Origin of the sequence: Alloyangia pacifica, from assembly GCF_020524285.1 — a bacterium.
Taxonomy (GTDB): Bacteria; Pseudomonadota; Alphaproteobacteria; order Rhodobacterales; family Rhodobacteraceae; genus Salipiger; species Salipiger pacificus_B.
On the sequence record NZ_JAIVKX010000009.1, the window covers coordinates 56,938 to 112,071 of the forward strand.

Here is a 55,134-nt window from a genome sequence, read left to right on the forward strand (position 1 = left end):
GCGCAGGATCGACCAGAGCGGCAACACGCCATCGCGCCCCCGGTCCCCGGCGACGAAGACCAGCCCCGCCTCGCGCGGACTGCGCCACGAGGAGGTGGCCCCGAGATAGAGCCGGGCCAGCGCCTCGGCCTGGCCGTGCCCGGCCAGCCCCGACAGCCCGACAATCTCGCCCTCGCGGGCGCGCAGCCCCTCGGGCGTGTGCACGACTTCCGCGCCCTGCACCCGCGCCGCCTGCGCCGCGGCGCCCTCGGCGGCGACGTGGCCCATGGCATCCACCAGCCCCTGCCGGGTGAACCCCCCGGCGGGTTTCTCGGCGACGACCTTGCCGTCCTTCATCACGAGAATGCGGGTCGCGACCTCGAAAATCTCTCCCAGCATGTGAGAGATGAAGATCACCGCACCGCCGTCCGCGCAGAACCGCTTGATATGGGCAAGAAGCTGTTCGGCAATGCCGGCATCCAGCGACGAGGTGGGCTCGTCGAGGATGACCAGCTTCGCCTCGGTTCCGCGCGGAGCGAAGCCGATGGCGATCTCGACCATCTGCCGCTCGGCGATGGTGAGCGTGTCGACCGGCGCATCGGCGTCGATGCCGTTGCCGGGGAAGACCTGATCCAGCGCGGCGCGGATCTCGACCCGCGCCGGCCCGCGCCAGTTCATGCCCTTGAGGGCCGAATGCGAAATGCGCAGGTTCTCGGCCACCGTGAGGTTCGGGCAGAGCGAGAGTTCCTGGAACACCGAGCGCACCCCGGCGGCCAGCGCCGTCGTTCCGCCGGAGGCGGGAAAGGCCACGCTGCCCGAGGTGGGCGCGAGCCCGCCATTGACCACGTTGACGAGCGTGGATTTCCCGGCGCCGTTGTGGCCGACGAGGCCGAGGCAGTCACCGGGAGAGATGGACAGGCTCACGCCGTCGAGCGCCCTGACCGGACCGAAGTGCTTGGCGGCTTCGGTCAGGGCGACGATCGGCGCAGCCGAAGGGGCTGCGGTACTCATGCTGTGTTACATCGCCTCGGAAATCACGGCCTTGGCATCGTCGAGCGAGTAGACGGTATTGGCGACCGAGCCCTCGGGGGTGGTCTCCAGCGCCTCGTCCAGCGTGTCCTGCGTCACCTTCAGGAAGGGCACGGTCAGGTCCTTGGGCACCTCGGCGCCATCGAGGATCTGCTGCGCCACCCAGAAGGCCAGCGAGGCCACGCCGGGCGCGATCGACAGCGACATGGTCTCGTAGCCGTTGGCGTCGCGCTGCTCGGCCCACCACTGCATCTCGTCCTGGCGGTTGCCGAGCACGATGAGTGGCGTGTCGCGGCCTGCGGCCTTGAAGGCCTGCGCCGCACCGTAGCCATCGCCGCCCTGGGTCACCACGCCGACCACGTCGGGCAGCGAGGGCAGCACGCCCGCCACGGCCTTCTGCGCCACGTCCTGCGCCCAGTCCCCATGCACCGAGCCGACGATCTCGAACTGGTCGTTCTCGGCGACGCCTTCCTCGATGCCCGCGTGGATCTCATCATCCACGAAGACCCCGGCAAGGCCGCGGATCTCCAGCAGGTTGCCGCCCTCGGGCAGGCGGCTTGCCAGGTATTCGACCTGCTCCTTGCCCATCGCCTTGAAATCCACAGCGATGCGCCACGCGCAGGGCGCGGTGACGATGCCGTCGAAGCTGACCACGGTGACACCGGCGTTGCAGGCCTCTTCAACCGCGCCGTTCAGCGCCGTCGGCGAGGCGGCGTTGAGGATGATCGCATCATAGCCCTGCAGGATCATGTTCTGGATCTGCGCGGCCTGCTCGGTGGCCTGGTTCTCGGAGGTCGTATAGGCGTCCGCCGCGGCGACGACGCCCTCGTCCACCGCCTGCGCGCCAACCTCCTCGAAGGTCTGCAGCATCGCCTGCCGCCACGAGTTGCCGGCGTAGTTGTTGGACAGCGCGATGCGCTTGCCCGAAGTGTCGGCAAATGCGCCGCCCGCCGCCATGGCAAGCCCCGCTGCGCCGAGCAGCATCATTGTCTTGGTCATTCTCCCTCCCATCGCCCTATTCCGGGCGCTCACTGGATGCCCGTCCTCCACGGGCACGCTCATGCTGCCCTTGCGGAAGCTGCGCGTAAAGTGTGCATCCCGCAGAACACTTGCGGGCTTCCGCAGTTTCTCTGCGGGAAAGGGTGTTTTCTTCTTCGGCAAGACGCGCCATCTTGCGGAGACGCGCAAGAGGAGGCGCGTGGGGAGGGATCATGAGTTTACCGCAGACGGCCGGGGCCGCGCGTTTCAGGCGCGCGCCCGCCAGTGCGCCGCCGGACAATCAGGACATCGGCGGCTTCACAGCCGGGCCAGACACCGCCGAGGTCTTCGGGCGCATTGCCGCGCGACTCTCCGGCGAGGTCGAGATCGGCTCGGCGCTCAGCGCCGTCGCGCCCGAGATCGCCAGCGTCCTGCCCTTCAGCCACATCGACATCTGCCTGCACGACACGCCCGGCTGGGTGGTCAGCTTCGAGGCCGGGATCGAGACGCGCTGGTCGCAGCGCCGCACCCGGGTGCAGTACTCGCCGGTGCGCGACGTGCTGCAGGGACACAGCGCGGCCATGCTCTCCGCCAATGCAATGGAGGATCCGCAGCAGACCTTCCCCGGCGCCTGCTGCGAGCCGATCCTGAACCATCGGCTGCGCGCCCGGATCAACGTGCCGCTGCGGGTCATGGGCAAGGTCACCGGCACGCTCAATGTCTCGCATGGCACCGAGGGTTTCTACACCGAGAGCCACCTGCCGCTGGCGCAGGCGCTGGCCGACCTGCTCGCCCCGTGGTTCCACGCGCTGCACGGCGCGGCGAGGGCCAGCCAGGCGGCGCAGCTGCGCGCGCGGGCGCAGGAACAGGCCGAGGGGCTGCGACAGGGCGCGCTGGAGCTGACCCAGACCCTCGAGCAGGAACGCCAGCGCATCGGCATGGACCTGCACGACCAGACCCTCGCCGATCTCACCCGCATCCTGCGCGAGCTGACCGGCGAGGCGCCGCTTGACCGCGACCTTCTGGCAGAGCGCGTTACCGACACGATCGACGACCTGCGCGCGCTGATCGACACCGCCGTGCCCACCCTGCTCGACCTCTTCGGTTTTGCGCATGCAGTGCGCGTGCATCTCGAGCGCGCCGTCGGCGCCGAGCCCGTCGAGGTGGATGTCGAGGACGAGACCGACGGCGCCCCCGACCGGCTGGGCGCCACCGCACGCACCGCGCTCTTCCGCATCACGCAGGAGGCGATCAACAATGCCGCCCGCCACGCCGGCGCGCGGCGCATCCTCGTCACCGTCACGTCCGAACCGCAGGACCGGCTGCGCATCACCATCAGCGACGACGGCATCGGAATCGGCCCCGAGGTCGGTCGCCGCTCGGGCCTGTCACACCTGCGCACCCGCGCCCATCTCATCGGCGCGGATCTCGAGATCGTCGCCGACGCGGGCACCCGCGTCACCGTCACTCTTCCGGAAGCCCCGTATGAAAGGCCAGACCGCATGAAAGTCCTGCCCCGATGAAAGTCCTGCTTGTCGAGGATGACCAGTTCCACGCCTCCTACCTCCAGGATGCGCTTGCCGAGGCGCTGCCCGAAGTGACCGAGATGCTGCATGCCACCGACGGCGCCGCCGGCGAGGCCGAGGCCCGCGACGCCCGCATCGAGGCGGTGGTCATGGACCTGCAGATGGACGGGCGCAACGGCATCGAGGCCGCCCGCGCGATCTGGGCCGAGCGGCCGGGCACGCGCATCCTCTTCTGGTCGAACTACTCCGACGAGGCCTACCTGCGCGGCATCTCGCGGATCGTGCCCGAGGACAGCGCCTACGGCTACGTGCTGAAGACCGCCACCCGCGAGCGGCTGAAGCTGGCGCTGCGCGCGGTGCTGCTCGAGGGGCAGATCATGGTCGACCGCGAGATCCACCGACTGCAGCGCCGCAGCGCGAGCCCGCGCAACGCGCTCGACGACAGCGAATACGCGGTGCTGCTGGATCTGGCGCTGGGGCTGCAGGACAAGCTGATCGCCGAGCGCCGCGGCATGTCCCTGCGTACGGTGCAGAACCGGCTGCTGTCGCTCTACGACAAGCTCGGGGTGGACGGCGAGGAGATCGGCCCGGCGCTCAACAAGCGGGTGAAGGCGCTCTCGCGGGCCTTCACCACCCGCACGCTGAACGTCGAGACGCTGGAGAGCGCGCAGCGCGACTACGAGCGCTGGCTGGCGGGGCGGGCAAGGTCGGTGCACTAGGGGCGCAGCGGGAGCCGGGCGAGCGCTGGCCCGTGGGATGGCTCGGCAACGGTCGAGGTCTAGGCTTTGTCCCGGCCAAGTCCGGACAAGACCCTGACGTTGCACACCAGTGCCAAAGCGCCAGCCTTCGGGTACAGGCCGGCGCTCGCCCGGTCGCTTCGCCTGGAGTCCGGTCGGGTTGGCGCGACGATCACTGCGCAGCCGCGCAAGGATCAGCCGCCCCTTACACACCCTCTTGGCGCAGCCGCGCGGCAAGGCTACACCGGCCTTCCCGAAGACCCAGAGGAGGCCGCAGCCGTGGACACCCAGACCCGTATCGCCAGCACCATCGCCCGGGAAATCCAGGCCAGTCCGAAACAGGTGACGGCGGCGGTCGAGCTGCTCGACGGCGGCGCCACGGTGCCCTTCGTGGCGCGCTACCGGAAAGAAGTGACAGGCGGTCTCGACGACACCCAGCTGCGCAACCTGTCAGAACGCCTCACCTACCTGCGCGAGCTGGAAGCCCGCCGCGTGGCCATCCGCGACTCGATCAAGGAGCAGGGCAAGCTGACCGATGGGCTCGAAAAGTCCATCGCCGGGGCCGAGACCAAGGCCGCGCTCGAAGACATCTACCTGCCCTACAAGCCCAAGCGCCGCACCCGCGCGATGATCGCCCGCGAGAACGGGCTCGAGCCGCTGCTGCGCGCCATCGAGAATGACCGCAGCGCCGATCCCGCCAAGCTGGCCGAAGCCTACCTCGGCCAGACCGTTGCCGACGTGAAGGCGGCACTGGAAGGCGCGCGCGACATTCTCGGCGAGGAGCTGACCGAGAACGCCGCCCTTCTGGGCACCCTGCGCGAGTTCATGCGCGCCGAGGCTTTCATTTCGGCCAAGGTCGCGCCGGGCAAGGAGCAGGAGGGCGCCAAGTTCTCCGACTATTTCGACCACCGCGAGAAATGGGCCGATATCCCCTCGCACCGCGCGCTGGCGATCCTGCGCGCCTCGAAGGAGGAAGTGGTCACCGTCGACATCGCCCCCGACCCCGAGACCTCGACGCGCCGCGGTGAGGACATCGTGGCCACCGCCATCGGAATCCCCGGCAATGCCCCCGGCGACCAGTGGCTGCGCGGCGTTGCCGAGTGGACGTGGCGGGTGAAGCTGAGCCTGTCGATGTACGTCGACCTGATGACCGAGCTGCGCCGCCGCGCCCATGAAGAGGCGATCAACGTCTTTGCCCTCAACCTCAAGGACCTGCTGCTCGCCGCCCCGGCTGGCTCGAAGGCGACGCTGGGCCTCGATCCGGGCATCCGCACCGGAGTGAAATGCGCCGTGGTGGATGCCACCGGCAAGCTTCTGGATACGGCGACGATCTACCCGTTTCAGCCGAAGAACGACACGCGCGGCGCCACCGCCACGCTGATGGAGCTGATCGCCCGCCACAAGATCGAGCTCATTGCCATCGGCAATGGCACCGCCAGCCGCGAGACCGAGCGCCTCGTCGGCGACGTGCTGAAACTGCTGCCCGCCGCGGTGAAGAAGCCGACAAAGGTGGTGGTGTCCGAGGCCGGCGCCTCGGTCTACTCCGCCTCCGAAACAGCGGCCAAGGAATTCCCCGATCTCGACGTCAGCCTGCGCGGCGCCGTGTCCATTGCCCGCCGCCTGCAGGATCCGCTGGCCGAACTGGTGAAGATCACGCCCCAGAGCATCGGCGTCGGCCAGTACCAGCATGACGTCGACCAGCGCAAACTGGCGCAGTCGCTCGAGGCGGTGGTCGAGGACGCGGTGAACGCCGTGGGGGTCGATCTCAACACCGCCTCCGCGCCGCTGCTGGCCCATGTCGCGGGCCTCGGCCCGTCGTTGGCGCAGTCCATCGTCAGCCACCGCGACAGCACCGGCGCCTTTCCCTCGCGCAAGGCGCTGCTGAAAGTGGCGGGGCTGGGGCCGAAGGCCTTCGAGCAATGCGCCGGCTTCCTGCGCATCCGCGACGGCATCGAGCCGCTGGATGCCTCCTCGGTGCACCCGGAAGCCTACGGCGTGGCGCGCAAGATCGTCGCCGCCTGCGGCCGCGACATCCGCCAGATCATGGGCCAGCCGCAGGCGCTCAAGGGCCTGCGCGCCGAGGAGTTCGTCGACGGCGCCTTCGGCCTGCCCACCGTGCGCGACATCCTGTCGGAGCTGGAAAAGCCCGGCCGCGATCCGCGCCCCGACTTCGTCACCGCCAGCTTCACCGATGGCGTCGAGGAGATCACCGACCTGCGTCCCGGCATGATGCTCGAGGGCACGGTGACCAACGTCACGGCCTTCGGTGCCTTCGTCGACATCGGCGTGCACCAGGACGGGCTGGTGCATGTCAGCCAGCTTGCCGACCGTTTCGTGAAGGATCCGCACGAGGTGGTGAAGGCCGGCGACGTGGTGAAGGTCCGCGTCACCGAGGTCGACGTGCCGCGCAAGCGGATCGGCCTGTCGATGCGCAAGGATGGCAGCGGCCGCGAGGCCGCGCAGGAACGGCGTGGGGCGCCCGACAGGGGCGCGCAGGGCAAGGGTGGCCCGAAGGGCGGGCCTGGTGGCGGCCGGGGCGGCAAGGGCCCGCGGGGACCGATGAACGCCGGGCCGAAGGACGGCTCGGGCGGCGGTCAGGGCGCGCTCGGCGCGGCGCTGATGGACGCGATGAAGAAAAAGCACTGATCTCGGGACTCCGCGCGCCGGGTGGGCAACCGCCGTTCGGCGCGCGGTACACCATGGGGCTTTCGCCGTGCCCCCGCGTCTGCCGTCTTGACTTGCGCGCGGAACTGGGCGCAAGGCAGGCGCGGGGCTCCTTTGCGCCTGCCTTCCCTGGAATCATCAGATCGTGTCCACCAACCCCTATGAACTGGCCGGGTTCTACGCGTCGGCCATCGCCGCGGGCCGGCACCGCGCCATCGTCGGCGGACGCTGGGAAGAAACCGGGCGGATCGAGATGTCGATCCTGCAGGACGCCGGCCTGCTGCCGCACCACCACCTGCTCGACATCGGAGCGGGATCGCTGCGGCTCGGCTGCAAGGCCGTGCCCTATCTCGACCCCGGCCATTACTGGGCCACGGATGCCTCGCGCGAGATCCTCCTGGCCGGGCACGGGGCGGAGCTCGGGGATCCGGCGCGGCTCGATCCCGCGCGGTTGATCGAGGACGCGCGCTTCGATTTCCCCGGTGTGCCGGACAGCATCACCCATGCCATCGCCTTCGCGGTCTTCCCGCATCTGCCCATGGCCTACCTGCGCCGCGCGCTGATCAACCTGCGCCGGTTCGAACGGCTGGAGCAGTTCTTCTTCACCGTCTTCCTCGCCCCCGACCCGGTGAGCGCGATGCGGCCCTATCGCCAGCCCGACGGCGTGGTGACCCATGACATCCGTGCGCCCTACCACATCCTCGCCGAGGACGTGGTGCACCTGGCGCAGGGCAGCGGCTGGACGGTCGCGCGCGGCGCGGTGATGCTGCCGCGCGGCCAGGTGCTCTTCACCGCGCGGCCCCTGCGGGCCTGAGTCGACAGCGGCACAAAGTGGCCTGCCCGGCTCGCCGGGCAGGCGCGTCCTCAGGCGGCCAGCTCGCGCTGCACCAGTTCGACCCAGTAGCGCATGCCCGGCAAGATCGCCTCGTCGTTGAAGTTGTAGGCGGCATTGTGCAGTTCAGCGCTGTCGCCGTTACCGTACCAGACGATGGCGCCGGGGCGTGCCTCGAGCATGTAGGAGAAATCCTCGGAGCCCATCATCCGGTCGCAATCGTCGTCGACATTCTCGGCCCCCGCAACCGCCGCCGCCGCGCCCACGGCCACGGCCGCCTTGGCCGGATCGTTGGCGGTCACCGGATAGCCCGGACGCCAGTCGAGCTCGGCCTCGCAGCCGAACTGCTCAGCGCCGGCGTTGAGCATGCGGCGCAGGTGTCCCTCGATCTCGGCACGGGTGTCGGAATTCATCGTGCGGATGGTGCCGCCGAAGACCGCGGTGTCGGGGATCACGTTCAGCGCCCCGCTTGAACCGGCATCAAGATAGGTGATCGAAACAACCACCTGGTCGAAAGGGTCCGAAAAGCGCGAGACCAGCGTCTGCGCCGAGGCAATGAGATGCGCCGCCGCGACCACCGGGTCAATCGACATGGTCGGCGCCGAGGCATGGCCACCGCGCCCGGAGACGGTCACCATGAAGCGATCGCCGCCCGCCATCAGCGGGCCGGGCCGGGTGGCGAACTGGCCGACCGGCAGGCCCGGCTTGTTGTGCATGGCGTAGACGCTGTCGATGCCGAAGCGCTCGAGCAGCCCCTCCTCGATCATCGTGCGCGCGCCCGCGCCGCCCTCTTCGGCGGGCTGGAAGATCAGCGCCACGGTGCCGGCGAAGTCGCGGCTCTGGCAGAGGTACTGCGCGGCGGCGAGCAGCGTCGCCGTGTGCCCGTCGTGGCCGCAGGCATGCATCATGCCGGGCACCTTCGAGGCGTAGGGAAGGTTGGTCTTCTCGTCCATCGGCAGCGCGTCCATGTCGGCGCGCAGGCCGATCACCGGGCCGTCGCCCCTGGCGCCCTTGATCAGCGCCACGATGCCGGTCTTGGCAATGCCGGTCGCGATCTCGTCGACACCGAAGCCCTTCAGCTTCTCCTCGACGAAGGCGGCGGTCTTGTGCAGCTCGTAGAGCAGTTCGGGCTGCTCGTGGATGCTTCGTCGCCAGTCTTTCGCGTCTTCTGCGATGCGGGCCATGTCTTCTGCGTGGGTCACGCGGTCTCTCCTGTTGTCCCGATCCGGCAGGGGCGCCACGGGCGGGCGGCGGCATCGCGGCACGCGGCAGAAGCATCGGGAGGACGGCTCCGCAAGGACGTGGGGATGCGCGCGACCGGGCGCCCGTTTCGGGAGCCCGCCGGATCACCCGCGCACGGTCGCAGAAACCGGACGCGAGGCCAAGGTGCTCAGAGAGAATCTTCGACCCGGAACCCCTCGGGAATGGCATCGCGCCCGTCGAGCAGCAGGTCGGCCATGACCTGCGCCACCTTGGGGCCCATGCCAAAGCCGATCTTGAAACCGCCATTGGCGATGAAATGCCCCTCGCGCCCCGGCCAGGCGCCGAGCATCGGCGCGCGGCTGCGGGCGCGCGGACGCACCCCGGCCCAGCGTTCGATCACCTCCGCGCCTGCCAGCGCCGGGACCGCCAGCGCGGCGCGCGCGACGAGGTCGTCGCATTGCTCGTCAGTGGCCGCAGGGTCGTCGAAGTCGCGCTCCGAGGTCGATCCGATCGCCACGGTGCCATCGGCGTGCGGCACCACGTGCAGCCCCTCGGCGTAGATCTGCGGTACCGCGCCCGCGTCAAAGCGCAGGCTCACCGACTGCCCCTTCACGCCGGTGCCGACGGTCTTGCCAAGCACCCGCGACAGCTCCTGCAGGCCGCGCCAGCCGGTGGCCCAGAGCACCCGTCCCGCGTCCTCGGCCTCGGGCTGCACCTCGACCCCGCGCGCCGCAAGCGCCGCGACCAGCGCCGCGCAGGCCCGGCGCGGGTTCATCCGGGCGGTGAGCGTGTCGCGCACCAAAAGGCCCGAGGGCGACACCGGCGCCCACGGGCCGGCCTGGGTCGCCTCGATCACCTGCCAGACCGCATTGTCGCCCCAAAGCTCGCGCGCCGTGACCTCGCGCCCGCGCGCCAGCGCCACCGCCTTGTCGTCCGTCAAAGGCTGCAGCCGCCCGAGCCTCCCGTAGCCCGCCGAAACGCCGCCCGCCGCCTCGACGCTCGCCCAGAACTCGCCGGCCATCAGCAGGCTGTCGAGCTGGAAGGCCTTCTTCGGGTTCCAGTTCTCGGGCACATGCGGGGCCAGCGCGCCGACCTGCCCGCCGCTCGATCCGGAGCCCGCGCCAAAGGGGTCGACCACCTGCACGCGTGCGCCGCGCTGCACGCAGGCCCAGGCGATCGACAGGCCGAAAACCCCCGCCCCGCGCACCGTCACATCCACGCCGTTCTGCCCGCTTGCCATTCTGCCGTCTCCGCTTCATGTAGGATCACAGTTCTAGGACAGGTGCGCAGAATGAGCCAGCCCGACACCCCGGAGTGGCGCGACGGAGACGTTCCGGTCTCGCCGCGCTTCGACGACCCCTACTACTCGCTGGAAAACGGCCTGTCGGAGACCCGGCACACCTTTCACGCGGGCAACGATCTGCCCGCGCGGCTGCGCGACGGCTTCCACGTGGCCGAGCTCGGTTTCGGCACCGGGCTCAACCTGCTGGCGACGCTGGCGCTGTGGCGCGTGGCGGGCATTCCCGGCACCCTGCGCTTCACCAGCTTCGAGGCCTTCCCGCTCACGGCGGATGACATGCTGCGCGCGCAGGCGGCCTTCCCCGAGCTGTCGGAGATCGCCGCAGAGCTGGCGCCCTTCTGGCAGCAGAACGCTCGGGAGATCGCCCTGCCCGACCTGCAATTCACGATGGTCGAGGGCGATGCCCGGCAGACCCTGCCCGCCTGGAAGGATCACGCCGATGCCTGGTTCCTCGACGGCTTCTCGCCTGCCAAGAATCCCGAGCTCTGGGGGCCGGACCTGATGACCGAGGTCGCCCGCCACACCGCCCCCGGCGGCAGCGCCGCGACCTATACCGCCGCGGGCCACGTGCGCCGCGCACTGACCGAGTCCGGCTTCGAGGTCGAACGCCGCCCCGGCCACGGCCGCAAGCGCCACATGACCGTCGCAAGGAAGCCCTGAATGGCCCAGCAGGACACCCGCCTCGGCATCTGGCTGATGGTGCTCACCACCTTCATCTTCGCGCTGCAGGACGGCCTGTCGCGGCACCTGTCGGAGGCCACCAACGTCTACATGGTGACGATGGTGCGCTACTGGTTCTTCGCGGTCTTCGTGCTGACCATCGCGGCGCGCAGCAAGGGCGGGCTGCGGGCCGCAGCGAAGAGCGGCCAGCCGTTCCTTCAGGCCTTCCGCGGCGTGCTGCTGGTGCTCGAAATCTGCGTGATGGTGACCTCCTTCGTCTACCTCGGGCTGGTCGAGGCGCATGCGGTCTTTGCCTGCTACCCGCTGCTGATCGCCGCGCTCTCCGGCCCTGTGCTGGGCGAGAAGGTCGGCTGGCGGCGCTGGACCGCGATCGGCATCGGCTTTGTCGGCATCCTCATCATCCTGCAGCCTTCGGGCGGCGTGTTCTCGCCGCTCTCGGCGATCCCGCTGCTGGCGGCGCTGATGTTCGCCCTCTACGGGCTGCTCACCCGCCGCGTCGCGCGCACCGACAGCGCGGCGACCTCCTTCTTCTGGACCGGCGTGGCGGGCGTTGTGACGGCGACGCTGATCGGCATGTGGTTCTGGGAGCCGATGAGCCTGCCGGACTGGGGCATGATGGCGCTGCTCTGCCTGAGCGGGGCCACCGGCCACTACACGCTGATCAAGTGCTACGAGGTCGCCGAGGCCTCGGCGGTGCAGCCCTTCGCCTACCTGCAGCTGGTCTTTGCCTCGGCGCTGGGGATGCTGGTCTTCGGCGAGACGCTGCGGCCCAACGTGGCGCTCGGCGCCGGGATCATCGTCTGCGCGGGCATCTTCACGCTGATCCGGGCGCGCAAGGCCGCGCAGGGCTGAGCCCGGCGGGCCCGCGGCCCGCTGCAGCCGCCGCGCATGGCGCAGACGGAGAGGCGCCGCCCGGCGATGACCGGGCCCGGCGCACTCCGGCCGTGTCGGCGGCGTCTCGGCAATTTATCCTTGATTACGCTAGGTAAATGGCGACGATGATACACGTAAAGGTAGCAGGTGACTCGATTTTCAGCCTGCGCCGGACTTTGAGAGATCGATTCTGACATAGCCCTTCGACCCAGAAAGGCCTCTTCATGGCACGCCATTTCGCCTCCGTCCTGCTCTCCACCACATTGCTCGCGACGCCGCTCGCCGCCCAGGTGACCACCGACGCCGGGACCATCGACCCCGAGAAGATCGAGCGCTTCTTCAACCAGCCGGGCTATTCGCCCTATGCCGGGCGCAGCTTCCCGACCCGCCCGCTCTGGGGCGAACAGCACCTGCACACCTCCTGGTCGCCGGACGCCTTCGCGGGCGGGACGCGAGTCGGGCCGGACGACGCGCTGCGCTATGCCGAGGGCGAGGAGATCACCTCGAGCACCGGCCAGCAGGTCAGGCTGTCGCGCCCCTACGACTGGATGGTGGTCGCCGACCACTCGGACGCGCTCGGGATCGTGGCCAGCATATACGAAGGGGATCCCGCCCTGCTCGCAGATCCTGTCCTCAAGCGCTGGCACGACGGCATGCAGCAGGGCGGCGAGGCAGCCACCGCGGTGGTGATGGAGATGATCACCGCTCAGGGCGAGGGCAACGTGCCCGAGGCGATGACCGACCCCGAGACCCAGATGGACATGTGGACGAACATGACGGGCATCGTGGAGAGCCACAACAAGCCCGGCCAGTTCACCGCGCTCATCGGCTACGAGTGGACGTCGAACTACGGCGGCGGCAACAACCTGCACCGCAACGTCATCTATCGCGACGACAAGTATTTCGCCGACCAGGTGCGGCCGCTGACCACCTTTGACACCGAGCAGCCGCGCGAGCTCTGGGACTGGATGCAGGCCTATGAGGACAAGACCGGCGGCCGCCTGCTGGCCATCCCGCACAACGGCAACCTGTCGAACGGGCTGATGTTCGCTACGGAAACTCCGGACGGCAATCCAATCGACGCCGAATGGGCCGAAAAGCGCGCCCGCTGGGAGCCGCTCTACGAGGTGACCCAGAGCAAGGGCACCTCGGAACAGCACCCCTCGCTCGCGCCATCGGACGAATTCGCCAACTTCGAGCTCTGGGACAAGGGCAACCTCAACGTGGTGCCGAAAGAGCCCGGTATGATCGAATATGAATACGCCCGCCAGGCGCTGAAGCGCGGCCTGCTGCTCGAGGACGAATTCGGCACCAACCCCTTCAAGTTCGGCCTCGTCGGCTCCACTGACGATCACACGGGGGTCTCGTCGGCCGAGGAGAACAACTTCTGGGGCAAGTTCCCGGCCAGCGAACCGGGGCCGGAGCGATCGACCGGCAACGCCTTCGACTTCGAGGGCCGCACGGTGAAGGACTGGCAGCTCGGCGCCTCGGGTCTGACCGCGGTCTGGGCCCGCGAGAACACCCGCGCGGCGATCTGGGACGCGATGAAGCGCAAGGAGGTCTACGGCACCACCGGCACGCGCATCGGGCTGCGCTTCTTCGGCGGCTGGGAATTCGAGGAGGCCGACGCTCTGGGCCGGAACCCGGGCACCGTCGGCTACGGCAAGGGCGTACCCATGGGCGCCGACCTGATGCCCGCGCCGGAGGGGGCCGAGGCGCCGAGCTTCCTCGTCGCGGCGCTCAAGGATCCCTTCTCGGGCAACCTCGATCGCATCCAGATCATCAAGGGCTGGGTCGACGCGGACGGCGCGATGCAGGAGAAGATCTTCGACGTCGTCTGGTCCGGCGACCGCACGCCCGGCGAGGACGGAAAACTGCCATCGGTCGGCAACACCGTCGATGTGCCGACCGCCACCTTCACCAACACCATCGGCGCGCCCGAGCTGATCACCGTCTGGACCGATCCCGAGTTCGACCCGGCGCTCGACGCCTTCTACTACGCCCGCGTGCTGGAGATCCCGACACCGCGCTGGACGGCCTATGACGCCGCCTACTTCGAGGAGTCGAACTTCCCCGAGGATACGGTGATGGAGGTGATCGAACGCGCCTATTCCTCGCCGATCTGGTATTCTGCGGGCGAGTGATCATGAGCGGGTTTGGAACCGAGGTCTCCCTCGACCGCCCGTTTGACGAGGCGGTCGAGGCGGTGACCGCGGCGCTGGCCGCCGAGGGCTTCGGGGTGATCTCGCGGATCGACCTCGACAAGGCCTTCGCGGAGAAGCTGGGCACGGCGTTTCGCCGCTACACCATCCTCGGCGCCTGCAACCCGGCGCTGGCGCATCGGGCGGTCACCGCACGCCCCGACGTGGGGCTGCTGCTGCCCTGCAACGTCACCATCGAGGAGGCGCCGGGTGGCGCGCTGGTGCGGCTGGTGGACGCCGGGCAGATGATGGCGATGGGCGATCTCGGCGACGTGCCCGAGATCGCCGAGCTCGCCGCGGACGCGGGCGCCCGGCTGGACCGGGTCGCGACGGCGCTGCGCGGCGGCTGACGGCGGAAGGACCAGGAAGGCAGGACCATGAAGATCGGCACCATTCTCCGCTCCCCGCTGTTGCACTTCTTCGTGCTGGGCGGGTTTGTCTTCGCCCTCTACACCGTGATGACCCCGCCCGAGGCCCGCGCGCCGCGCGATGATCTGCTGAAGCTCACCGAGACCGATATGAACCGCATGGCCGACGGCTTCCTCGCCGCCTGGGGCCGTGCGCCGACCGAAGCGGAATCCCGGGGCCTCGTGCGCGACTGGGCCATCGAGGAGGCGATGGTGCGCGAGGCGCTGGCGCTCGGGCTCGACAAGGGCGACGCGATGATCCGCAACCGCCTGCGCGCCAAGATGGAATTCCTCGCCGAGGCGCCCGCCGCTGCCATGGTGCCGGAGGACTCGGTGCTCGAGGCGTATTATTCCGACAACGCCGACGCCTACGCCCGCCCCGCGCAGCTCAGCTTCACCCAGGTGCTGCTTCCGCAGGACGCCGCCCCCGAGGCGGTGGCCGCGCTGCGCGCCGAACTGGAAGAGGGGGCGGATCCCAGGGTCCTGGGACAGGCGACGATGCTGCCGCCACGGCTCGAGGCGATGGCCGCCCCGGCGGTCGAGCGCGTCTTCGGAGGCGGCTTCGGCGCGGCGGTGGCCGAGCTGCCACGCGATCAATGGTCCGGCCCGGTGGACAGCGGCTACGGGCAGCACCTCGTCCGGCTCGAGGCCATCGAAGCGCCGCGCCTGCCGCCGCTCGACGCGCTGCGCGAAAAGGTCATCGCCGACTGGCGCTCCGCCGAGGCGCGCAGGATGCGCGGCGCCTTCACCGACGACCTGCTCGGCCGCTATACGCTGGAGTTGCCCGAGGGCAGCGCGGAGCCGCAGCCATGAGGCAGCTCCTTGCCCTGATCTTTCTGCTGCTCACGTCATTGCAGCCCGCCCCCGTCTCGGCCCATGCGCTCGACCCGGGGTTCCTCGAGCTGTCGGCGATGGACGGCGCGCAATGGCGGGTGAGCTGGCGCATGCCCGACGTGACCGGCCGGCCAATGCCGATCATGCCGCGCCTGCCCGAGAGCTGCCAGCAGACCCCGCCGCCCGCACCGGCCTTCGACGGGCGGGCCTGGGTGACCTCGTTCCTTGCCACCTGCCCCGAGGGTCTTGCCGGTGGCCGCATCGGCATCGACGGGCTGGAGCGCACGCGCACCGACGTGCTGGTGCGCTACGAGCTGGAGCCGGGCGAGGCCCAGACCCAGCGGCTCACCGCGGGCTCGCCGGAGTTCACCGTGCCCGCCGAGCTTGGCCCCGGCGCGGTCTTTGCCAGCTACGTCGCGCTGGGGGTCAGCCATATCCTCGAGGGGGTCGACCACCTTCTCTTCGTCTTCGCCCTGCTGCTGCTCGTCCGTCAGCCGCGGCGGCTGCTCTGGGCGATCACCGCCTTCACGCTAGCGCACAGCCTGACGCTGGCCGCCGCCACGCTGGGCTGGCTGCGCCTGCCCTCGGCGCCGGTCGAGGTGGTGGTGGCGCTGTCGATCGTCTTCCTCGCCTACGAGCTGGCGCTGCCGCCCGAGCGCCGCGATCCGGTCTCGGAACGCTTTCCGGCGCTGGTCTCCTTCGGCTTCGGGCTGGTCCATGGGCTCGGCTTCGCAGGCGCGCTGCGCGAGATCGGTCTGCCGCAGGCCGACATTCCCCTCGCGCTGCTGTCGTTCAACGTGGGCGTCGAGCTGGGGCAGTTGCTGTTCATCGCGCTTGCGCTGTTGCTGGGCTATCTCGCGCGCCGCATGGCGCCGGTGCTCGCCGTGCACGGCGCGCGGCTGAGCCGGATCAGCAGCTATGGGATCGGCACCATTGCCGCCTTCTGGGTGTTCGAGCGCATCGCGGCGTTCTGACCCGGCGCGGGCTGTCGCGTCACGCGGGTTCGACCTGCGCCTCGCTCCGGGTCAGTTGCAGCTTTTGGTAGGACGGCGGGCGGATATCCAGCACCCGCCCCTCGCGCACCAGAACCCGATCGGACTGCGGGCGGGCGATGAGCTGGTCGAGGCTCCATGCCTCGAGCACCATGAAATCGGCCCGCCGCCCCACACCGAGGCTGCCCGCCTCGACGCCGCAGATCGCCGCCGGGGCACTGCCCGCGAGACCGGCGCTGTCCCCGAACGGATGGTCGAGATGGCAGATCCGCACCGCTTCGCGCCAGGTGTCGAGCATGTCGTGATCGCCGTAGGCATAGAAGGGATCGCGGCAATTGTCCCCGGCCACCGCCACCGGCACGCCCGCGGCGCGCAGCTCGTGGATCGGCATCACCCCGCGCCAGCGCGGCGTGCGGCCGGGAACCCGGTCCTGCAGGTACATGTTGACCGTCGGCAGGGTGATCAGCGAAAGCCCCGCCTCTTTCACCAGCGCGATGGTGGCGTCCATCTCCGCCTCGGGCAGACGCGCCAGCGAGCAGCAATGGCCGCAGGTCACCCGGCCCTCGTAGCCGTGGCGGATCGTGGCACGGGCCACCTGCGGAAGGGCATCGGCCTCGGCGGCCTCGTCGACGTGCAGGTCGAGATCGAGGTCGCGCTCCTTGGCCAGCGTGAACACGCGGTCGAGCAGAGCGTCGATGTCATCGAGCGAACCATGCGTGCCGCCCGAGGCGCGGGTGACGCCGCCGAGCAGCCCGCCATGCTGCGCGACGATATCCGCCAGCTTGGGTGCGTAGTCGGTGCCCCAGGCGTCGAAGGGCACCAGCGCCGAGGCTTGCAGCGCGACACGGCCCTTCCATGCCTCGCGCACCTCGGAGAAAGCCCCCCAGACGGTTTCGCCCTGCCCTTCGTGGCTGTCGAGATGGGTGCGGATCGCGGCGACGCCATGCGCCTCGGCGCAGGACAGGCCGAAGTCCATGCGGTGGATCAGGTCGTCGTGCCGCCAATGGGCGATGCGGTCGCGGGTGGTGGCCTCGCGCGCGCCGGGATGGGTGCCGCCGGAGCTGGGCGCGCGGCCCAGCACGTGGCCCTTGTCGAGATGGGTGTGCGCATCGACCAGCATCGGCCAGACGTGGCGCCCGCCGAGGCTCAGCCGCGGGACATCCGAGGCGATCCCTCCCGGCGCGGCGACGGCGGCGATGCGCCCCGCGCGGAGCAGCAGCTCGACGCAAGCGGTGCCGTCGGCATCCACCGGCGCGCCCGCGGGCGCGCCCTCGGGCAGCAGCGCGGCGGGGCAGCGCAGGTCGGTGAGCAGCAGGTCGGCGCCTGCCGCGAGCGCCTCGGCGAGGCGGCGGTGCATGTGGTTGGTCATCTGGGGTCTTTCCGTATCTGGTCTGGGCAGTGTCCTTCGGGGCGTCCGGCGCCGGGGCGTCAGCTCTCGCCCTGCCCGAAGTGGTCCTTGATCGCCTGCATGAAACCGTCCGCCGCCGAACTGAGCGCGCCGCGGCTGCGGTGCACAAGGCTCAGCCGCTGCCGTCCGGCGGCGGCCATCAGCGGCAGGAAGGCCAGATCGCCGTCGCGCAGTTCCTGGTCGACGTCGACGCGGTTGAGAAAGGTCACATGCGGCGGGCGGCGCACGAGGCGCTTCATCATCTCCGTCGAATTGGTTTCCACCACCGGCCGCAGGTCCGCATTGGCCGGGGCGAGATTCTCGATCAGCGGCCGCAACGACAGCTGCTGCGAGGCCAGCACCAGCGGGTAGATCAGGCAGTCTGCGACGCGCACGTTGGGCTTGGCGGTGAGCGGGTGGCCGGGCGCGACCACCGCGCCGAGCCGGTGCTGGAAGACCGCCGAAAGCTGCATGCGGTTGTCCTCGGGCAGGTTGTAGCCAAGCCCGATCTCGGCCTCGCCCGAGGCCACCATTTCCATCAGCTCGGAGCGGTTGCAGACGGTCACCTTCAGCTCGACCCGCGGGTGGCGCTCGCAGTAGTCGGCCACCACATCGCCGAGCCGCCCTGCGGCGAGCGTCGCCATGGTCGCGACGGTCACCTCCCCATGCGACAGGCCCTTCAGCGCGTGGATGCGCGCCTGCAGCCGGTCGTGGCCCCTCAGCGTCTCGCGGATATGGGCGATCAACAGCTCGCCCGGGGCGGTCAGCTTGAGGCCGCGCGGCAGTCGCTCGAAGATCTGCACGCCGAAATCGGCCTCGACCTCGAGCACCTGGCGGTTGACCGCGGAGGCGGCGACATTGAGTTCGCGCGCCGCCTTGCGGATAGAGCCCTGGCGGGCGACCTCGTCGATGTAGCGCAGAGCGCGGCCGTGCAGCATGGACCTTCCGAAGCTGGGTCTCGCAGGGATCGAGGCCCTGCCCTTTTTCGTGATGTTGTCACCCGGAAGGCCCATGCTCAACGCCTTACTTCTTGGCAGCCTTGGCGGCGGCGAAGTTGGCGTTGATCCGCATAGTCAGGTAGTCGCCCGCGGTGATCGGCTCGTACTTGCCCAGCGGGCCCTGCATGACCGCGTCGCGGTTGGCCTGACAGAAGAACGGCAGCGACAGGCGGCGGCCCTTGTATTCGCCCTCGGCGGGCATGCGCACCCGGTGCAGGGTCGACTGCAGCTGGTCGTCCGACCAGCGCATCAGCATGTCGCCGATATTGCAGGTGATGTAGCCGCGGCGCGGCGGCACGTCGGTCCAGGCGTTGGAGCCGGCGTCCTTGCCGGGGCAGACCTGCAGGCCACCTTCACCTTCCTTCTGGTGCAGGATGGTGAGGCAGTCGAAATCGCTGTGCGCCCCGGCGCGCCATGCCTCGAAGTCCTCGGGCTTGGCGTCCTCCATCGACATGTAATGGATGAGGCGCAGGGTCGACTGGTACTGGTCGGACTCCGGGTCATGCGCATGGGTGAAGAAGTCCTCCGGGAAGCCCATCTTCAGCGCGAAGCACGACAGGATCCGCATGCCCAGCTCCCAGTTCTGGCGCTCGAACTTCAGTGCACGCTCCTTGAAGCGGGGCAGTTCCTCTTCGGTCGGCCATTTGCCCTCCATCAGCGGGCGGGTGACCTGGTAGCTTTCCTTGTTGTCCGGCGTACCGGTGGAGGGGCGCACCTGCGCCTTGAATTCCCAGCCCGCGTTGGTGCCCTTGGGCATCGGGTATTGCGCCTTCACCTCGGTCGGCAGTTCGAAGAACTCCCAGGCGGTGTCGAAGGCGGCGTCGATGTCTTCCTCGGGGATGCCGTGGTTGTAGACCTGGAAGAAGCCGATGCCGGTGGAAGCCTCCCAGAGCGCATCGGCGATCTCGTGCTTGCGGGTCTCGAAGTCCGACAGGTCGATGGCGGGGACTTCACGCTCGACGGTGCTGCCCATGCCGCCGATGGTGGTTTCCTTGTTCAGCTCGGCAAGGTCGTAGTTGGTGCTCATTGCTTTCTCCAAAGTAGGGTGCCGGAGGGTCCGGCAGGGTGGGGAGCAATGTCCGGGCCAGGGCCTGACTGCTTCTACTCCGGGGGATGCACCGGGCGGCTCGGCGCCCGGCACGGATAGGGTTATCGCTTGCGCGGCAGGCTCCACGGGAAGAGCAGCTTCTGCGCCCAGCTCACCGCCTGGAACAGCGCCAGCGACATGGCGGCGAGCACGAAGAGCCCGGCCCAGGCCTGCGGCAGCTTGAACATCGAGGTCGAGAACTGGATGAAGTAGCCGACGCCCGCGTCCGAGGCGCAGAACTCGGCCACCACCGCGCCGATCACCGCCAGCGTCACCGAGATCTTCAGCGCCGAGAAGATGTAGGGCACGGCGAAGGGAAGCCGGATCTGGGTGATCTCTCGGAAGGCCGGGGCACGCAGGCTGCGCGACAGCTCGATGAGTTCCGGCGGCGTGGCGGCAAGGCCGGTGGCGGTGGAGACCACCAGTGGGAAGAAGCAGATCAGCGTGGTGATGACGATGCGCGGCGCGTCGCCGGCGCCCAGCACCACGATGATGATCGGCGCGATGGCCACGACCGGCGTCGACTGCACGATCACCAGCAGCGGGTAGAGCGTGCGGTTGAGCGCGGGCGACCGCACCAGCGCGATGGCCAGCGGGATGGCGATGGCGATGGCCAGCGCGAAGCCCAGCAGGGCCACCCGCAGCGTCGCCCAGACGTGGCCGGCCCAGCGTTCCGCCCCGATGCTGGGAAAGGTCGAGAAAATCGAGCTCGGCGCGGGCAGCAGGTAGCTCGGGATGTTCAGCGTGCGCGCGGCAAGCTCCCAGAGCGCCACCGTGCCGAGGATGGTCAGGATCGCCGCGACACCCGGCGCTGCGAGGATGCGGCGCAGGTCGGGGCGTCTGCCCTTCGTGCTTTCGGGCTTGGAAAAATCTGGCATCGAAAGGCTCATCAGGCGGCGTCCTTTTGCAGCAGCAGGTCCCGCAGGTGGGCGGCAAGCTCGGTCACGGCGGGATCCTTGATCGTCTCGCGACCGCGCGGGCGGGCGACGGGGACCGGCAGCTCGGTCAGCACAGAGCCGGGGCGGCCGGTCATCACCAGCACGCGGTCGGCCAGCAGCGCCGCCTCGCTGACGGAATGGGTGATGAAAACCACGGTCTTCGGCCGCTCGCCGAAGATGCGCAGCAGATCGAAGCCCATCTCCTCGCGGGTCAGCGCGTCGAGCGCCGAGAAGGGCTCGTCCATCAGCAGGATATCGGGGTCCATGTGCAGCGCGCGGGCGATGCCGACGCGTTGCTGCATGCCGCCCGACAGCTCGTCCGGCAGACGCTTGCCGAACCCCTCGAGCCCGACCATGCGCAGCAGCTCATGCGCGCGGTCGCGGTCGTGGCTGCCCACCCGTCCGCGCTTGTGGCGGACGGGGAACATGACGTTGTCTTCGATGGTGGCCCAGGGCAGCAGCGTCGGCTTCTGAAAGACAATGCCGATGTCCTCGCGCGGGCCGGTGACCCGCCGTCCGAACACCTCGACCGTGCCCAACGTGGGCTCGAGCAGTCCGGCGATCATGCGCAGCAAGGTGGACTTGCCGCAGCCCGAGGGGCCGAGCACGGCAAGAAACTCGTGCCGGGCGACCTCGAAGCTGACGTTGCGCAGGGCCTCCAGCCGGCCCGAGCCGGTCTCGAAGACCTGGCCCAGCCGGTCGAAGCGAATGGCGGCGGGTGTTTGCATCAGCCTTCCCCGCCGGGCTGGAAGCTGCGGGTGACGAAGACCTCGGGGTCATGCGCGGCCTCGTCGAGCCCCTGCGCGGCGGCAACGCGGGTCCAGGTCGCGGCAAGACGGCCCGGCTCGAAGACGCCGAGACCGTCGTCTTCGGTCACCTCGTTGAACACCAGCCCCAGCATGTCGTTCAGCGAGCCGAGCACATCGCCATGCTCCAGCTCGGGCACCATGTTGACCACCGATTGCGCGGCCTCGTCGGGGTTGGTCCGGCAAAACTCGATCGACTTCTTGAAGGCGGCGACGAAGCGCGCGGCCACCTCGGGGCGCTCCGCGAGGAATGCGTCATTGGCATTCAGCGAGGCGGAGTAAAGCTCGAGCCCGGCGGCAGACCACGGCAGCGCGATGATTTCCTTGCCCGCGTCCTTGCCCTGCCCGGTGTAGCGCGAGAGGTCGGTCATCCAGGCGACGATGCCGTCGACCTGCCCGGTCATCAGCATCGGCCCGAGCGCGCCTGCGTCGGCCTTGGTCAGTTCGAAGTCGTCCTCGGTCAGCCCCACGTCCTTCAGCACCAGCGGAAGGTAGACGTTGGACGAGGTGAAGGGCGAGGTCGCGATCTTCTTGCCCTTCACGTCGGCAACGCTGTCAAAGCCGCTGTCCTTGACGGTGTAGAACGCGTGCGGGCCCTTGTTGAACACCGACAGCACCGAGGTGACGCCGACGCCTTCCTGCGCCTTGGCGGCCATCAGCGCGCCGATGTCGGCCATGCCGATATCCGACGAACCGGCGGCAAGGCGCGAGATCGCATCCGACGAGCCGCGGCCCGAGGCGATGGTCACGTCGAGACCCGCGTCGGCGCAGAACCCCTGGTCGACGCAGACGTAGATCGGTGCCTTGTCGCCGCCGGGCAGCCAGTCGAGCTGGTAGGTGACCGGATCGCCGGCCAGCGCGGTGCTCGCGGTGAGCGCGAAACCGAGGGCCGTGAGCGTGGTGGATTTGGTCATAATGAAGGGGCCTCTCCCTAGTGTGCTGTTTTGTTGGACAGTTGCAGGTGGTCGATCTCGGCCTCGCGGACACCCTCGGAGAGCATCCGCGCCCGGGCACAGCGCCGCCGTTCCGGATCCGCGCACATCAGGCAGGCCCGGCACTTATGCGCCAAGAGATCATGGTTTTGTATTTTATCGTTACCGAGCAGGTGGTTGCTGGTCATGTCTGGCCTCGTCAGAGTCGGAACTACTGGCGAGCAATGTCCAGGATCGGATCCAGACCGCTTCTACTCGTGGCCTCATTTATGGAACGCGCAAACCCGGCCAATCAACGGGTTTTTCGCAGATCTCACAGCGCATGTTTTTTGAACAATTCCCGAGGAGCAAATACACCATTCTCGAGCCAAGGCGGACAATCTGTCAAAAATAGCTGGTTTTCAGACCTTGTTGCGGCGCCGCTCGGCAAAGCGCGCGTCGCGAAGTATGCCCGAATTTCATGCGTACGCATTTTCAGAACGCTTTTGGCGACAAATTCTCGCGCCGCAGGTCGTTTCCGAGGGTCGCTGGAAGCAGGCTGAAAATGCGCACACCCGTGCCGGGCCGCGGCAGAATCCGGGCTAGCCCAACCCCAGCGCCAGCAGGACGAGGGGAATCGTCAGCACCCCGAGCAGCGTCTGCGCGGTGACCAGCCCCGCCATCAGCGTGCCGTCACCGCCCAACTGGCGCGTCAGCACGTAGGCCGTGGGCGCGGTCGGGATGGCCGAGAAGACCACCAGCACCAGCGCCTCCACCGGGCCGAGGCCGAAGCCCGCCCCGACCAGCGCCGCGATCCCCGGCACCACGAGCAGGCGCAGCGCCGACGTGCCCGCAAGCGCCGCAAGATCCCCGCGCAGCGCGGAGGGACGCAGCGCCGCCCCCACGCAGAGCAGGCCCAGCGGCAGGCTGCCGCGCGCGAGTAATTCGAGGACGCGATCCGCACCGAAGGGCAAGCCGGTGCCCGCCAGGGCCAGCGCGACGCCTACGAGGCAGGCGAGGATCAGCGGGTTGCGCAGCATGGTTGTCAGCAGCGCGCCGGGGCGGCGCAGCACCTCGGCCTCGCTCAGCGCGACAATCGACAGCACGTTGACCAGAGGCACGGCGATGGCAAGGTAGACCGCCGCGCGAGAGACTCCCTCGGGCCCGACCAGGCTCGCGGTGATCGCCAGCCCCAGGTACGTATTGAAGCGCACCGCACCCTGCAGCGCCGGCCCGAAGCGCGCGGCGGGCATGGGCCGGATGCGCCGCGCCAGCGCCATGCCGAACGCCACGAGGCAGATCGTCGCCACTGCCGCCCCGCCAAGCCGGAGGATTTGCGGATCGTTCAGCGGCGCCCGGAGCAGGCTCGAAACGAGCAGCGCCGGGAACAGCACGAAATAGTTCAGCCGCTCGGCGGCGGGCCAGAAACCGGGATCCGGGAAGCCCTTGCGGGACAGGACGAACCCGAGGCAGATCAGCCCGAACAGGGGCCAGATGGTGATGAACAGCACGCCGCGACTTCCCTCCTGCCGCGTCGGCTTCGTCCTGCGCGGCTCGCTCCCCTATATCGCGCCGCCCGCGCGGCGTCAGCGGTCTTCGCACCATCTCTCGAAGGAGCCGCGCGGCCTACCCCGGCCGGCAAAGGTGGGATAGAATGCTACAAAATGATCCCATTGGAGAACTTCATGCTGAATTCCTACGACCGGAAGATCCTCGCGCTGCTCCAGCGCAATGCCGAGATGCCGGTCGCCGAGATCGCCGCCGAGATTGGCCTGACCACCACGCCCTGCTGGCGGCGCATCCGCAAGCTCGAGGAGCGCGGCTACTTCAAGCGCCGGGTGGCGCTGCTCGACGAGGAGAAGCTGAACGTCGGGGTCTCGGTCTTCATGGCGATCCGCACCAACCAGCACAGCCGCGAATGGGCCCGCGCCTTCGTAAAGGCAGCCGAGGAGATCCCCGAGATCGTCGACATCTTCCGGCTGGCGGGCGAAGTCGACTACATGCTGCGGGTGGTGGTTCCGGATATCGCCACCTTCGACCGGGTCTACCAGCGGCTGATCCAGAAGGTCGAGATCCACGACGTCTCGTCGATGTTCGCCATGGAGACGATCAAGTCGAGCACCGAGCTGCCGCTCGACTACGCCTGAGCGCCGCGCCTGCCCGGCCTGCGCGAGGTGAAGCGCCCCGCATGCCGGGCGGTTCTCAGGCCGCGCTGGCCGAGAAGATCGCCCTTGCGTCGTCGACCTCGTAGCCATCCACATAGGCCACCGCGTCACGCGATAGTGTCGCCACGCCCTGCAGGATGAAATCCACCTCGGCCTCGCTCATCAGCACCGACAGGTTGAGCCGCACGAAGCCCGGTTTTTCCAGTTCCTGCCCCGAGAGGATTGCCGCGCGGGTCTCTGCCGCCGCCTCAGTGTCATAGCCCAGTAGACGCAACACATAGGGACCGGCGCAGGCGCAGCCGCCGCGGGCCTGGATACCGAAGCGGTCGCTGAGCATTTTCGTCGCCAGTTGCTGGTGAATGTAGCCGCCGCGCGGATCGCGCAGGCGGAAGGAGAGCACCGGAATCCGCGCGGCCTCGGTGTTGCCCAGCAACTCGATGCCCGGCACGTCCCGCCAAATTGCGATGGCGCGGGCCGAAAGCTCGGCGTTGCGCTGTGCCATGTAAGCGGCACCGATCTCCTCCTTGACGATCACCGCCAGCGCGGCGCGGATGTCGCCGACGACATTGGGCGTGCCGGCCTCCTCGCGCGCCTCGAGGGCGCCGGAATAGTCATGCCCTTCCGAGGACACGAAACGCACGGTGCCGCCGCCAACCCACGTGGGGCGCTCGGAGACCACCGCGTCGCGGCGCAGGACCATCACGCCCGACGCCCCCGGCCCGCCGATGAACTTGTGCGGCGAGAAGACCAGCGCGTCGATGCCCGCGCCGTCCTGATCCATCTGCATCGGCAGGTAAGGTCCGCCCCCGGCGTAGTCCCAGACCATCAGCGCGCCCGCCTCCTTCACCCGGCGGGTGAGCCCCGCCACGTCGGCGATGATGCCCGAGACGTTCGAGGCCGCCGAGAAGGCGCAGATCACCCGGTCGTACTGTGCGGCATCCGCCAGCGCCGCATCCAGCGCGGCAAGGTCCGGCCCGCCTTTCGCGGCCTCGGGCAGTTCGGCCACCTCCGCCCCGCTCTCGCGCCAGGGCAGGATATTGGAGTGATGCTCGTAGGGGCCGATGATCACCTTGGCCCTGCCCCGATCCGCGCCGAGCAGCTGCACGAGACGGTTGAGCCCCGCCGTCGCCCCGCTGCCCGCGAAGACCACGGCGTGTTCCGGCCCGGCGCCGCAATGGGCGGCGACGGTGGCGCGCGCTGCATTGCGCAGGCGGGTCATGAAACCGCCGCAGAAAGACGCCTCGGTGTGGCTGTTGGCATAGTAGGGCAGCACATGCTCGAGCACGAACATCTCCAGCGTCTTCAGCGCCCGGCCCGAAGCGACGTAATCGGCGTAGACCAGCGGCTTCGGCCCGAACGGCCCGTCGATCATCGCGCCCTTGCCCACGAGGTCCTCTCCCATCTGCGCGGCGGGCGGCAGCGCGGCGCGGAAGGAGGTCAGCAGGGCGGCGGGATCGGTGACGGGCATTGGGGGTCCTCTTGTCTTGCGCGAAGCGCCCCGGTGCGGTGCCGGGAGCGCGGTTGCCCGAAAGCTAGCACCGGGGCGCTGGCAGTGGTTTCCAAAGTCCCGCGACATTCGCGGGATAGTGCGCAAACAAATGCTACCCTTTCCGACCTATGAGCAAATTTTTCCTACTCGTACTCCTTCAGCGGACTCTGATTGCTCTTTAGGCGGCGCCAATAGATACGCCGACCTCTCCGAAGCTTTCCGCGAGGACCGGTCTTGCGCCATGCGCGAAATCCGCCCTTCAATGCGCGTGAGCCCCGGGGAGAGCGTCATGTCCTTCACCTTGAAACAACTTCGCTATTTCGTCGCCGTGGCCGAGAAAGGCTCGGTGATCGGCGCAGCGCAGACGCTGTCGATCTCGCAATCGGCGGTGACCGAGGCGCTGAAGAACCTCGAGGCCGATCTCGGCGTTCCGCTCTTCGAGCGCCACGCGCGCGGGCTCGACATCACGCACAGCGGCCACCAGTTCCTGCGCCACGCGACGAAGATCCTCTCCGACGTCTCGGGCGCGCGGCGGGCGTTCCAGCACGCGCCGGGCACCACGCAGGGACGGCTCAACATCGGGGTGACCTCGCTGATGGCGGGCTACGTCATGTCGGACCTGCTGTCCCGCTACCGGCGGATGAACCCGGCAGTGGAAGTCTCGGCGCTGGAGGATCAGGGCGAGTATCTCGAGCACCTGCTGGTCGGCGGCGAACTCGACGTGGCGGTCATGGTGATCTCGAACCTGCGCGACCGCATGGCGCTGCAGTCCGAGATCCTCGACGTCTCCGCTTTCCGCCTCTGGCTGCCGCTAGGTCACAAGCTGACCGCCCGCGAGAGCATCGGCCTTGACGATGTGGCCCGCGAACAGCTCATCATGCTGAACGTCGACGAGATGGAGGAAGAGGCGGTGAAGCTGCTCTCGGCCTTCGGGCGCAAACCGCAGATCGCCTTCCGCACCCGCTCGGTGGAGGCCGTGCGCAGCCTCGTCGCCACCGGCGCGGGCGTGGCGCTGCTGCCGGACCTCGTGTACCGGCCGTGGTCGCTCGACGGCGACCGCATCGAGAGCCGCGACGTCTCGGGCAGCCTGCCGATCGTCCAGGTCGGCATGGTCTGGCGCAAGGGGCTGCCGCTGTCGGAGGCGGTGCAGGATTTCCTCTCTCTGGCTCGAATGGGACAGGCCGAACGCCCGGCGCGCTTCTGACCGGCCGAGCTATCGGTTTTTCCGAATGACCATTTCTGAATAATGAATTTGCGAACGCAGCAAAGCCGTCACATGGTTTTGATGCGGACCCAAGGGAGCGAGGCCAACGGCCGGAAAGACTCCCACCGCGCCGCGGCGCCTGTCGCTGCGGGCACGACAACCAACAATGATTTTCGGGCTGCCGCCCGCGCCTCCGGACGTGCGCCGCACGGCCAGCGGCCTCCTGCGGCCTGCCCGCAGGGAGAGTGCAATGACCAACCGTTTCATCACCGCCGCAGTGAGCGCGATCACCGCCGCCTCGCTTGCGACGAGCGCCGTGGCGCAGATGACCGAGATCGGCGAGGGCGAAGGCGAGCTGTCGATCGTCGCCTGGGCCGGCTACATCGAGCGCGGCGAGACCGATGCCGCCTTCGACTGGGTGACCAAGTTCGAGGAAGCGACTTCCTGCAAGGTCTCCGTCAAGACCGCCAACACCTCGGACGAGATGGTGGCGCTGATGAACGAGGGCGGCTTCGATCTGGTCACCGCCTCCGGCGATGCCTCGCTGCGGATGATCGCGGGCAAGCGCGTGCAGCCGATCAACATCGACCTGATCCCCTCGTGGAGCACCGTCGACGACCGCCTCAAGGAAGCCCCCTGGCACTACGTGAACGGCGAGCACTACGGCACGCCCTACATGTGGGGCCCGAACGTGCTGATGTACAACACCGAGGCTTTCCCCGAGGCGCCGACCTCGTGGAACGTGGTGTTCGAGGAGATGACCCTCGCCGACGGGTCGAGCAACACGGGCCGCGTGCAGGCCTATGACGGGCCGATCCACATCGCAGATGCCGCCAACTACCTGATGGCGCATCAGCCCGAGCTCGGCATCACCGACCCCTACGAGCTGACCGCCGACCAGTACGCCGCCGCGCTCGACCTGCTGCGCGGCCAGCGGGAGCTGGTCAGCCGCTACTGGCACGACGCCTTCATCCAGATCGACGACTTCAAGAACGAGGGCATGGTCGCCTCCGGTTCCTGGCCGTTCCAGGTCAACCTGCTGCAGGCCGACGGCGTGCCCGTCGCCTCGGTGATCCCCGAGGAAGGCGCCACCGGCTGGGCCGACACCACCATGCTGCACGCAGAAGCCGAGCACCCGAACTGCGCCTACATGTGGATGGAGCACACGCTGTCCTCCAACCTGCAGTCCGATCTTTCGGTCTGGTTCGGCGCGGTGCCCTCGGTGCCCGCGGCCTGCTCGGATGGCTCGGGCATGCAGACCCAGGAGGGCTGCGATGCCAACGGCCTCGCCCAGTTCGAGAAGATCAAGTTCTGGAAGACCCCGGTGGCCAACTGCAAGAGCCAGGACGAATGCGTGCCCTACTACCGCTGGGTGTCCGACTACATCGGCGTGATCGGCGGCCGCTGATCGCCCTCCCCTGACCTTCCCCGCGCCGCCGCCTCGCGGCGCGGGCACAAGAACCGGAATACTCCCATGCCAGCCGTGAGCTTCGACCACGTCTCCCGCCATTTCGGCGCGGTGAAGGCGGTGGATGACGTCATCCTCGACATTGCCGAAGGCGAGTTCTTCGCCATGCTGGGCCCCTCGGGCTCGGGCAAGACCACCTGCCTGCGGCTGATCGCCGGCTTCGAGCGCCCGACCGCGGGCGACATCCGCATCTTCGGCGAACCCGTCGCCGATCTGCCGCCCTACAAGCGACAGGTGAACACGGTGTTCCAGGATTACGCACTCTTCCCGCATCTCAACGTCCGCGACAACGTCGCCTACGGGCTGATGATCGCCGGACGCGGCAAGCGCGAACGCCACGCCGAGGCCGAGGCGGCGCTCGAGATGGTGCGGCTCGGCGGCTACGGCAGCCGCAAGCCGTCGGAGCTGTCGGGCGGTCAGCGCCAGCGCGTCGCGCTGGCCCGGGCGCTGGTCAACAAGCCGCGCGTGCTGCTGCTCGACGAGCCGCTGGGGGCGCTCGATCTCAAGCTGCGCGAGCAGATGCAGGAAGAGCTGAAGACCCTGCAGCGCCAGCTCGGCATCACCTTCGTCTTCGTCACCCACGACCAGGGCGAGGCGCTGTCGATGGCCGATCGTGTCGCCGTGTTCAACGAGGGCAGGATCATCCAGGTCGGCAGCCCCGAGGACATTTACTTCCGCCCCGAGGTGCCCTTCGTCGCCGATTTCGTCGGTTCGTCGAACGTGCTGCCCGAGGCGCTGGTGGCAAGGCTCGCCGGCGAGACCTGCCCCGCCGCGATCCGCCCCGAGCGGCTGCGGCTGACCTCCGAGGGGCCGCTGAAGGCACGGGTGACCGGGCTCAGCTTCCTCGGCCTCAGCACGCGGGTCAGCTTCGACGCGGAGGGCACGCGGCTGACCGCCCTGCTGCCGCAGGACGTGGCCCGCCCGCGCGAGGGCGACGAGGTGGCGCTGAGCTGGGCGGCCGAGGACCTGCACCTGATGCGGGCAGGTCAGCGGGCGAACCCGCGCGCCGGGGCATGACGATGGCTCAGACGACCGCCTCCGCGCAGATCGGCCCCTCCGAGGGGGTGCTGACGCGGCTCTCGGACACGCTCTGGCGGCGGCCGACGCTGCTTCTGCTGATCCTGCTAACGCCGCCGGCGCTCTGGCTGGGGATCATCTACCTCGGCTCGCTCTTCGCGCTGCTGCTGCAGAGCTTCTTCTCGATCGACCACTTCACCGGGCTGATCAACCACGAGTTCACGCTGGCCACCTACGCCGAGCTTTTCACCCCGGCGAACTTCGACATCATCCGCCGCACCGTCGGCATGGCGGCGCTGGTCACGGTGGCCTCGGCGGTGATCGCCTTCCCCATCGCCTATTACGCGGCGCGCTACGCCAAAGGCGCGTGGCGGGCGCTTTTCTACCTCGGGATCATGATGCCGCTGTGGTCGAGCTACCTGGTGAAAGTCTACGCCTGGAAACTGATCCTCGCCAAGGAAGGCATCCTCACGTGGATTTTCGAGGGGCTGCACCTGACATGGCTGCTCGACGCCTATCTGGCGCTGCCGGTGATCGGGGGCAACTCGCTTTCGGTCAGCCCCACGGGCACCTTCCTCGTCTTCGTCTACGTCTGGCTGCCCTACATTGTGCTGCCCATTCAGGCCGCGCTGGAGCGCGTGCCGACCTCGATGCTCGAGGCCAGCGGCGATCTCGGTGCCAAGCCCGCGCAGACCTTCCGCCACGTGCTCTTGCCGCTGGCGCTACCCGGGGTGATCGCGGGCTCGATCTTCACCTTCTCGCTGACCCTCGGCGATTACATCATCCCGCAGATCATCGGCACCTCGCGGCTCTTCATCGGGCAGGCCGTCTATCAGCACCAGGGCATCGCCGGGAACATCCCGCTGGCTGCGGCCTTCGCCGTGGTGCCCATCGTGATCATGGGCGTCTATCTCTGGATCGCCAAGCGAATGGGGGCCTTCGATGCACTCTGACCACGCCTCGCTCAAGCTGAAGATCGCCGCCGCTGCGGGGCTGCTGTTCCTGCACCTGCCGATCGCGCTGATCTTCGTCTACGCCTTCACCACCGAAGAGAAATCCTTCCAGTGGCCACCACCCGGCTACACGCTGAAATGGTTCGCGGCGACATGGGACCGGCCCGACGTCTGGGAGGCCATGGCCCTCAGTCTGAAGGTCGCGGCGATCTCGACGCTGCTGGCGATGCTCCTCGGCACGCTCTGCGCCGCCGCCGTGAGCCGCACGAAGTTCTTCGGCCGGGAGAGCATCTCGCTGCTGGTGATCCTGCCCATCGCCCTGCCCGGCGTGGTGACCGGGATCGCCCTGCGCTCGGCCTTCTCGATCGCCGAGGTGCCCTTCAGCACCTGGACCATCGTGCTCGGCCACGCGACCTTCTGCGTGGTGATCGTCTACAACAACGCCGTCGCCCGCTTTCGCCGCACCAGCGGCAGCCTGATCGAGGCGTCGATGGATCTTGGCGCCAACCTCTTCCAGACGCTGCGCCACGTGATCCTGCCCAATATCGCCACGGCGCTCGTGGTGGGCGGCATGCTCGCCTTCGCGCTCAGCTTCGACGAGGTCATCGTCACCACCTTCACCGCCGGACAGCAGCAGACGCTGCCGATCTGGATGCTCGAGGAACTGGTGCGCCCGCGCGAACGCCCGGTGACCAACGTGGTCGCCATGGTGGTGGTGCTGGTCACCCTGCTGCCCATCCTGGGCGCCTATTATCTCACCCGCGGGACCGAAGCGGTCGCGGGCCAGGGCAAGTAAAGAACGGAAAATGACGGAGGACATCATGCAGACCAAGATGCTGATCGGCGGCGCTCAGGAAGCCGGGACAGAGACCGAGGAAGCGGTGCTCAACCCGCGCACCGGCGAGCTGATCGTGAAGATGCCCGAGGCAGACATGGACCAGGTGAACCGCGCCGTGGCGGCCGCCCGCGGCGCCTTTCCCGGCTGGGCCCGCACCACGCCCGGGCACCGCTCCGGTCTTCTGCTGGCGCTCGCCGACGCCATCGAGGCGCGGGCCGAGGAGTTCGTGACGCTCGAGTCGCTCAACTGCGGCAAGCCGATCAACGAGGTGCGCAACGAGGAGGTCCCCGCCGTCGCCGACTGCTTCCGCTACTTCGCGGGCGCGGTGCGCAACATGCACGGGCCGCTCGCCGGCGAGTACATGGAGGGCCACACCTCGATGATCCGCCGCGACCCCATCGGCGTCGTCGCCTCCATCGCGCCGTGGAACTACCCGATGATGATGATGGCCTGGAAGCTGGCCCCGGCTCTGGCGGGCGGCAACACGGTGGTGATGAAACCCTCCGAGCAGACCCCGCTCACCGCGCTGCTGATGGCCGAGATCATCGCCGGCATCTTCCCGGAGGGCGTGGTCAACGTGATCGTCGGTCAGGGCGCCACGGTGGGCAATGCGCTGATCAACCACCCGCAGGTCGACATGGTCTCGATCACCGGCGACGTGGCGACCGGGCGCAAGGTGCTGCAGGCGGCCTCCAAGTCGGTCAAGCGCACGCACCTGGAGCTGGGCGGCAAGGCCCCGGTGATCGTCATGGACGATGCCGATCTCGGCCGCGTGGTCGAGGGGCTGCGCGCCTTCGGCTATTACAACGCCGGGCAGGACTGCACCGCCGCCTGCCGCATCTACGCCGGGCCGAAGGTCTACGAGAACCTCGTGGCCGACCTCTCCTCCGCCGTCTCCTCCATCGTCTTCGACAATGCCGACGACACGAAGAACGAGATCCCGCCACTGATCTCACAGCGCCAGCGCGACCGGGTGGCGAGCTTCGTGCAGCGCGCCTCGGAGCTCAAGCACATCGAGGTGACCACCGGCGGCGCTCAACACGAGGGCTCGGGCTTCTACTACCGCCCCACCGTCATCGCGGGCGCCCTGCAAGAGGACGAAATCGTCCAGCGCGAGGTCTTCGGCCCCGTCGTCTCGGTCACCCGCTTCGATGATCCGGACACCGCCGTCGCCTGGGCCAACGACAGCCAGTACGGGCTCGCGTCGTCGGTCTGGACCGAGAACATCGGCCGGGCGCTCGATATCTCGTCGCGGCTGCAATACGGCTGCACCTGGGTGAACACGCACTTCATGCTGGTCAACGAGATGCCGCACGGCGGGCTCAAGCAGTCGGGCTACGGCAAGGACATGTCGATGTACGCGCTCGAGGACTACACCGTCGCGCGCCACGTGATGATCGCGCACTGAAGTCTGGCAGGGGCGGCCCGGCCGCCCCCCGCTTCAGAGCGGGACGAAGCGGTAGGCATGCCCGGCGCGCTCCACATGGCCCATGCCGCCCTGCGAGAGGTGGAAGCCGATCACCGGCATCTGCTCCTGCGCCAGGCGCTCCATCAGCGCGACGCGGGTGCGCGCCGCCAGTTCCGGCTCCTGATCCGAGTTCGCCTCCCAGCCCGGACGGGCAAAGGCCACGTGGTCATTGCCGATGGAGTCCCCGACGATCAGCGCCGCCTCGTTGCCCTGCCGCAGTTCGAAGGCCATGTGGCCCGGCGTGTGGCCCGGCGTGAGAATCGACGCGAGGCCGGGCAGGATCTCGGCGCCGTCCTCGAAGCGTTCGATCCGGTCCTCGATCACCTCCATCCGCCGCCGCGCACCAACCGCGAAGGCCTGCCGTTCGACGCCGATGGTCTCGGCAGTCGCCGGATCCCACCAGTAGTCCCATTCCTCGCGGCCCATCAGGTAGCGCGCTTGGGGGAAAACGAGATCGTCGAAATCGTCGAGCAGCCCCCAGATGTGATCGGGGTGGGCATGGGTGAAGACAATCGCCGTCACCTGATCGGGCGAGACCCCGACGGCTTCCAGGTTGCCCAGAAGCTCTCCCGCGCTGTCCATGAAGGTGCTGCCCGCGCCGACATCGAAGAGCACGGTCTGGTCGCCGTCCTGCCAGAGCGTCACGTTGCACTCGGGCGTCAGGCGCTGGCGGTCGACGCCCTGCGCGGCAAGGATATCGGTCAGCTCGGCCTCGGGCATGCCGGCGAAGATGAAATCGCCGGGCAGCACGAGGTTGCCGTCGCTCACGGTGATCAGCCGGCCCGAGCCGATCGTGGTCTCGGCGATCAGCCGGCGGGGCAGCAACGGCGCAAGGCCGGCGGCCGCGGCGGTTTGCAGCAGGTGCCTGCGGGTCAGTGGCATGGTCTCTCCTCCCATTCACACATTCGCATCCTATGATGTAAATGCCGTGGCGGGAAGGATTGATTGTGCAGACCGCTACTCGGCGGGCGCGAAGCCGACGATGAGCTGCCGCAGCCCGATGGCCGCCCCGGCGAAGATCGACAGCAGTGCGACGGGCGCGCTGAAGGTCAGCAGGGAAAAGGCGCTCAGCCCCTGCCCGACGCTGCAGCCCGCAGCCAGAACCGCGCCCGGCCCCATCAGCGCCGCGCCGAGAATCTGGCGCTTCAGCTCGCGCGGGTCCTCGCAGGCCTCCCAGCGGAAGTGCCCCTTGCTCAGCGAGCCGAGGAAGGCCCCGAGCAAAACGCCCGTGACCGATCCCACGGCAAAGCCCGGAGCTGCCGCCGAGGCGGTCATCAACCACAGCAGGCTCTCCCCCAGCGGGCGGGCAAAGGAATGCCCCTCGACCATCACCGCTCCGAAGCTCCGGGTCGCGGCAACCTGCGTGCCGATCCAGGCCGAGGTCACAGCGAAGCCGACCACCGCCCCCCAGACCACGTGCCGCGGCGAGCGGACCATGCCGCCGCCCGCGAGCGCGACGAGGATCAGCAGCGCCCCGGCGGCGAGCCCGGTCAGCAGCGGCGCCCCGGTGATCTGCGACAGGGCCTGCGGCGCGGTGGCCGGCGTGTCCGGGAAGATGGCCACCCGCGCCAGCGCAAGCGGCCCGGAGATGGTGATATAGGCGGTCAGCCCCATCACCACGACGATCACCAGAGAGCGCAGGTCACCGCCCCCGAGCCGCGCCAAGGCGCCGTAGCCGCAGTTGCCCGACAGCGCCATGCCGTAGCCGAAGATCAGACCGCCGAGCACGGTGCCCGGCAGCGACCATTGCCGCGCGATATAGAAGGTCTGTGCTGGATCGAGCCAGCCAGCGGCGATGGCGGCATGGGTGGTGATCACGGCAATGCCGATCGCCAGCCCCCACATCCGCAGCCGCCGCGTATCAGAGGAATAGAGCGCGTCCTCGATCGCGCCGAGCGTGCAGAAACGCCCGATCCGGGCGGCCAGGCCAAGCACCACGCCCCCGATCAATCCCACGAGCGCCGCAAGCGCGGCGCCGTCTCCAAAGTCGAACATTCCGACTGTCGCTCCCTTTCGACCGTCGGCTCGCGCCGCCGGTCACTCCTCCCGACAGAACAGGTCGTATATGACCTCCATGATCTTCTTCGGCCGGTCGTCCGTCAAGGAGTAGTAGATCGTCTTGCCGTCACGCCGGGGCGTGACCAGCCCCTCGAGCCGCAGCCGCGAGAGCTGCTGCGAGACCGCCGACTGCCGCGCCGAGAGCAGATCCTCGAGCTCGGTCACCGATTTCTCGCCCGAGGCGAGATGGCACAGGATCATCATCCGCCCGCCGTGGCTCATCGCCTTGAGCAGGTTAGAAGCCTCTTCGGCCTTTTCCATGAACCGGTCCATCTCCGGCTCGCTCATGCCCTCGTCGAAGACGGGGAGGTGGGCAGCGTTCTGCATCGGCATCATCCGTTTATCTGCGCGGGAGGGTGCGCGGGTGAGGCAGGAGCCTCCTCGATCAGGCGGGCAAGCAGCGCCCAGAAAAAGTCTTCTCCAGGATAGCCTTCGATTCGCCCGGTTTCCATCCCGTCCGTCACGAGAATGAAGGTCGGGGTGAAGGCCACCGGCCGGGCGAGCTCGATATCTTGCGGCAAGGCGCGAATATCGGCCCGGCGCAGCGGCGCGGCCTGGCCCTCGGGAGTCTTGGGGTAGATCGGCGCGATCTGCGCATCCCAGGCCTCGCAATAGGCGCAGCCCGCCTGCTCGGCCATGAGCAGCAGGGTCTCGGCGCGCAGCGGCAAGGGCAGCAGCAGAAGCAGGCAAAGAAGAAGGCGCATCGAAGGTGTTCCACAGTGGATTGACCGGAAGCATATCACATACGTAACGTAATATGCGAATATGTATTCACGGGAGGAGCGTCGCTGCATGTTCGATGTCACATTTCTGGGCGCTTTCCTGGCGGGGCTGCTGTCCTTCCTGTCGCCCTGCATCCTGCCGATCGTGCCCTTCTACCTGTCCTACCTGGCCGGACAGGGCGTGCACGTGGTGGCCGAGACCGGCGTGGTGCCGCCCGGATTGCGCCGCCGTGCAGTGATCGGCGCGCTGCTTTTTGCGCTCGGGGTGATCACCGTCTTCGTCGGGCTGGGAGCGACGGCCACGGTCTTCGGCCAGATGGTGCGCGAATGGTTCGGCGTGCTGCGCTGGGTCGCCGCCGCGATCATCATCCTGATGGGGCTGCATTTCCTGGGCGTGCTGCGCATTCCCCTGCTCTACCGGCAGGTGCGCTCCGAGGCCCGGGGCGCCACCGGGTTCGTCGGCGCCTATGTGATCGGGCTGGCCTTCGCCTTCGGCTGGACGCCCTGCGTCGGCCCGGTGCTGGCGGCAATCCTCTTCACCGCTGCCGGGCAGGACACCGCGCAGCATGGCGCGCTGCTGCTGCTCACCTATGGCATGGGCATGACCCTGCCCTTCGTGCTGGCCGCTGCCTTCATCGGCCCGTTCCTGCGCTTCATGGCCCGCTTCCGGCGCCACCTCGGCGGCGTCGAAAAGGCGATGGGGCTGCTGCTCATCCTGTTCGGCGTCCTGATCGCGACCAACAGCGTCAACCTGATCGCCGCCTGGCTCATCGACACCATCCCGTGGTTCAGCCGCATCGGCTGACCCGGCCCCATCGGAAGGAGGAGACCGATGACACGATTGTTCCCCACGCTGGCGACGTCCGCGCTGCTCGCGCTGGCCGCAGCCCTGCCCTCGCCCGCCGCCCAGCTTGGCGACGACGGGCTGCACAAGGCGCCCTGGATGCATGACACCTTCAAGGACCTGCGCGAGGATCTGGCCGAGGCGAACGCCGCCGGTCAGCGCCTGCTGATTCTCATCGAGCAGCGCGGCTGCATCTACTGCACCAAGATGCACGAGGAGGTCTTCCCGCAGCCGGAGATCGCCAAGCTGCTCTCGGAGGACTTCTTCGTCATCCAGATCAACATGTTCGGCGACGTCGAGGTGACCGACCTCGACGGCACGGTGCTGCCCGAGAAAGACATGGTGCGGCGCTGGGGGATGCTCTTCACCCCGACCATGATCTTCCTGCCGGAGGATCTGAAAGAGCTGCCCGCGCCACAGGCCGCGGTGGCCGTCATGCCCGGCGCTTTCGAGAAAGGCACCACCCGCCACATGCTGCAATGGGTGCTCGAAAAGGGCTACGACGGCGACGAGCCATTCCAGAAGTACCACGCACGCAAACTCGAAGAAGATCGCGCAAAGAACTGACAAATCGGGAGAGTTCCTGCGGCTCTGTCACGCGGCACGCCGCCGCGACATCACCACGCGGGGAGGCTGTCGGCCCGCCGACATATCTTTAAATTCACGGCTATGAATTTGTTGTTGCAAAAAGTGCAATGTGTGCCGTAGCATTCAAGACATGGAAGGGGAGGAGACATGAAAACCACGGTCGCACTAGCGTCCGTCATCGGGATCGTTGCATCCGCCGCACTGGCCGGCAGCACCGTCCCGGATGACGTCAGCTTCACCGAATACGGCGAGGTCGAGGCTTCGTTGACCGGCACCCCGGGAGATCCTGACCGGGGCGCCGAGATCATGACCACCAGGTCGAAGGGCAACTGCGTGGCCTGCCACGCGGTCACCGCGCTCGCCGACGCGCCGTTCCACGGCGAGGTCGGCCCGCCGCTCGACGGCGTCGGCGGCTATCGCTCCGCGGCGGAGCTGCGCGGCATCGTCGCCAACGCCAAGAAGATGTTCGACGGCACGGTGATGCCCGCCTTCTACAAGACCAGCGGCTTCATCCGGCCCGGCGACGGCTACACCGGCAAGGCCGCGAACGGAGACCTGCCGCCGATCCTTTCCGCCCAGGAGGTGGAGGACGTGGTGGCCTTCCTGATGACCCTTCAGGACAGCTGAGAGAGGAGACGGCATGCGCCTGACCAGACGAGATACATTCGGGCTTGCCCTCGGCGCCATGGCGCTGACGGTTCTGCCCTTCCGCGCCAACGCCTCAGTCGAGGACATGATCGCCGAGTTCACCGGCGGCGCGGACATTGGAGACAGCGGCGTGGATCTGACCGCGCCGGAGATCGCCGAGAACGGCAACACCGTGCCGATCAGCGTGGACGCGCCCGGCGCGTCGGAAATCCTGGTGCTCGCCGCCGGAAACCCGACCCCGGCGGTTGCCACCTTCGCCTTTGGCCCCCTCGCGGGCTCGCGCATGGCATCCACCCGCATCCGGCTTGCCGGAACGCAGGAGGTGATCGCGGTGGCGAAGCTCGAGGACGGCAGTTTCGCGCGCACCGCCAAGACCGTGAAGGTCACCATCGGCGGCTGCGGCGGCTAAGAGGAGACAAGACAGATGGCATCCGGAGTGAAACCCCGCGTCAAGGTTCCCAAGTCCGCTGCGGCGGGCGAGGTGGTCACCCTCAAGACGCTGATCAGCCACCCGATGGAAAGCGGCCAGCGCAAGGACAAGGACGGCAACGTCATCCCGCGCTCGATCATCAACCGCTTCACCTGCGACTTCAACGGCCAGAACGTCATCGACGTGAAGATGGAGCCGGCGATCTCGACCAACCCCTACTTCGAGTTCGAGGCGCTGGTGCCGGAGGCCGGTGAGTTCACCTTCACCTGGTACGACGACGACGGCTCCACCTACACGGAGACCAAGCCGATCGAGATCGGCTGACACACGGCGGGTGGTCCGGAGAGGAGCCGGGCCACCTCGAACCGTCTCGCCCGACCTCTTGCACGGCCGGGCCAACTAGAGGGAGGAGACACATGACACGCAAGGCGATTGCGCTCACCGCGCTCGCCCTGCTGGCCGCACCGCTGGTGGTGCAGGCCGGCGGGCCCGATGACGACGAACTGGTCATCAACGGCGAGATCGAGATCACTACCAAGGCCCCCGCCCCCGGTTTCCTGTCGGACACGATGGACGAGGTGATGTCGGGCTGGCACTTCCGCTCGGACGAGACCCAGGCCTTGGAACTCGACGACTTCGACAACCCCGGCATGATCTTCGTCGACCAGGCGCGGGATCAGTGGGAGATGGTCGAGGGCACCGAGGGCGAGAGCTGCGCCTCCTGCCACGGCGCCCCCGAGGAGATGGCCGGCGTCAAGGCCAGCTATCCCAAGTGGAACGACGAGGCCGAGGAAGTCCGCACCCTGCAGATGCAGGTCAACGGCTGCCGCACCGAGCGCATGGGCGCCGAGCCTTGGAAATACGACAGCGCCGACGCGATCAACATGGAGGCGCTCTTGGCCTCGGTGTCGCGCGGGATGCCGGTCGACGTGGCCATCGACGGTCCGGTCGAGGCGGTCTGGGAGCAGGGCAAGGAACTCTACTACACCCGCACCGGCCAGCTCGAGCTGTCCTGCGCCAACTGCCACGAGCAGAACTACGGCAACTACATCCGCGCCGATCATCTCAGCCAGGGCCAGATCAACGGCTTCCCGACCTACCGGTTGAAGAACGCGCAGCTCAACGGGGTGCAGTCGCGCTTCAAGGGCTGCGTGCGCGACACCCGCGCCGAGACCTATTCGCCGGGCAGCCCCGAGTTCATCGCTCTGGAACTCTACGTCGCGTCGCGCGGCAACGGCCTGTCAGTCGAAGGCCCCTCCGTCCGCAACTGATCCCTGCCCCGCGCGAGTTGCTCGCGCGGGGTTTCTCTTCCCAAACGAATTCACGCATTTGAATGCGTATGAGGATAACCCGATGATCTCCCGACGTGATTTCCTCCAGGTCTCCATGGCTGCCGCGGCGGCCTACGGCGGCTCCGGCTTCGGCAACTGGGCGCGGCTCGCGGCGCAGCAGCGCCTGACGCAGGACGACCTTCTGGCCATGCCAGCCTTTGGGAACGTCTCGCTGATCCACATCACCGACATCCATGCGCAGCTCAAACCGATCTACTTCCGCGAGCCCTCGGTGAACATCGGCGTCGGCGGCAACCGCGGCGAGGTGCCCCATCTCACCGGCGCCGAGTTCCGCAAGATGTACGGCATCGAGGACGGCTCCCCCTCCCATTACGCCCTCTCCTCGGGCGATTTCACCGCCCTCGCCCGCGGCTATGGCCGTGTCGGCGGCATGGACCGGGTGGCGACCGTGGTAAAGCAGATCCGCTCCGAACGCCCTGATGCACTGCTGCTCGATGGCGGCGACACCTGGCACGGCAGCTACACCTGCTACCAGACCGCCGGGCAGGACTGCGTCAACGTGATGAACCTGCTGAAGCCCGACGCGATGACCTTCCACTGGGAGTTCACCCTCGGCTCGGAGCGGGTGCGCGAGATCGTCGAGGGGCTGCCCTTCGCCGCACTCGGCCAGAACATCTTCGACGCCGAGTGGGACGAGCCCGCCGAGCTGTTCCAGCCCTACAAGTTCTTCGAGCGCGGCGGCGTGAAGATCGCTGTGATCGGCCAGGCCTTCCCCTACATGCCGATCGCCAACCCCTCGTGGATGTTCCCGGAATACTCGTTCGGCATCCGCGACGAGCGCATGCAGGAAATGGTCGACGAGGTGCGCGCGGGTGGCGCCGAGCTGGTGGTGGTGCTGAGCCACAACGGCTTCGACGTCGACAAGAAGATGGCCGAGAAAGTCACCGGCATCGACGTGCTGCTCTCGGGCCATACCCATGACGCGCTGCCCGAGCCGGTGCTGGTGGGCGAGACGATCATCATTGCCTCGGGCTCGAACGGCAAGTTCGTCTCCCGCGTCGATCTCGACGTGCAGGGTGGCCGGATGATGGGCTTCCGCCACAAGCTGATCCCGATCTTCTCGGACGTGATCGCCCCCGATCCCGAGATGACCGCCCTGATCGACGCCGAGCGCGCGCCCTATGCCGACAAGCTCTCCGAAGTCATCGGCCACACCGACACCACGCTCTACCGCCGCGGCAACTTCAACGGCACCTGGGACGACCTGATCTGCGACGCGTTGCTCACCCAGAGAGACGCGCAGATTGCCCTGTCGCCCGGCGTGCGCTGGGGGCCGTCGCTGCTCGAGGGCGATCCGATCACCCGCGAGGATCTCTGGAACGTCACCTCGATGAGCTATCCCGAGGCGTACCGTTCCGAGATGACCGGGGAATTCCTGAAGATCGTGCTCGAGGACGTGGCCGACAATATCTTCAACCCCGATCCCTACTACCAGCAGGGCGGCGACATGGTCCGCGTCGGCGGCCTCGGCTACCGCATCGACGTCACCGCCCCGGCGGGCCAGCGCGTCTCGGACATGGTTCTGCTGAAGACCGGCGAGGCGATCGACCCGGCCAAGAGCTACACTGTCGCCGGCTGGGCCAGCGTGAACGAGGGCACCGAGGGCCCGCCGATCTGGGACGTCGTCGAAAGCCACATCCGCAGCCTTGGCCGCGTGCAGCTCGGCGAGAACACCTCGGTCGAGGTCGTGGGCGCATGACGCAGGGCCCCAAGAGAACAAAGGAGGACAGAATGAGCGAACCGAAGACTTCGCGCCGCGCCTTCCTGCAGGGGGCCGCCACGGTGGCGGTGACCGCAGGGGCCGCGCGTGCCGCAGAGCCCGATCCGCTGATCACCGAGGTGCAACCCTGGGCGCAGGGCCTCGGCGACGGCGTCGATGCCACCCCCTATGGGATGCCGATCCGCTTCGAGGACGATGTGGTGCGCCGCAACGTGCCGTGGCTGACCGCCGACCCGATCAGCTCGATCAACTTCACGCCGATCCACGCGCTCGACGGCACGATCACCCCGCAGGGCTGCGCCTTCGAGCGGCACCACTCGGGCGCGATCGAGCTCAGCAAGAGCGATTACCGGCTGATGATCAACGGGCTTGTCGATAAGCCGCTGGTCTTCACCTACGAGGATCTCGAACGCTTCCCGCGCGAGAACCACGTCTACTTCTGCGAATGCGCCGCGAACACCGGCATGGAATGGGCCGGCGCGCAGCTCAACGGCGCGCAATTCACGCACGGCATGATCCACAACATGGAATATACCGGCGTGCCGCTGCGCACTCTGCTGCGCGAGGCGGGCCTGCCCGCCACCACCGACAAGTGGGTCTACGTCGAGGGGGCCGATGCCTCCTCCAACGGCCGCTCGATCCCGATGGAGAAGGCGCTCGACGACGTGCTCGTCGCCTTCAAGGCCAACGGCGAGGCGCTTCGCAAGGAGCACGGCTACCCGGTGCGCCTCGTGGTGCCCGGCTGGGAAGGCAACATGTGGGTGAAATGGCTGCGCCGCATCGAGGTGATGGACGGCCCCGTGGAAAGCCGCGAGGAGACCTCCAAGTACACCGACACGCTGGCCGACGGCACCTCGCGCAAGTGGACCTGGGTGATGGACGCAAAATCCGTGGTCACCTCCCCCAGCCCGCAATCGCCGATCAAGCACGGCCACGGCCCGCTGGTGATCACCGGTCTTGCGTGGTCGGGTCATGGCAAGATCACCCGCGTCGACGTCTCCACCGATGGCGGCAAGACCTGGCAGACCGCGCGGCTCGCGCGCGAGGGCGAGAACAAGGCGCTGACCCGCTTCTATCTCGACACCGAATGGACGGGCGAAGAGATGTTCCTGCAGTCCCGCGCCATGGACGAGACCGGCTACGTGCAGCCCACCAAGGCGCAGCTGCGCGACGTGCGCGGAGAGAACTCGGTCTATCACAACAACTGCATCCAGACCTGGTGGGTCAAACCGAACGGGGAGGCCGAAAATGTCGAAGTCTCTTAAACTCTACGGCAGCGTCTTCGGCGGCATCGCGGTCACCCTGACCTTCGCGGTCAACATGGCCGACCGCTTCGTGGCCGAGGCGCCCGAAGGGCTGCGGACGCTGACCCCGCTCGAGGTCGCCGCAGCGCCTGCCCCGGCGGGCGGGCTCGTCGCCGCCGCCCATGCGGACGAGGCGCCCAAGGACGGCCCCCTCGGCATCGGGCGCGAGGCGCTGCCCGAGGAGGTCGCCGCCTGGAACCTCGATGTCTCTCCCGACGGCACCGGCCTGCCGCCCGGCAGCGGCTCGGTCGAGGATGGCGAGATGCTGTTCTCGGAAAACTGCGCGGTCTGCCACGGCGAGTTCGCCGAGGGCGCGGGCAACTGGCCGAAGCTGGCCGGCGGCGAGGACACGCTGGCCAACAAGGATCCGGTGAAGACCGTGGGCAGCTACTGGCCGCACCTGTCGACCGCCTGGGATTACGTGCATCGCTCGATGCCCTTCGGCAACGCGCAATCGCTGGAGCCCGACGAGGTCTACGCGATCACCGCCTACATCCTCTACTCGAACTTCATCGTGGACGAGGATTTCGTCCTGTCGAACGAGAACTTCACCGAGGTCGACCTGCCCAATGCCGAGGGCTTCATCATCGATGACCGGCCCGAGACCGAGTACCCGCAGTGGACTGGCGAGCCCTGCATGACCGACTGCAAGGACAGCGTCGAGATCACCATGCGCGCCACGGTGCTCGACGTGACCCCGGACCACGGCGCGGACGAGGCGGCGACTGACCCCGCTGCCGAGGCCCCTGCCGAAACGGTCGAGGTGGCCTCCGCCGAGACCGGCACCGATGCCGCCGCGGTCGCCACGGATGCCGCCCCCGCCGCGGCCGAGCCCGCCCCGGCTCCGGCCGCTGCCGACCCTGAACTGGTCGCCGCCGGCGAGAAGGTGTTCAAGAAGTGCATGTCCTGCCACGCGGTGGGCGACGGCGCGAAGAACAAGTCCGGCCCCGAGCTCAACGGCGTGGTCGGGCGCGGTATCGGCTCGGTCGACGGCTTCCGCTACTCGAAGGTTTTCGAGGAGGCTCACGGCGCCGGCGACACCTGGACCCCGGAGCGCCTGCACGCCTTCCTCGAGAAGCCGAAGGACGCGATGAAGGGCACCAAGATGTCCTTCGCCGGCCTGCGCAAGCCCGAGGATATCGACGCGGTCATCGCCTACCTTTCGACCTTCGCCGAATGACAGACGGCCCGGCCGCGGCGTACCGCGGCCGGGCAACGCACAACGGAGGCCCGCCATGCTCAAGACCCTCGCCTTGCTGACCACCCTGCCCGCCGCCGCCGTGGCGCAGGAGGTCGTCACCCAGCCCTATGACGGCTCCTTCGACGAGGCGACCTTTGCCCTCGAGAACGCGATCATCGGCGAGGGGCTGGTGGTCGATCACGTCAGCCGCGTCGGCGAGATGCTGGCCCGCACCGGCGCCGACATCGGCGCCGAAACCCATCTCTACGACGCCGCCGACGTCTACCTGTTCTGCTCCGCCACCACCTCGCGCGAGGTGATGGAGGCGGACCCCGAGAACCTCGCCTTCTGCCCCTATGCAATCTTCGTCGAAAGCCGCGAGGGCGAGACCGCCATCGGCTACCGCAGCTACGCGCGCGAGAGCATGGCGCCGGTCAACGCGCTGCTCGCCCGCATTGTCGCCGCCGCCACGGAGTTCTGACCATGTATGACGCCCTTTTCCGCGCGCAGCTCGACGCGCTCAAGGCCGACGGCAACTACCGCCACTTCGCCGAACTGGAACGCCACCGCGGGGCCTTCCCCGCCGCCACACACCACGGCGAGCACCGCGAGGTGACCGTCTGGTGCTCCAATGACTACCTCGGCATGGGGCAGCATCCGGAGGTTCTGGAAGCGATGCACACCGCGCTCGACACCTGCGGCGCGGGCGCGGGCGGCACGCGCAACATCTCGGGCACCACGCATGAGCACGTGCTGCTCGAGGCAGAACTGGCCGACCTGCACGGCAAGTCGGCGGCGCTGCTCTTCACCTCGGGCTACGTGTCGAACTGGGCGAGCCTCGGCACGCTCGGCGCGCGCATCCCGGGTCTGGTGATCCTGTCGGACGCGCTCAACCACGCCTCGATGATCGAGGGCATCCGCCAGTCCAAGGCCGAGCGGATCATCTGGAAGCACAACGACCTCGCGGACCTCGAGCGCCGTCTCGCCGCCCTGCCCCTCGACCGGCCCAAGCTGATCGCCTTCGAGAGCGTCTACTCGATGGATGGCGACATCGCCCCGATCGCCGAGATCTGCGATCTGGCCGAGCGCTACAACGCCATGACCTACCTCGACGAGGTGCACGCGGTCGGCCTCTACGGCCCGCGCGGCGGCGGCATCGCCGAGCGCGAGGGGCTGATGCAGCGGATCGACCTCATCCAGGGCACGCTGGGCAAGGCCTACGGCGTGCAGGGCGGCTACATCGCGGCCTCGGCCACGCTCTGCGACTTCATCCGGAGCTTTGCCTCGGGCTTCATCTTCACCACCGCGCTGCCCCCGGCTGTCGCCGCAGGCGCCCGTGCCGCCGTGGCACACCTGAAACGCTCGCAGCTCGAACGCGCCGCGCAGCGCCGGGCGGTGGCCAGCGTGCGCGAGGCGCTCGACCGCATCGGCGTGCCGCATCTGCCGAACCCCAGCCATATCATCCCGGTGATGGTCGGCTGCCCGCAGAAGTGCCGCTACATCTCGGATCGGCTGCTCGAAGAGCACGGCATCTACATCCAGCCGATCAACTATCCCACGGTGCCGCGCGGCACCGAGCGGCTGCGCATCACCCCCTCGCCGGTGCATTCCGCCGAGGACATCCGGCGGCTGGTGCTGGCGCTCGAAGCGCTCTGGGCCGAATGCCAGCTCGCGCGGAGGCCGATGGCGGCGCAGTAACGCGCCGACCGCACCGGACGAGGGCGCCGCGCCGCGCGCGGCGTTTCCTGCATGTGCGGGCCTGCCCTCGGGCAATTCTGCGCGCGGCCCAACAGCACGCCCGGCATGTGCCTGTGCTCGCGGACCTTTGCCGAAATTGTCCGTGGAAAGATGATGGAGGACATAGGCCCGCCACCCTACCATCGCAGCCATCGGGAGGCGCGCTGCAAGTCGCCCGCGGGGGACGGAAGCGCTCGTGCGCAGGGCGCGACCACGCAGGCGCCCATCCGGCGCGACCGAACTGGCCGGGTGGTTTCGGGCTGACCAGTTTGCCCCAAACCACTTTAAGTGCACGCCCTAAGCAAATATATTTCAAGTAAATTACCTCGCAGATGCGGCGCGACGACGTGTATTCCCGCCCCTGCCATGTCAGCCCGCGCCGCGGGTAAGGGCGTATCCTTAGGGCGCGGTTGCTCTGGACATTCCCGGCACGATCCGTTTCCTGCTAGGCGCGGTGGCTGACCCGAGGGGCGGATCCGGTCTCCGCAGGCCCGCGCATCGACCGGCAGGCGCGCAGCGCCTGCATCGGCCGTCCGGCCGCTGCGCCATCCCAGTCCCGAGCGGAGGCTTCATGGCCCGTCTCACCTCTGCCCGCCTCCCGGCGTGGCTCGCACTCTTCCTGCTCTCGGCGCTGCTCGGCACCGGCCTCGAACTGGTGCACTTCCCAGCGGCGCTGCTGCTGGGGCCGATGCTCGCCGCCATCGCGCTGGCCGCGAGCGGCTTGCTCTCTGGCCGGCGGGCCATCTCCACGCCGCGCCCGCTCTTCGAGCTGGCGCAGGCGGCGGTGGGCACGATGATCGCCGGGCAGATCCCGGCCTCGGTGCTGCCCGAGATCGCGCGCGACTGGCCGCTCTTCGCTGCCGGGGTGGTCTCGGTGATCATCGCCGCCGCGCTGCTTGGCTACGTGCTGGCGATCCGGCAGGTGCTGCCGGGCAGCGCCGCGGTCTGGGGCTCCTCCCCCGGCGCGGCGCAGGCAATGGTCTTCCTTGCAGAGGCGCATGGCGCCGACATCCGGCTCGTCGCGGTGATGCAATACCTGCGCGTCGTCATGGTCGCGGCGGGCGCCTCGCTGGTGGCGCGCCTCTGGGTCGGCGCCCCCGAGCTCGCAAGCACGCCGGTCCCGTGGTTCCCCGCGCCCGACCGGGGCCTGCTCGATGCGCTGATCCTCATCGTCCTCGGCATCGGCCTGACCCGGCTCACCCGCATGGCGGCGGGCACCTTCCTGATCCCGCTGCTGCTCGGCGCCCTCGCCAACGGACTTGGCTGGCTGACCCCGGTGACACCGGCGTGGATGATGGCGCTGGCCTATGCGGTGATCGGCTGGACCATCGGGCTGCGGTTCAGCCGGGACATCCTGCGCCACACCGCGCGCGCCCTGCCGCGGCTGATCCTGTCGGTGCTGCTGCTGATGGGCCTTTGCGGGCTGATGGCAGTAGCGCTGGTGGTCTTCGCCGAGGTCGACCCGCTCACCGCCTATCTCGCCACCAGCCCCGGCGGCGCGGATTCCGTCGCGGTGATCGCCGCCGCGAGCAATGTCGACATGGCCTTCGTCATGGCAATGCAGACGCTGCGCTTCATCATCGTGCTGGCGACCGGGCCGATGATCGCCCGCTTCGTCGCCGCGCGGGTCGAGGCCCGGCGCCCCGCTTTCGAGCCGGACGCCTAGACGGCCCGGCCGGTCAGTACCCGGCGGCGCGGTCCACCGCGAGCGCCGGACGCCGGCCCTGCCGTGCCTCCCGCGCCGATTGCAGCAGCTGCTCGGCCACGCTGCGCGCCGTGGCGGCGCTGGCCACATGCGGGGTGATGCGCAGGCGCGGGTCGCCCCAGAACGGATGCGTGTCGGGCAATGGTTCGACCCGGGCCACGTCGAGGCTCGCGCCCGCCAGCAGGCCCGCATCCAGCGCCGCCATGAGGTCTGCCTCCACCAGATGCTCGCCGCGCCCGATCTGCACCAGCCAGCCTCCCCGCGCCATCCTGTCAAAAAGCGCGAAGTCGAGGATGCTCTCGGTCTGTGCGGTCAGCGGCAGCACGTTGACGAGGAAATCCGCGCCCTCGGCGGCGGCGGGAACGCTGCCCGCGCCGTGAAGGTATCGGACGCCGGGCAAGGGATCCTCCGGCGCCCGCCGGGTGGCGACGCGTGCCGAGAACCCCAGCGCGGCGACGCCCTGCGCCACCGCCCGCCCCATGCTGCCACCGCCGAGCACCGCGACCTGCACATCGCCCGGCACCCGCAGCGGCGGCTCCTTCCAGAGGCGCGACGCGGCGTTGCGGGCCATCCACGGGAAGCGGCGCTCCACGTGCAGGATCTCGTGCAGCGCGTAGCCCGCCATCTGCTGACCCTGGTGCGGATCGCGGACCCGGCAGACCGGCAGATCCGCGGGCAGCCCCGGATGCGCCAGCAGCGCGTCTACCCCGGCCCCGACCGCCATGACGAACTTCAGGTTGGGATAGGCGGCAAAGGCCTCCGGCGCGGGCTGCCAGCACAGGGCGAACTCCACCTCTTCCGGAGCGTCGATCCCGGCCGGGGTCGCAATGCGAAGGTCTCCCTGTGCCGCCGCGGTGATCGCCGGACCGTAGAGGGCCGACAGATCATACTGATCCGAAAGATAAACCCCTTGCATCGCGCGATGTGCCGTCATGCTCCTGCGTCCTTCTCCACCGTCTCCACCGTCTCCACCGTCTCCACCGCGCTTATCACGGGGCCGGCAGGGGAGTTCAACGCCTCCACCGCGGCAGGAGGGCGCGGCGTGGCCCGCCTGCGCCGCTTTCCCCGTGACGGCGCCGCCGCCGCGCGCTAACCTCGGCAGCGACCAGAAAATGCCTCCCGGACCGCCCCCATGGACCACCCGCTCATCGATCTGATCAACGCGCGCATCGCCAAGGCCGAGGCCGAGGGCGCCTTTGAGAACCTGCCAGGGGCCGGGAAACCGCTGCCGGATTGCGACGACCCCGAGAACGCGGTGCTCAACCGCATCCTCAAGGACAATGGCGCCGTGCCGCAGGCGGTGGCGCTCTCGCGACAGCTTTCGGCCCTGCGCGAGGAGCTGCGCGAGACCTCGGACCGCGATGCCCGGCGCCGCCTCATCCAGGACATGTCGCTGCTCGAGGCCCGGCTCGAGATCGAGCGCAAGTCGCGCTGAGGCTTGGCCTTTCCGCCCCGCCGTGCCAGAACTTCCGGCAACGAGAGGACGAGGCATGGTCACGGTCAAAGAGCAGTACGAAAGCTATCCCTATCCCGAGCGTGACCCGCAGGACGAGAAGACCCGGCTGATCACCGGCTCGCCCTCGCATCCACTGGAAATGGATCACTGGCTCTGGCGCGGCGCGCGCGACTGGTCCAAACCGCTGCGCGTGCTGGTGGCGGGCGGCGGCACCGGCGACGGCCTGATCCAGCTCGCTACGCTACTGACGGCCGCAAAGAAGCCCTACGAGATCACCTATCTCGATCTCTCGACCGCCTCGCGCGCGGTCGCCGAAGGCCGCGCGAAGGTCCGCGGCCTCACCGGCATCACCTTCCACACCGCCAGCCTGCTCGACGCGCCGGACTACGGCAGCTTCGACTACATCGACTGCTGCGGCGTGCTGCACCACCTGCCCGAGCCCGAGGCGGGATTTGCCGCCCTGCGCGCCGCCCTCGCCCCCGGCGGCGGGCTCGGCTTCATGGTCTACGCGCCCTATGGCCGGTCCGGCGTCTACCCGCTGCAGGAGGCCTTCGGCGCGCTCTTCGACGGGCAGCCGCCGCAGGAGCGGCTGGCCCGCGCGCAGCGCCTCGTTGCCGAGCTGCCCGAGGGGCACCCCTTCGCCGCCAACCGCAACCTCGGCGATCACCACACCTCGGACGCGGGCTTCTACGACCTGCTGCTGCATGGGCAGGACCGCAGCTACGCGGTGCCCGAACTGCTCGCCACGCTGGCGCAGACCGGCTGGCGGCTGGCGGGATTCACCACCCCCGCGCTCTACGATCTGGCACAGATCACCGAGGTGCCCGAGGGCATGGACGCCGCCACCCAGATGGCCACGGCGGAAAAGCTCCGCGGCACGATCCGCATGCACACCGCCTATGCCGTGCCCGCAGGCTCCGAGGACACCAAGGCCACCCCGTCGGACCGCAGGCTGGTGCCGCACCTGCGCGGCGTGCAGCGCGCGGCGCTGGCCAAGGCGGTGGCGCAGGGCCGACCGCTGCCGGTGAAGATGGGCGGGGCGCAGGCCACGCTGACGCTGCCCAAGGGCACCGCGCCGCTGCTCGCCGGGATCGACGGGCGCCGCAGCCTGAACGAGATCGCGCAGGCCGCGAGGATCGATCCGATCACCTTCGGCACCGGCTGGGCGCAGGTCCACAAGGCGCTGGAGCCCTGGGGCCTGCTGCTCTACTCCGCGCTGCTGCGCTAGGGCCAAATCCCTTTGAAGGGATTTGCGCCTCACTCGTAGCTGCGCGCGTCCTCGATCACCACGCCGTCGCGTGGCAGCCCGCCCGGCGCCACCAGCTCGACCTTGCCCTTGAGCTTCAGCAGCTCCGCCACGCTGGCCTCGAAGGCCCCGGCATCGGGCGCGCTGCCCTGCCCCGAGGTCTCGATCCGCACGGTCATCACGTCCATCTCGCCCTCGCGGCTGGCGACGACCCGCGCCCGGCCGATCTCGACATGGCGGGCCACAAGCGCCGCCACCTGCTCGGGGCGCACGAACATGCCCTTGATCTTCGTGGTCTGGTCGGCGCGACCCATCCAGCCCTTGATCCGCATGTTCGACCGCCCGCAGGGGCTCGCCCCCGGCAGCACGGCGGACATATCGCCGGTGGCAAAGCGGATCAGCGGGTAGTCGGGGTTGAGCGATGTCACCACCACCTCGCCGACCTCGCCCTCGGCCACCGGGTCGCCGGTGCCGGGGGTGACGATCTCAACGATCACTTGCTCGTCGACGATCATCCCCTCCATGCTCGGCGTCTCATAGGCGATGAGCCCCAGGTCCGCGGTGGCATAGCACTGCAGGCAGGCGATGCCGCGTTCGGCGTAGAACTCCCGCAGCGAGGGAAAGAGCGCCCCGCCCGAGACCGCCGCCTTGGTGATCCCCAGCTCGACCCCCATGGCCTCGGCCTTGTCGAGGATGATCTTCAGGTAATCGGGCGTCCCGGCATAGGCGGTGACGCCGATATCCGCCGCCGCCTGCACCTGCAGCTCGGTCTGGCCGGTGCCGGCGGGCAGAACCGCCGCACCCACCGCGCGGGCACCGCTCTCGAAGATCATGCCGGCGGGCGTCAGGTGGTAGCCGAAGCAATTCTGCACGATATCGCCCGCACCGATCCCGGCCGCGTGCAGGAAGCGCCCGAGCCGCCACCAGTCGTGCTCGGTCCCGCCCGGCTCGTAGATCGGCCCCGGCGACTGGAAGACATGCGCAAAGCCCGAGGCGGGCCGCGTGGTGAAACCGCCGAAGGGGGCGGCGCGCTTCTGCGCGGCGCCAAGCTCCGACTTGCGCAGCACCGGCAGTGCGGCCAGCGCCTCGCGCGAGGTGATGGCGCCGGCATCGACACCTGCCAGAAGCGCCGCATAGCCCGGCAGCGCCTGCGCGCGGGCGACCTGCGCCGGCAGCGCCTCGGCGAGCGCGGCGGCACGGTCAGCCGTGCTGCGGGTCTCCAGATCGTCGTAGTAACTGCTCATCCGAGCCTCCCTTTTCAGCCCAGTCCTATCCTGCCCCGTTCCCGGCATCGCCGGACGGGGATGGCAGCCCGTAGGCTGCCAATGTGTCGTAAACCGCCCCCTCGGGGGTCAGCGTCGAGGCGACGAGCCGCAGCTCCTCCGCCGCCTCCGCCCCGCTGGTCAGCGCAACCTGCGCCGCCACCGCCCGCTCAAGCCGCGCCAGTCCCTCGCCGCGCAGACCCGCGCCGAAACGCTGCAGTGTCACATGCGGCCGGAACCGCCGCCGCTCCAGCGCGATGCCGGCGGCGCGGCAGGCCCGCACCATGCGCCCGTGCAGCGCCGAGAGCCCCGGCTCGGGCGCGATCGCGGCCGCCAGAAGCTTCGGCGATCGCCCTCCGAAGCTCTCCAGCCCCGCCAGCCGCAACCAGCACCCCGGCAGCGCTTGCCCCTCCAGCTCGAAATGCAGTTCCCGCAACTCCGGCTCCTCCACGTCTCCGAGGAAGGCGAGGGTCACGTGAAGGTTCTCCTCGGGCACCGCGCGCCCCACCGGCACCGCCTCCTGCACCGCCAGCAGCGACGGGATCAGCGGCTCGGGCAGCGGCAGCGCGAGAAAGGCACGCATTCACGCGAGCCACCGCTTGCGGCGGCGGTAGGAGCGCACGTCGCGGAACGACTTCCGCCCCTCGTCGGACATGCCGAGGTAGAACTCCTTCACGTCCGGGTTCTCGCGCAGCGCCTGCGCCGGCCCGTCCATCACCACCCGACCGTTTTCGAGGATGTAGCCGTAGTGCGCATAGCGCAGCGCCACGTTGGTGTTCTGCTCGGCCAGCAGGAACGATACGCCCTCGCCCTCGTTGACCGCCTTCACGATCTCGAAGATCTGCTCCACAAGCTGCGGCGCCAGCCCCATCGAGGGCTCGTCCAGCAGCACCATCTCGGGGCGCGACATCAGCGCCCGGCCGATGGCGCACATCTGCTGCTCGCCGCCCGAGGTATAGCCCGCCTGGCTTTTCCGCCGCTCCTTCAGGCGCGGGAAATAGTCGTAGACCATCTCCAGATCGCGCTGCACGGCGGCCTTGCCATCGCGCCGGGTGAAGGCGCCGGTCATCAGGTTCTCTTCCACCGTCAGGTGCTCGAAGCAGTGCCGCCCCTCCATGACCTGGATCACCCCGCGCTTGACCAACGCCGCCGGGTCCAGATCCTGCACCCGCTCGCCGCGATAGGAGATCGTGCCCTTGGTGACCTCGCCGCGCTCCGAATGCAGCAGGTTGGAGATCGCCTTGAGCGTGGTGGTCTTGCCCGCGCCGTTGCCGCCGAGCAGCGCGGTGATCCCGCCCTGCGGCACCGCCAGCGACACCCCCTTCAGCACGAGGATCACGTGGTTGTAGATCACCTCGATATTGTTGACCTCGAGCAGGCTCTCGCGCGCCGCGCCGTCGCGGGAAGAGGTCTCGTCGCTTCGCACTCCGTCCAGCATCTTCTTCTCTTTCCAAATACGCAGGATCCCGGCGGCGACACCCGCGCCGCCGCCGGTGGTGTCAGCTCAGCCGCCGCAGGCCTCGTTCACCGGCCAGGGCTGGTTGGCGTCGGCGTAGTCCATCGCCGCCTTCTTCTCGAGCGGCGCGATCATGTCGGAGTCCGGCATGATGAGGTCCGAAGCCTTGACGAATTTCTCGCCGTCCCATTCGAGGATCCAGCCGCCCGAGTGGCCGGTGTGGTTGTCGCAGGACGTGCTGAACGGCGGCACCATGCCGGTCATTCCCAGCTCTTCGAGCCGCGCCTCGGAGATGTCGAGGTTCTCCAGCCCCCAGCGGAGGTCGGCCGGCGAGATCTCCGCCTTGCCCGCATGCTCCTGGGCAACCCGGATGCCCTCGCCGAGGATCATCGAGATGACCAGCCCGCGCGAGTAGAAGACGCCGGACATTTCCTCGGGGTTGCTCAGCGTCTTGCCCGGCTCGACCACGTATTTCTGCAGGTCGGCCATGATCGGCGCCTCGGGGTTCGGGAAGGACCAGCTGACAGACTTGTAGCCCTTGCCGTCCTCGCCGACGATCTTGAGGTCGGCGTCATGCCCGGCCCACCAGACTCCCAGCATGTTCTCCATCGGGAATTTGGTCTTCACCGCTTCGGTGATGGCCCCGGCGTTCATCGCGCCCCAGCCCCACATGATCACGTAATCGGGGCGTTCGCGGCGGATCTGCAGCCATTGCGCCGACTGGTTCTGCATCTCCTTAAGGCCGACGGGGATCGGCACCAGTTCGAAGCCCTGCGCCTCGGCCGCGGCCTCGAGGAACGGCAGCGGCTCCTTGCCGAAGGGGTGGTCGAGGTGCAGGAAGGCGATCTTCTTGCCGCTCAGGTCCCCCTGCGATCCGAGGTACTTGACCAGGATCGACGCGCCGTCCCAGTAGCTCAGCGGCGTGTTGAAGGCCCATTGGAACACCTTGCCGTCGGCCATCGGCGAGAAGCCGTAGCCAGGCGCGAGGATGGGGATCTCGTCAACGTTGGTCTTGGGCAGGACCTGCAGCGTGATGCCGGTGGACCAGGGCTGGGTCACGATCGCCTTGCCCTTGGTCTTCTCGTAGCACTCGACGCCCTTCTCGGTGGAATAGCCGGTCTCGCACTCGTCGAAATCGATGGCGATGCCGCCGATGCCGCCGTCGCGGGCGTTCATCAGCTCCATGTAGTCCTTCTGCCCGTTCATCAGCGGAATGCCGGTGGCGGCAAACGGCCCGGTCCGGTAGGCGAGGTTCGGTGCATAGAGCCCTTCGGCCATCGCGCCCCCGGCCATCAGCGCCCCAAGCGCCGCGGCCCCCGCCAGTTTGGTCAACATTTTCATCCTGTCTCCTCCCAAAGGACTTCGATGATGTAGAAAGCCCGGCCCGCGCCTCCTCAGTGCGGGAAGGGCCAGATGATCAGTTTCTCCCGGATCAGCGCCCAGAGGCGGGCGAGCCCGTGCGGCTCGATGATCAGGAAGAAGACGATAAGCGCGCCGACGATCATGATGTTGAGATGCTCGACCATGGCCGAGCTGATCGGCAGTCCCAGCGCCTGCGGCACCGTGCCCAGCACCACCGGCAGGCCGACGATCAGGATGGCGCCCAGGTAGTTGCCGAGGATCGATCCCAGCCCGCCGATGATGGCGATGAACAGGATGCGGAAGCTCAGCGGAATGTCGAAGAGGTTGGGCTCCGCCGCGCCGCGCCACATGAAGACGAAGAGCGCGCCCGCCACCCCCACCACGTAGGACGAGACGGCAAAGGCGGTCAGCTTCGAGCGCATCAGGTTGATGCCGATCAGCTCGGCGGCGATGTCCATGTCGCGCGTCGCCTTCCAGCTGCGCCCGAGGTTGCCGCGGGTGAGATTGATGCAGAGCAGGGTCATCAGCGTGACCACCGCCAGCACCACGTAGTATTGCACGATCGAGCTGGCCTGCGGCCCGGCCACGTAGAGCCCGAACATGTCGAGGTTCGGCACCTGGATCGCGCCCGAGGCGTTGTAATTGTAGAGCCAGCCCCATTTCTCGAACAGCCAGACCAGGAAGAATTGCGCCGCCAGCGTGGCAATTGCGAGGTAGAACCCCTTGATCCGCAAAGAAGGAATTCCAAATGCCACGCCGACCCCCGCGCTGAAGAATCCAGACAGCAGGATCGCCAGTACCGGGTTCATCCAGGGAAACAGCGTCACCAGCTTGTAGCAGGCATAGGCGCCGACCCCCATGAAGGCCGCGGTGCCGAGCGAGAGCTGCCCCGCGTAGCCGGTCAGGATGTTCAGCCCCTGCGCCGCCAGCGCGTAGATCAGGATCGGGATCAGCAATGTCTGGAAAGCAAACTCGCTGGCCGTGAGCGGAAAGACCACCCAGGCAAAGCCGAGGATCACCATCAGCAGCACCGCGTCCTGGCGGACCGGGAACAGCGCCATGTCCGACTTGTAGCTCGTCTTGAATTGCCCCGCCGTGC

General features: G+C 68.5%; 55 protein-coding genes (2 of these 55 cut by a window edge). 32 read left to right on the forward strand and 23 right to left on the reverse strand.

Annotated features, from left to right (window positions below; all coding sequences use genetic code 11):
- Together LC039_RS13480 and LC039_RS13485 are read right to left on the reverse strand one after the other, a co-directional pair.
- On the reverse strand, positions 1-990 hold the 5' portion of the coding sequence (locus LC039_RS13480) for a sugar ABC transporter ATP-binding protein (RefSeq protein ID WP_226625010.1). It extends 441 nt beyond the left edge of the window; the window shows 990 of its 1,431 coding nt (coding positions 1-990); it begins with the start codon at positions 988-990; its stop codon lies beyond the left edge, outside the window.
- A gap of 6 nt (positions 991-996) precedes the next feature.
- Positions 997-2,007 (reverse strand): ABC transporter substrate-binding protein, encoded by a 1,011-nt coding sequence (locus LC039_RS13485; RefSeq protein WP_226625011.1) that lies wholly within the window; start codon positions 2,005-2,007, stop codon positions 997-999.
- A 212-nt stretch (positions 2,008-2,219) separates the two neighbouring features.
- On the opposite strand from LC039_RS13485, the gene LC039_RS13490 reads away from it, so the two are divergent.
- From LC039_RS13490 to LC039_RS13505, 4 genes are all read left to right on the forward strand, one after another.
- On the forward strand, positions 2,220-3,509 hold the full coding sequence (locus tag LC039_RS13490) for a sensor histidine kinase (RefSeq protein WP_226625012.1): 1,290 nt from the start codon (positions 2,220-2,222) through the stop codon (positions 3,507-3,509).
- Complete coding sequence (locus LC039_RS13495) at positions 3,506-4,231, forward strand: response regulator transcription factor (RefSeq protein WP_226625014.1); 726 nt, start codon at positions 3,506-3,508, stop codon at positions 4,229-4,231. The genes LC039_RS13490 and LC039_RS13495 overlap by 4 nt, the downstream gene beginning before the upstream one ends.
- Before the next feature lie 297 nt (positions 4,232-4,528).
- The gene (locus tag LC039_RS13500) at positions 4,529-6,895 is read left to right on the forward strand and encodes a Tex family protein (protein WP_226625016.1); all 2,367 of its coding nucleotides are present in this window, start codon (positions 4,529-4,531) and stop codon (positions 6,893-6,895) included.
- 163 nt (positions 6,896-7,058) lie between these two features.
- A complete protein-coding gene (locus LC039_RS13505) occupies positions 7,059-7,727 on the forward strand; it encodes a class I SAM-dependent methyltransferase (protein ID WP_226625018.1) in 669 nt (222 codons plus the stop codon).
- A 50-nt stretch (positions 7,728-7,777) separates the two neighbouring features.
- On the opposite strand, the gene LC039_RS13510 is transcribed toward LC039_RS13505, so the two are convergent.
- On the reverse strand, positions 7,778-8,947 hold the full coding sequence (locus LC039_RS13510; protein ID WP_226625020.1) for a M20 aminoacylase family protein: 1,170 nt from the start codon (positions 8,945-8,947) through the stop codon (positions 7,778-7,780).
- A 188-nt stretch (positions 8,948-9,135) separates the two neighbouring features.
- Positions 9,136-10,188, reverse strand: a complete 1,053-nt coding sequence (locus LC039_RS13515) for an NAD(P)/FAD-dependent oxidoreductase (RefSeq protein WP_226625022.1) — start codon at positions 10,186-10,188, stop codon at positions 9,136-9,138.
- Positions 10,189-10,239: 51 nt separating this feature from the next.
- On the opposite strand from LC039_RS13515, the gene mnmD reads away from it, so the two are divergent.
- The 6 genes from mnmD (at position 10,240) to LC039_RS13545 (ending at position 16,218) form a co-directional block, all read left to right on the forward strand.
- Complete coding sequence (gene mnmD / locus LC039_RS13520) at positions 10,240-10,908, forward strand: tRNA (5-methylaminomethyl-2-thiouridine)(34)-methyltransferase MnmD (protein ID WP_226625023.1); 669 nt, start codon at positions 10,240-10,242, stop codon at positions 10,906-10,908.
- Positions 10,909-11,781: a DMT family transporter gene (locus LC039_RS13525; RefSeq protein ID WP_226625024.1), complete on the forward strand. Its 873-nt coding sequence runs from the start codon at positions 10,909-10,911 to the stop codon at positions 11,779-11,781. It begins immediately after the preceding gene.
- A gap of 245 nt (positions 11,782-12,026) precedes the next feature.
- Positions 12,027-13,946, forward strand: coding sequence for a DUF3604 domain-containing protein (locus LC039_RS13530; RefSeq protein ID WP_226625025.1), 1,920 nt, complete (start codon positions 12,027-12,029; stop codon positions 13,944-13,946).
- Positions 13,947-13,948: 2 nt separating this feature from the next.
- A complete protein-coding gene (locus tag LC039_RS13535; RefSeq protein WP_226625026.1) occupies positions 13,949-14,353 on the forward strand; it encodes a DUF302 domain-containing protein in 405 nt (134 codons plus the stop codon).
- A gap of 27 nt (positions 14,354-14,380) precedes the next feature.
- On the forward strand, positions 14,381-15,223 hold the full coding sequence (locus tag LC039_RS13540; protein ID WP_226625027.1) for a peptidyl-prolyl cis-trans isomerase: 843 nt from the start codon (positions 14,381-14,383) through the stop codon (positions 15,221-15,223).
- Positions 15,220-16,218, forward strand: coding sequence for a HupE/UreJ family protein (locus LC039_RS13545; protein WP_226625028.1), 999 nt, complete (start codon positions 15,220-15,222; stop codon positions 16,216-16,218). Before LC039_RS13540 ends, LC039_RS13545 begins: the two co-directional genes overlap by 4 nt.
- A gap of 19 nt (positions 16,219-16,237) precedes the next feature.
- Here the strand turns inward: LC039_RS13545 and LC039_RS13550 are convergent, their stop codons facing one another.
- The 8 genes from LC039_RS13550 to LC039_RS13585 all read right to left on the reverse strand — a co-directional run bounded on the left by LC039_RS13550 (position 16,238) and on the right by LC039_RS13585 (position 23,874).
- Entirely contained in the window at positions 16,238-17,605 is a 1,368-nt protein-coding gene (locus tag LC039_RS13550; RefSeq protein WP_226625029.1) for a cytosine deaminase, read from the reverse strand.
- 59 nt (positions 17,606-17,664) lie between these two features.
- Positions 17,665-18,561: a LysR family transcriptional regulator gene (locus tag LC039_RS13555; RefSeq protein WP_226625030.1), complete on the reverse strand. Its 897-nt coding sequence runs from the start codon at positions 18,559-18,561 to the stop codon at positions 17,665-17,667.
- A gap of 85 nt (positions 18,562-18,646) precedes the next feature.
- The gene (locus LC039_RS13560; RefSeq protein WP_226625032.1) at positions 18,647-19,648 is read right to left on the reverse strand and encodes an isopenicillin N synthase family dioxygenase; all 1,002 of its coding nucleotides are present in this window, start codon (positions 19,646-19,648) and stop codon (positions 18,647-18,649) included.
- Between the two features lie 122 nt (positions 19,649-19,770).
- Complete coding sequence (locus tag LC039_RS13565; protein WP_226625033.1) at positions 19,771-20,598, reverse strand: ABC transporter permease; 828 nt, start codon at positions 20,596-20,598, stop codon at positions 19,771-19,773.
- The gene (locus LC039_RS13570; RefSeq protein ID WP_226625034.1) at positions 20,598-21,374 is read right to left on the reverse strand and encodes an ABC transporter ATP-binding protein; all 777 of its coding nucleotides are present in this window, start codon (positions 21,372-21,374) and stop codon (positions 20,598-20,600) included. Before LC039_RS13570 ends, LC039_RS13565 begins: the two co-directional genes overlap by 1 nt.
- Positions 21,374-22,366, reverse strand: a complete 993-nt coding sequence (locus LC039_RS13575) for an ABC transporter substrate-binding protein (RefSeq protein ID WP_226625035.1) — start codon at positions 22,364-22,366, stop codon at positions 21,374-21,376. Before LC039_RS13575 ends, LC039_RS13570 begins: the two co-directional genes overlap by 1 nt.
- Before the next feature lie 17 nt (positions 22,367-22,383).
- A complete protein-coding gene (locus tag LC039_RS13580; RefSeq protein ID WP_226625036.1) occupies positions 22,384-22,572 on the reverse strand; it encodes a hypothetical protein in 189 nt (62 codons plus the stop codon).
- A 393-nt stretch (positions 22,573-22,965) separates the two neighbouring features.
- Positions 22,966-23,874: an AEC family transporter gene (locus LC039_RS13585; RefSeq protein WP_226625037.1), complete on the reverse strand. Its 909-nt coding sequence runs from the start codon at positions 23,872-23,874 to the stop codon at positions 22,966-22,968.
- A 174-nt stretch (positions 23,875-24,048) separates the two neighbouring features.
- Between LC039_RS13585 and LC039_RS13590 the strand changes: the two genes are divergently transcribed.
- Positions 24,049-24,510, forward strand: a complete 462-nt coding sequence (locus LC039_RS13590) for an Lrp/AsnC family transcriptional regulator (RefSeq protein WP_226625038.1) — start codon at positions 24,049-24,051, stop codon at positions 24,508-24,510.
- Between the two features lie 55 nt (positions 24,511-24,565).
- Here the strand turns inward: LC039_RS13590 and LC039_RS13595 are convergent, their stop codons facing one another.
- Complete coding sequence (locus tag LC039_RS13595) at positions 24,566-25,996, reverse strand: aminotransferase class V-fold PLP-dependent enzyme (RefSeq protein WP_413463840.1); 1,431 nt, start codon at positions 25,994-25,996, stop codon at positions 24,566-24,568.
- Between the two features lie 310 nt (positions 25,997-26,306).
- Between LC039_RS13595 and LC039_RS13600 the strand changes: the two genes are divergently transcribed.
- The 6 genes from LC039_RS13600 (at position 26,307) to LC039_RS13625 (ending at position 32,905) form a co-directional block, all read left to right on the forward strand.
- Positions 26,307-27,221, forward strand: coding sequence for a LysR family transcriptional regulator (locus tag LC039_RS13600; protein ID WP_226625039.1), 915 nt, complete (start codon positions 26,307-26,309; stop codon positions 27,219-27,221).
- Between the two features lie 250 nt (positions 27,222-27,471).
- Positions 27,472-28,629, forward strand: a complete 1,158-nt coding sequence (locus LC039_RS13605) for an ABC transporter substrate-binding protein (protein ID WP_226625040.1) — start codon at positions 27,472-27,474, stop codon at positions 28,627-28,629.
- 66 nt (positions 28,630-28,695) lie between these two features.
- Positions 28,696-29,706, forward strand: coding sequence for an ABC transporter ATP-binding protein (locus tag LC039_RS13610; RefSeq protein WP_226625041.1), 1,011 nt, complete (start codon positions 28,696-28,698; stop codon positions 29,704-29,706).
- A gap of 2 nt (positions 29,707-29,708) precedes the next feature.
- Positions 29,709-30,659: an ABC transporter permease gene (locus tag LC039_RS13615; protein ID WP_226625042.1), complete on the forward strand. Its 951-nt coding sequence runs from the start codon at positions 29,709-29,711 to the stop codon at positions 30,657-30,659.
- The gene (locus LC039_RS13620; protein ID WP_226625043.1) at positions 30,649-31,455 is read left to right on the forward strand and encodes an ABC transporter permease; all 807 of its coding nucleotides are present in this window, start codon (positions 30,649-30,651) and stop codon (positions 31,453-31,455) included. Before LC039_RS13615 ends, LC039_RS13620 begins: the two co-directional genes overlap by 11 nt.
- A 25-nt stretch (positions 31,456-31,480) precedes the next feature.
- A complete protein-coding gene (locus LC039_RS13625) occupies positions 31,481-32,905 on the forward strand; it encodes a gamma-aminobutyraldehyde dehydrogenase (protein ID WP_226625549.1) in 1,425 nt (474 codons plus the stop codon).
- A gap of 33 nt (positions 32,906-32,938) precedes the next feature.
- Here the strand turns inward: LC039_RS13625 and LC039_RS13630 are convergent, their stop codons facing one another.
- The 4 genes from LC039_RS13630 to LC039_RS13645 form a co-directional block, all read right to left on the reverse strand.
- The gene (locus LC039_RS13630) at positions 32,939-33,847 is read right to left on the reverse strand and encodes an MBL fold metallo-hydrolase (protein ID WP_226625044.1); all 909 of its coding nucleotides are present in this window, start codon (positions 33,845-33,847) and stop codon (positions 32,939-32,941) included.
- Positions 33,848-33,922: 75 nt separating this feature from the next.
- Positions 33,923-34,960 (reverse strand): YeeE/YedE family protein, encoded by a 1,038-nt coding sequence (locus LC039_RS13635; protein ID WP_226625045.1) that lies wholly within the window; start codon positions 34,958-34,960, stop codon positions 33,923-33,925.
- Between the two features lie 42 nt (positions 34,961-35,002).
- Positions 35,003-35,350 carry an ArsR/SmtB family transcription factor gene (locus LC039_RS13640; RefSeq protein WP_413463841.1) on the reverse strand — a complete coding sequence of 116 codons (348 nt, stop codon included), beginning with the start codon at positions 35,348-35,350 and terminating at the stop codon, positions 35,003-35,005.
- 5 nt (positions 35,351-35,355) lie between these two features.
- On the reverse strand, positions 35,356-35,817 hold the full coding sequence (locus LC039_RS13645; protein WP_413463842.1) for a hypothetical protein: 462 nt from the start codon (positions 35,815-35,817) through the stop codon (positions 35,356-35,358).
- On the opposite strand from LC039_RS13645, the gene LC039_RS13650 reads away from it, so the two are divergent.
- From LC039_RS13650 to LC039_RS13705, 12 genes are all read left to right on the forward strand, one after another.
- The gene (locus LC039_RS13650; RefSeq protein ID WP_226625047.1) at positions 35,816-36,550 is read left to right on the forward strand and encodes a cytochrome c biogenesis CcdA family protein; all 735 of its coding nucleotides are present in this window, start codon (positions 35,816-35,818) and stop codon (positions 36,548-36,550) included. The two genes, LC039_RS13645 and LC039_RS13650, sit on opposite strands and share 2 nt — an antisense overlap.
- A 27-nt stretch (positions 36,551-36,577) precedes the next feature.
- Positions 36,578-37,156, forward strand: a complete 579-nt coding sequence (locus LC039_RS13655) for a thioredoxin family protein (RefSeq protein WP_226625048.1) — start codon at positions 36,578-36,580, stop codon at positions 37,154-37,156.
- 168 nt (positions 37,157-37,324) lie between these two features.
- On the forward strand, positions 37,325-37,804 hold the full coding sequence (gene soxX, locus LC039_RS13660) for a sulfur oxidation c-type cytochrome SoxX (RefSeq protein ID WP_226625049.1): 480 nt from the start codon (positions 37,325-37,327) through the stop codon (positions 37,802-37,804).
- Positions 37,805-37,817: 13 nt separating this feature from the next.
- Positions 37,818-38,234 carry a thiosulfate oxidation carrier protein SoxY gene (gene soxY, locus LC039_RS13665; protein WP_226625050.1) on the forward strand — a complete coding sequence of 139 codons (417 nt, stop codon included), beginning with the start codon at positions 37,818-37,820 and terminating at the stop codon, positions 38,232-38,234.
- Positions 38,235-38,249: 15 nt separating this feature from the next.
- Positions 38,250-38,579 (forward strand): thiosulfate oxidation carrier complex protein SoxZ, encoded by a 330-nt coding sequence (gene soxZ, locus LC039_RS13670; RefSeq protein ID WP_226625052.1) that lies wholly within the window; start codon positions 38,250-38,252, stop codon positions 38,577-38,579.
- Positions 38,580-38,671: 92 nt separating this feature from the next.
- Positions 38,672-39,526, forward strand: a complete 855-nt coding sequence (soxA, locus tag LC039_RS13675; protein ID WP_226625054.1) for a sulfur oxidation c-type cytochrome SoxA — start codon at positions 38,672-38,674, stop codon at positions 39,524-39,526.
- Between the two features lie 82 nt (positions 39,527-39,608).
- Entirely contained in the window at positions 39,609-41,306 is a 1,698-nt protein-coding gene (gene soxB / locus LC039_RS13680; protein ID WP_226625055.1) for a thiosulfohydrolase SoxB, read from the forward strand.
- Between the two features lie 32 nt (positions 41,307-41,338).
- Positions 41,339-42,592, forward strand: coding sequence for a sulfite dehydrogenase (gene soxC, locus LC039_RS13685; protein ID WP_226625057.1), 1,254 nt, complete (start codon positions 41,339-41,341; stop codon positions 42,590-42,592).
- On the forward strand, positions 42,576-43,811 hold the full coding sequence (locus LC039_RS13690) for a c-type cytochrome (RefSeq protein ID WP_226625059.1): 1,236 nt from the start codon (positions 42,576-42,578) through the stop codon (positions 43,809-43,811). The genes soxC and LC039_RS13690 overlap by 17 nt, the downstream gene beginning before the upstream one ends.
- Positions 43,812-43,866: 55 nt before the next feature.
- Complete coding sequence (locus LC039_RS13695) at positions 43,867-44,292, forward strand: DUF302 domain-containing protein (protein WP_226625061.1); 426 nt, start codon at positions 43,867-43,869, stop codon at positions 44,290-44,292.
- Positions 44,293-44,294: 2 nt separating this feature from the next.
- Entirely contained in the window at positions 44,295-45,509 is a 1,215-nt protein-coding gene (hemA, locus tag LC039_RS13700; RefSeq protein ID WP_226625063.1) for a 5-aminolevulinate synthase, read from the forward strand.
- Positions 45,510-46,119: 610 nt separating this feature from the next.
- Positions 46,120-47,214: an AbrB family transcriptional regulator gene (locus LC039_RS13705; protein WP_226625066.1), complete on the forward strand. Its 1,095-nt coding sequence runs from the start codon at positions 46,120-46,122 to the stop codon at positions 47,212-47,214.
- A gap of 13 nt (positions 47,215-47,227) precedes the next feature.
- On the opposite strand, the gene LC039_RS13710 is transcribed toward LC039_RS13705, so the two are convergent.
- The gene (locus LC039_RS13710) at positions 47,228-48,187 is read right to left on the reverse strand and encodes an NAD(P)-dependent oxidoreductase (RefSeq protein ID WP_226625068.1); all 960 of its coding nucleotides are present in this window, start codon (positions 48,185-48,187) and stop codon (positions 47,228-47,230) included.
- Here LC039_RS13710 and LC039_RS13715 point away from each other — a divergent pair.
- From LC039_RS13715 to LC039_RS13725, 3 genes are read left to right on the forward strand one after another with little or no spacing between them, the layout of a single operon-like run.
- Entirely contained in the window at positions 48,176-48,346 is a 171-nt protein-coding gene (locus LC039_RS13715) for a hypothetical protein (RefSeq protein WP_226625070.1), read from the forward strand. The genes LC039_RS13710 and LC039_RS13715 overlap by 12 nt on opposite strands.
- 39 nt (positions 48,347-48,385) lie before the next feature.
- Complete coding sequence (locus tag LC039_RS13720) at positions 48,386-48,688, forward strand: DUF1992 domain-containing protein (RefSeq protein ID WP_226625074.1); 303 nt, start codon at positions 48,386-48,388, stop codon at positions 48,686-48,688.
- 55 nt (positions 48,689-48,743) lie between these two features.
- Positions 48,744-49,937 (forward strand): class I SAM-dependent methyltransferase, encoded by a 1,194-nt coding sequence (locus LC039_RS13725; RefSeq protein WP_226625076.1) that lies wholly within the window; start codon positions 48,744-48,746, stop codon positions 49,935-49,937.
- Positions 49,938-49,966: 29 nt separating this feature from the next.
- On the opposite strand, the gene LC039_RS13730 is transcribed toward LC039_RS13725, so the two are convergent.
- From LC039_RS13730 to LC039_RS13750, 5 genes are all read right to left on the reverse strand, one after another.
- Positions 49,967-51,199, reverse strand: a complete 1,233-nt coding sequence (locus tag LC039_RS13730; protein ID WP_226625078.1) for a phenylacetate--CoA ligase family protein — start codon at positions 51,197-51,199, stop codon at positions 49,967-49,969.
- Positions 51,200-51,224: 25 nt separating this feature from the next.
- Positions 51,225-51,800, reverse strand: a complete 576-nt coding sequence (gene thpR, locus LC039_RS13735) for an RNA 2',3'-cyclic phosphodiesterase (RefSeq protein ID WP_226625080.1) — start codon at positions 51,798-51,800, stop codon at positions 51,225-51,227.
- A complete protein-coding gene (locus tag LC039_RS13740) occupies positions 51,801-52,655 on the reverse strand; it encodes an ABC transporter ATP-binding protein (RefSeq protein ID WP_226625081.1) in 855 nt (284 codons plus the stop codon). It abuts the gene before it with no gap.
- Between the two features lie 66 nt (positions 52,656-52,721).
- Complete coding sequence (locus tag LC039_RS13745) at positions 52,722-54,014, reverse strand: ABC transporter substrate-binding protein (protein WP_226625083.1); 1,293 nt, start codon at positions 54,012-54,014, stop codon at positions 52,722-52,724.
- A 53-nt stretch (positions 54,015-54,067) separates the two neighbouring features.
- Positions 54,068-55,134: the 3' portion of a branched-chain amino acid ABC transporter permease gene (locus LC039_RS13750; protein ID WP_226625085.1), read on the reverse strand. It continues 10 nt past the right edge of the window; only the last 1,067 of its 1,077 coding nucleotides appear in the window; the start codon falls outside the window, past its right edge; the stop codon is at positions 54,068-54,070.

What these genes read in the sequence shown, in the direction of transcription:
- LC039_RS13485 (WP_226625011.1), bottom strand. Translation starts at nt 2,007, where the DNA reads ATGACCAAGACAATGATGCTGCTCGGCGCAGCGGGGCTTGCCATGGCG.
- LC039_RS13490 (WP_226625012.1), top strand. Translation starts at nt 2,220, where the DNA reads ATGAGTTTACCGCAGACGGCCGGGGCCGCGCGTTTCAGGCGCGCGCCC.
- LC039_RS13495 (WP_226625014.1), top strand. Translation starts at nt 3,506, where the DNA reads ATGAAAGTCCTGCTTGTCGAGGATGACCAGTTCCACGCCTCCTACCTC.
- LC039_RS13515 (WP_226625022.1), bottom strand. Translation starts at nt 10,188, where the DNA reads ATGGCAAGCGGGCAGAACGGCGTGGATGTGACGGTGCGCGGGGCGGGG.
- mnmD (WP_226625023.1), top strand. Translation starts at nt 10,240, where the DNA reads ATGAGCCAGCCCGACACCCCGGAGTGGCGCGACGGAGACGTTCCGGTC.
- LC039_RS13525 (WP_226625024.1), top strand. Translation starts at nt 10,909, where the DNA reads ATGGCCCAGCAGGACACCCGCCTCGGCATCTGGCTGATGGTGCTCACC.
- LC039_RS13530 (WP_226625025.1), top strand. Translation starts at nt 12,027, where the DNA reads ATGGCACGCCATTTCGCCTCCGTCCTGCTCTCCACCACATTGCTCGCG.
- LC039_RS13535 (WP_226625026.1), top strand. Translation starts at nt 13,949, where the DNA reads ATGAGCGGGTTTGGAACCGAGGTCTCCCTCGACCGCCCGTTTGACGAG.
- LC039_RS13540 (WP_226625027.1), top strand. Translation starts at nt 14,381, where the DNA reads ATGAAGATCGGCACCATTCTCCGCTCCCCGCTGTTGCACTTCTTCGTG.
- LC039_RS13545 (WP_226625028.1), top strand. Translation starts at nt 15,220, where the DNA reads ATGAGGCAGCTCCTTGCCCTGATCTTTCTGCTGCTCACGTCATTGCAG.
- LC039_RS13550 (WP_226625029.1), bottom strand. Translation starts at nt 17,605, where the DNA reads ATGACCAACCACATGCACCGCCGCCTCGCCGAGGCGCTCGCGGCAGGC.
- LC039_RS13555 (WP_226625030.1), bottom strand. Translation starts at nt 18,561, where the DNA reads ATGCTGCACGGCCGCGCTCTGCGCTACATCGACGAGGTCGCCCGCCAG.
- LC039_RS13560 (WP_226625032.1), bottom strand. Translation starts at nt 19,648, where the DNA reads ATGAGCACCAACTACGACCTTGCCGAGCTGAACAAGGAAACCACCATC.
- LC039_RS13565 (WP_226625033.1), bottom strand. Translation starts at nt 20,598, where the DNA reads ATGAGCCTTTCGATGCCAGATTTTTCCAAGCCCGAAAGCACGAAGGGC.
- LC039_RS13570 (WP_226625034.1), bottom strand. Translation starts at nt 21,374, where the DNA reads ATGCAAACACCCGCCGCCATTCGCTTCGACCGGCTGGGCCAGGTCTTC.
- LC039_RS13575 (WP_226625035.1), bottom strand. Translation starts at nt 22,366, where the DNA reads ATGACCAAATCCACCACGCTCACGGCCCTCGGTTTCGCGCTCACCGCG.
- LC039_RS13580 (WP_226625036.1), bottom strand. Translation starts at nt 22,572, where the DNA reads ATGACCAGCAACCACCTGCTCGGTAACGATAAAATACAAAACCATGAT.
- LC039_RS13590 (WP_226625038.1), top strand. Translation starts at nt 24,049, where the DNA reads ATGCTGAATTCCTACGACCGGAAGATCCTCGCGCTGCTCCAGCGCAAT.
- LC039_RS13595 (WP_413463840.1), bottom strand. Translation starts at nt 25,996, where the DNA reads ATGCCCGTCACCGATCCCGCCGCCCTGCTGACCTCCTTCCGCGCCGCG.
- LC039_RS13600 (WP_226625039.1), top strand. Translation starts at nt 26,307, where the DNA reads ATGTCCTTCACCTTGAAACAACTTCGCTATTTCGTCGCCGTGGCCGAG.
- LC039_RS13605 (WP_226625040.1), top strand. Translation starts at nt 27,472, where the DNA reads ATGACCAACCGTTTCATCACCGCCGCAGTGAGCGCGATCACCGCCGCC.
- LC039_RS13610 (WP_226625041.1), top strand. Translation starts at nt 28,696, where the DNA reads ATGCCAGCCGTGAGCTTCGACCACGTCTCCCGCCATTTCGGCGCGGTG.
- LC039_RS13615 (WP_226625042.1), top strand. Translation starts at nt 29,709, where the DNA reads ATGGCTCAGACGACCGCCTCCGCGCAGATCGGCCCCTCCGAGGGGGTG.
- LC039_RS13620 (WP_226625043.1), top strand. Translation starts at nt 30,649, where the DNA reads ATGCACTCTGACCACGCCTCGCTCAAGCTGAAGATCGCCGCCGCTGCG.
- LC039_RS13625 (WP_226625549.1), top strand. Translation starts at nt 31,481, where the DNA reads ATGCAGACCAAGATGCTGATCGGCGGCGCTCAGGAAGCCGGGACAGAG.
- LC039_RS13630 (WP_226625044.1), bottom strand. Translation starts at nt 33,847, where the DNA reads ATGCCACTGACCCGCAGGCACCTGCTGCAAACCGCCGCGGCCGCCGGC.
- LC039_RS13635 (WP_226625045.1), bottom strand. Translation starts at nt 34,960, where the DNA reads ATGTTCGACTTTGGAGACGGCGCCGCGCTTGCGGCGCTCGTGGGATTG.
- LC039_RS13640 (WP_413463841.1), bottom strand. Translation starts at nt 35,350, where the DNA reads ATGCAGAACGCTGCCCACCTCCCCGTCTTCGACGAGGGCATGAGCGAG.
- LC039_RS13650 (WP_226625047.1), top strand. Translation starts at nt 35,816, where the DNA reads ATGTTCGATGTCACATTTCTGGGCGCTTTCCTGGCGGGGCTGCTGTCC.
- LC039_RS13645 (WP_413463842.1), bottom strand. Translation starts at nt 35,817, where the DNA reads ATGCAGCGACGCTCCTCCCGTGAATACATATTCGCATATTACGTTACG.
- LC039_RS13655 (WP_226625048.1), top strand. Translation starts at nt 36,578, where the DNA reads ATGACACGATTGTTCCCCACGCTGGCGACGTCCGCGCTGCTCGCGCTG.
- soxX (WP_226625049.1), top strand. Translation starts at nt 37,325, where the DNA reads ATGAAAACCACGGTCGCACTAGCGTCCGTCATCGGGATCGTTGCATCC.
- soxY (WP_226625050.1), top strand. Translation starts at nt 37,818, where the DNA reads ATGCGCCTGACCAGACGAGATACATTCGGGCTTGCCCTCGGCGCCATG.
- soxZ (WP_226625052.1), top strand. Translation starts at nt 38,250, where the DNA reads ATGGCATCCGGAGTGAAACCCCGCGTCAAGGTTCCCAAGTCCGCTGCG.
- soxA (WP_226625054.1), top strand. Translation starts at nt 38,672, where the DNA reads ATGACACGCAAGGCGATTGCGCTCACCGCGCTCGCCCTGCTGGCCGCA.
- soxB (WP_226625055.1), top strand. Translation starts at nt 39,609, where the DNA reads ATGATCTCCCGACGTGATTTCCTCCAGGTCTCCATGGCTGCCGCGGCG.
- soxC (WP_226625057.1), top strand. Translation starts at nt 41,339, where the DNA reads ATGAGCGAACCGAAGACTTCGCGCCGCGCCTTCCTGCAGGGGGCCGCC.
- LC039_RS13690 (WP_226625059.1), top strand. Translation starts at nt 42,576, where the DNA reads ATGTCGAAGTCTCTTAAACTCTACGGCAGCGTCTTCGGCGGCATCGCG.
- LC039_RS13695 (WP_226625061.1), top strand. Translation starts at nt 43,867, where the DNA reads ATGCTCAAGACCCTCGCCTTGCTGACCACCCTGCCCGCCGCCGCCGTG.
- hemA (WP_226625063.1), top strand. Translation starts at nt 44,295, where the DNA reads ATGTATGACGCCCTTTTCCGCGCGCAGCTCGACGCGCTCAAGGCCGAC.
- LC039_RS13705 (WP_226625066.1), top strand. Translation starts at nt 46,120, where the DNA reads ATGGCCCGTCTCACCTCTGCCCGCCTCCCGGCGTGGCTCGCACTCTTC.
- LC039_RS13715 (WP_226625070.1), top strand. Translation starts at nt 48,176, where the DNA reads ATGTGCCGTCATGCTCCTGCGTCCTTCTCCACCGTCTCCACCGTCTCC.
- LC039_RS13710 (WP_226625068.1), bottom strand. Translation starts at nt 48,187, where the DNA reads ATGACGGCACATCGCGCGATGCAAGGGGTTTATCTTTCGGATCAGTAT.
- LC039_RS13720 (WP_226625074.1), top strand. Translation starts at nt 48,386, where the DNA reads ATGGACCACCCGCTCATCGATCTGATCAACGCGCGCATCGCCAAGGCC.
- LC039_RS13725 (WP_226625076.1), top strand. Translation starts at nt 48,744, where the DNA reads ATGGTCACGGTCAAAGAGCAGTACGAAAGCTATCCCTATCCCGAGCGT.
- LC039_RS13730 (WP_226625078.1), bottom strand. Translation starts at nt 51,199, where the DNA reads ATGAGCAGTTACTACGACGATCTGGAGACCCGCAGCACGGCTGACCGT.
- thpR (WP_226625080.1), bottom strand. Translation starts at nt 51,800, where the DNA reads ATGCGTGCCTTTCTCGCGCTGCCGCTGCCCGAGCCGCTGATCCCGTCG.
- LC039_RS13740 (WP_226625081.1), bottom strand. Translation starts at nt 52,655, where the DNA reads ATGCTGGACGGAGTGCGAAGCGACGAGACCTCTTCCCGCGACGGCGCG.
- LC039_RS13745 (WP_226625083.1), bottom strand. Translation starts at nt 54,014, where the DNA reads ATGAAAATGTTGACCAAACTGGCGGGGGCCGCGGCGCTTGGGGCGCTG.